The organism is Sphingopyxis sp. BE235 (genome assembly GCF_031457175.1).
Lineage (GTDB): Bacteria > Pseudomonadota > Alphaproteobacteria > Sphingomonadales > Sphingomonadaceae > Sphingopyxis.
This window is the reverse complement of record NZ_JAVDWC010000005.1, coordinates 278,423-336,093: the sequence shown is the minus strand read 5'-3', so window position 1 is coordinate 336,093 and position 57,671 is coordinate 278,423. Positions and strand designations below refer to the sequence as shown.

General features: G+C 65.1%; 52 protein-coding genes and 1 tRNA gene (2 of these 53 running past the window's edge). 36 read left to right on the top strand and 17 right to left on the bottom strand.

The features are described 5' to 3' along the window. Together J2X38_RS20055 and J2X38_RS20050 are read right to left on the bottom strand one after the other, a co-directional pair. Positions 1-408 carry the 5' portion of an arginine N-succinyltransferase gene (locus tag J2X38_RS20055; protein WP_058535962.1) on the bottom strand. The gene continues 594 nt to the left of window position 1, outside the view, so the window shows 408 of its 1,002 coding nt (coding positions 1-408); its start codon is at positions 406-408; the stop codon falls past the left edge of the window. Continuing rightward, positions 405-1,613, bottom strand: coding sequence for a hydrolase (locus J2X38_RS20050; RefSeq protein ID WP_310256717.1), 1,209 nt, complete (start codon positions 1,611-1,613; stop codon positions 405-407). The genes J2X38_RS20055 and J2X38_RS20050 overlap by 4 nt, the downstream gene beginning before the upstream one ends. Positions 1,614-1,807: 194 nt before the next feature. Here J2X38_RS20050 and J2X38_RS20045 point away from each other — a divergent pair, with 194 nt between their 5' ends. Then, complete coding sequence (locus J2X38_RS20045) at positions 1,808-2,983, top strand: GGDEF domain-containing protein (protein WP_058535964.1); 1,176 nt, start codon at positions 1,808-1,810, stop codon at positions 2,981-2,983. Positions 2,984-2,985: 2 nt separating this feature from the next. On the opposite strand, the gene J2X38_RS20040 is transcribed toward J2X38_RS20045, so the two are convergent. Next, complete coding sequence (locus J2X38_RS20040) at positions 2,986-3,285, bottom strand: hypothetical protein (RefSeq protein WP_056371424.1); 300 nt, start codon at positions 3,283-3,285, stop codon at positions 2,986-2,988. A 214-nt stretch (positions 3,286-3,499) separates the two neighbouring features. Here J2X38_RS20040 and J2X38_RS20035 point away from each other — a divergent pair, with 214 nt between their 5' ends. The 8 genes from J2X38_RS20035 (at position 3,500) to J2X38_RS20000 (ending at position 13,558) form a co-directional block, all read left to right on the top strand. Further along, complete coding sequence (locus tag J2X38_RS20035; protein ID WP_310256712.1) at positions 3,500-5,593, top strand: malate synthase G; 2,094 nt, start codon at positions 3,500-3,502, stop codon at positions 5,591-5,593. Positions 5,594-5,984: 391 nt separating this feature from the next. Continuing rightward, entirely contained in the window at positions 5,985-6,956 is a 972-nt protein-coding gene (locus J2X38_RS20030; protein ID WP_310256709.1) for a magnesium transporter CorA family protein, read from the top strand. A gap of 211 nt (positions 6,957-7,167) precedes the next feature. After that, a complete protein-coding gene (locus tag J2X38_RS20025) occupies positions 7,168-7,662 on the top strand; it encodes a hypothetical protein (protein WP_310256707.1) in 495 nt (164 codons plus the stop codon). Between the two features lie 28 nt (positions 7,663-7,690). Then, positions 7,691-8,314 carry a DJ-1/PfpI family protein gene (locus J2X38_RS20020; RefSeq protein ID WP_310256704.1) on the top strand — a complete coding sequence of 208 codons (624 nt, stop codon included), beginning with the start codon at positions 7,691-7,693 and terminating at the stop codon, positions 8,312-8,314. A gap of 81 nt (positions 8,315-8,395) precedes the next feature. Further along, positions 8,396-10,411: a GMC family oxidoreductase N-terminal domain-containing protein gene (locus J2X38_RS20015; protein ID WP_310256701.1), complete on the top strand. Its 2,016-nt coding sequence runs from the start codon at positions 8,396-8,398 to the stop codon at positions 10,409-10,411. A gap of 206 nt (positions 10,412-10,617) precedes the next feature. Further along, positions 10,618-11,346 (top strand): rhodanese-related sulfurtransferase, encoded by a 729-nt coding sequence (locus J2X38_RS20010; protein ID WP_310256699.1) that lies wholly within the window; start codon positions 10,618-10,620, stop codon positions 11,344-11,346. Between the two features lie 318 nt (positions 11,347-11,664). Further along, entirely contained in the window at positions 11,665-12,300 is a 636-nt protein-coding gene (locus J2X38_RS20005) for a hypothetical protein (RefSeq protein ID WP_310256695.1), read from the top strand. A 298-nt stretch (positions 12,301-12,598) separates the two neighbouring features. Beyond that, positions 12,599-13,558 carry a hypothetical protein gene (locus tag J2X38_RS20000; protein WP_310256692.1) on the top strand — a complete coding sequence of 320 codons (960 nt, stop codon included), beginning with the start codon at positions 12,599-12,601 and terminating at the stop codon, positions 13,556-13,558. Positions 13,559-13,577: 19 nt separating this feature from the next. On the opposite strand, the gene J2X38_RS19995 is transcribed toward J2X38_RS20000, so the two are convergent. Then, positions 13,578-14,204, bottom strand: coding sequence for a class I SAM-dependent methyltransferase (locus J2X38_RS19995; RefSeq protein ID WP_310256689.1), 627 nt, complete (start codon positions 14,202-14,204; stop codon positions 13,578-13,580). Positions 14,205-14,297: 93 nt separating this feature from the next. Here J2X38_RS19995 and trxB point away from each other — a divergent pair, with 93 nt between their 5' ends. After that, positions 14,298-15,263 carry a thioredoxin-disulfide reductase gene (trxB, locus tag J2X38_RS19990; RefSeq protein WP_310256686.1) on the top strand — a complete coding sequence of 322 codons (966 nt, stop codon included), beginning with the start codon at positions 14,298-14,300 and terminating at the stop codon, positions 15,261-15,263. Positions 15,264-15,343: 80 nt separating this feature from the next. On the opposite strand, the gene J2X38_RS19985 is transcribed toward trxB, so the two are convergent. Genes J2X38_RS19985 through J2X38_RS19970 form a run of 4 tightly spaced genes read right to left on the bottom strand, consistent with a single transcriptional unit; the run spans position 15,344 to position 18,079 of the window. Next, the gene (locus J2X38_RS19985; protein ID WP_310256684.1) at positions 15,344-16,141 is read right to left on the bottom strand and encodes a hydrolase 1, exosortase A system-associated; all 798 of its coding nucleotides are present in this window, start codon (positions 16,139-16,141) and stop codon (positions 15,344-15,346) included. Then, a complete protein-coding gene (locus J2X38_RS19980) occupies positions 16,126-16,794 on the bottom strand; it encodes a hypothetical protein (RefSeq protein ID WP_310256681.1) in 669 nt (222 codons plus the stop codon). Before J2X38_RS19980 ends, J2X38_RS19985 begins: the two co-directional genes overlap by 16 nt. A gap of 14 nt (positions 16,795-16,808) precedes the next feature. Beyond that, positions 16,809-17,087 carry a phosphopantetheine-binding protein gene (locus J2X38_RS19975; RefSeq protein WP_310256678.1) on the bottom strand — a complete coding sequence of 93 codons (279 nt, stop codon included), beginning with the start codon at positions 17,085-17,087 and terminating at the stop codon, positions 16,809-16,811. Then, positions 17,084-18,079: a GNAT family N-acetyltransferase gene (locus J2X38_RS19970; RefSeq protein ID WP_310256675.1), complete on the bottom strand. Its 996-nt coding sequence runs from the start codon at positions 18,077-18,079 to the stop codon at positions 17,084-17,086. Before J2X38_RS19970 ends, J2X38_RS19975 begins: the two co-directional genes overlap by 4 nt. A gap of 35 nt (positions 18,080-18,114) precedes the next feature. Between J2X38_RS19970 and J2X38_RS19965 the strand changes: the two genes are divergently transcribed. The 21 genes from J2X38_RS19965 to J2X38_RS19865 all read left to right on the top strand — a co-directional run bounded on the left by J2X38_RS19965 (position 18,115) and on the right by J2X38_RS19865 (position 40,373). After that, on the top strand, positions 18,115-19,647 hold the full coding sequence (locus J2X38_RS19965) for an acyl-CoA ligase (AMP-forming), exosortase A system-associated (protein WP_310256673.1): 1,533 nt from the start codon (positions 18,115-18,117) through the stop codon (positions 19,645-19,647). After that, complete coding sequence (locus J2X38_RS19960) at positions 19,644-20,873, top strand: pyridoxal-dependent decarboxylase, exosortase A system-associated (RefSeq protein ID WP_310256670.1); 1,230 nt, start codon at positions 19,644-19,646, stop codon at positions 20,871-20,873. Before J2X38_RS19965 ends, J2X38_RS19960 begins: the two co-directional genes overlap by 4 nt. 172 nt (positions 20,874-21,045) lie before the next feature. Beyond that, positions 21,046-21,702, top strand: a complete 657-nt coding sequence (locus J2X38_RS19955; RefSeq protein WP_248453998.1) for an XrtA/PEP-CTERM system exopolysaccharide export protein — start codon at positions 21,046-21,048, stop codon at positions 21,700-21,702. A 45-nt stretch (positions 21,703-21,747) separates the two neighbouring features. Next, positions 21,748-23,289: an XrtA system polysaccharide chain length determinant gene (locus J2X38_RS19950; protein ID WP_310256667.1), complete on the top strand. Its 1,542-nt coding sequence runs from the start codon at positions 21,748-21,750 to the stop codon at positions 23,287-23,289. Positions 23,290-23,303: 14 nt separating this feature from the next. Then, positions 23,304-24,329, top strand: a complete 1,026-nt coding sequence (locus J2X38_RS19945; RefSeq protein ID WP_310256662.1) for a P-loop NTPase — start codon at positions 23,304-23,306, stop codon at positions 24,327-24,329. Then, positions 24,329-26,041, top strand: a complete 1,713-nt coding sequence (locus J2X38_RS19940; protein ID WP_310256660.1) for a hypothetical protein — start codon at positions 24,329-24,331, stop codon at positions 26,039-26,041. The genes J2X38_RS19945 and J2X38_RS19940 overlap by 1 nt, the downstream gene beginning before the upstream one ends. Positions 26,042-26,063: 22 nt before the next feature. Then, positions 26,064-27,347, top strand: coding sequence for an XrtA/PEP-CTERM system-associated ATPase (locus J2X38_RS19935; RefSeq protein WP_310256658.1), 1,284 nt, complete (start codon positions 26,064-26,066; stop codon positions 27,345-27,347). Between the two features lie 45 nt (positions 27,348-27,392). After that, on the top strand, positions 27,393-28,253 hold the full coding sequence (locus J2X38_RS19930) for an XrtA system polysaccharide deacetylase (protein WP_310256655.1): 861 nt from the start codon (positions 27,393-27,395) through the stop codon (positions 28,251-28,253). Positions 28,254-28,261: 8 nt separating this feature from the next. Further along, positions 28,262-29,308: a FemAB family XrtA/PEP-CTERM system-associated protein gene (locus tag J2X38_RS19925; RefSeq protein ID WP_310256653.1), complete on the top strand. Its 1,047-nt coding sequence runs from the start codon at positions 28,262-28,264 to the stop codon at positions 29,306-29,308. Positions 29,309-29,319: 11 nt separating this feature from the next. Further along, on the top strand, positions 29,320-30,525 hold the full coding sequence (locus tag J2X38_RS19920) for a TIGR03087 family PEP-CTERM/XrtA system glycosyltransferase (RefSeq protein ID WP_310256651.1): 1,206 nt from the start codon (positions 29,320-29,322) through the stop codon (positions 30,523-30,525). Continuing rightward, on the top strand, positions 30,522-32,000 hold the full coding sequence (gene xrtA, locus J2X38_RS19915; protein WP_310256649.1) for an exosortase A: 1,479 nt from the start codon (positions 30,522-30,524) through the stop codon (positions 31,998-32,000). Before J2X38_RS19920 ends, xrtA begins: the two co-directional genes overlap by 4 nt. A 13-nt stretch (positions 32,001-32,013) precedes the next feature. Next, a complete protein-coding gene (locus J2X38_RS19910) occupies positions 32,014-33,909 on the top strand; it encodes an XrtA/PEP-CTERM system amidotransferase (RefSeq protein WP_310256646.1) in 1,896 nt (631 codons plus the stop codon). Between the two features lie 256 nt (positions 33,910-34,165). Next, positions 34,166-35,350, top strand: coding sequence for a GNAT family N-acetyltransferase (locus J2X38_RS19905; RefSeq protein ID WP_310256644.1), 1,185 nt, complete (start codon positions 34,166-34,168; stop codon positions 35,348-35,350). Beyond that, entirely contained in the window at positions 35,347-36,213 is an 867-nt protein-coding gene (locus J2X38_RS19900; RefSeq protein ID WP_310256642.1) for a cupin-like domain-containing protein, read from the top strand. Before J2X38_RS19905 ends, J2X38_RS19900 begins: the two co-directional genes overlap by 4 nt. Positions 36,214-36,387: 174 nt before the next feature. Next, on the top strand, positions 36,388-36,606 hold the full coding sequence (gene infA / locus J2X38_RS19895) for a translation initiation factor IF-1 (RefSeq protein WP_010162480.1): 219 nt from the start codon (positions 36,388-36,390) through the stop codon (positions 36,604-36,606). After that, complete coding sequence (locus J2X38_RS19890; RefSeq protein WP_310256639.1) at positions 36,603-37,193, top strand: Maf family protein; 591 nt, start codon at positions 36,603-36,605, stop codon at positions 37,191-37,193. The genes infA and J2X38_RS19890 overlap by 4 nt, the downstream gene beginning before the upstream one ends. Then, positions 37,186-38,169: a ribonuclease gene (locus tag J2X38_RS19885; RefSeq protein ID WP_310256635.1), complete on the top strand. Its 984-nt coding sequence runs from the start codon at positions 37,186-37,188 to the stop codon at positions 38,167-38,169. The genes J2X38_RS19890 and J2X38_RS19885 overlap by 8 nt, the downstream gene beginning before the upstream one ends. Further along, on the top strand, positions 38,159-38,353 hold the full coding sequence (locus tag J2X38_RS19880) for a DNA gyrase inhibitor YacG (protein ID WP_058535991.1): 195 nt from the start codon (positions 38,159-38,161) through the stop codon (positions 38,351-38,353). The genes J2X38_RS19885 and J2X38_RS19880 overlap by 11 nt, the downstream gene beginning before the upstream one ends. Positions 38,354-38,448: 95 nt before the next feature. After that, a tRNA-Phe gene (locus J2X38_RS19875) sits at positions 38,449-38,524 on the top strand. Positions 38,525-38,868: 344 nt separating this feature from the next. Next, entirely contained in the window at positions 38,869-39,279 is a 411-nt protein-coding gene (locus J2X38_RS19870) for a helix-turn-helix transcriptional regulator (protein ID WP_310256632.1), read from the top strand. A 38-nt stretch (positions 39,280-39,317) separates the two neighbouring features. Beyond that, entirely contained in the window at positions 39,318-40,373 is a 1,056-nt protein-coding gene (locus J2X38_RS19865) for a hypothetical protein (RefSeq protein ID WP_310256628.1), read from the top strand. Here J2X38_RS19865 and J2X38_RS19860 read toward each other — a convergent pair. Together J2X38_RS19860 and J2X38_RS19855 are read right to left on the bottom strand one after the other, a co-directional pair. Next, positions 40,370-41,890, bottom strand: a complete 1,521-nt coding sequence (locus J2X38_RS19860) for a lipopolysaccharide biosynthesis protein (RefSeq protein ID WP_310256625.1) — start codon at positions 41,888-41,890, stop codon at positions 40,370-40,372. The genes J2X38_RS19865 and J2X38_RS19860 overlap by 4 nt on opposite strands. 49 nt (positions 41,891-41,939) lie before the next feature. After that, positions 41,940-43,661, bottom strand: a complete 1,722-nt coding sequence (locus J2X38_RS19855; protein ID WP_310256623.1) for a sulfatase-like hydrolase/transferase — start codon at positions 43,659-43,661, stop codon at positions 41,940-41,942. Positions 43,662-43,923: 262 nt separating this feature from the next. Between J2X38_RS19855 and J2X38_RS19850 the strand changes: the two genes are divergently transcribed. Further along, complete coding sequence (locus J2X38_RS19850; protein ID WP_310256620.1) at positions 43,924-46,479, top strand: TonB-dependent receptor; 2,556 nt, start codon at positions 43,924-43,926, stop codon at positions 46,477-46,479. Positions 46,480-46,591: 112 nt separating this feature from the next. Here the strand turns inward: J2X38_RS19850 and J2X38_RS19845 are convergent, their stop codons facing one another. Next, positions 46,592-49,594 carry a TonB-dependent receptor domain-containing protein gene (locus J2X38_RS19845; protein WP_310256616.1) on the bottom strand — a complete coding sequence of 1,001 codons (3,003 nt, stop codon included), beginning with the start codon at positions 49,592-49,594 and terminating at the stop codon, positions 46,592-46,594. 434 nt (positions 49,595-50,028) lie between these two features. Between J2X38_RS19845 and folE the strand changes: the two genes are divergently transcribed. After that, complete coding sequence (gene folE, locus J2X38_RS19840; RefSeq protein WP_137889564.1) at positions 50,029-50,631, top strand: GTP cyclohydrolase I FolE; 603 nt, start codon at positions 50,029-50,031, stop codon at positions 50,629-50,631. A gap of 13 nt (positions 50,632-50,644) precedes the next feature. On the opposite strand, the gene J2X38_RS19835 is transcribed toward folE, so the two are convergent. The 6 genes from J2X38_RS19835 to J2X38_RS19810 all read right to left on the bottom strand — a co-directional run bounded on the left by J2X38_RS19835 (position 50,645) and on the right by J2X38_RS19810 (position 55,234). Then, complete coding sequence (locus tag J2X38_RS19835; protein ID WP_310256612.1) at positions 50,645-51,301, bottom strand: Fe2+-dependent dioxygenase; 657 nt, start codon at positions 51,299-51,301, stop codon at positions 50,645-50,647. Then, a complete protein-coding gene (locus J2X38_RS19830) occupies positions 51,301-52,350 on the bottom strand; it encodes a hypothetical protein (RefSeq protein ID WP_310256610.1) in 1,050 nt (349 codons plus the stop codon). Before J2X38_RS19830 ends, J2X38_RS19835 begins: the two co-directional genes overlap by 1 nt. A gap of 92 nt (positions 52,351-52,442) precedes the next feature. Then, entirely contained in the window at positions 52,443-53,066 is a 624-nt protein-coding gene (gene rplI / locus J2X38_RS19825; protein WP_037517578.1) for a 50S ribosomal protein L9, read from the bottom strand. 13 nt (positions 53,067-53,079) lie between these two features. Next, on the bottom strand, positions 53,080-53,304 hold the full coding sequence (gene rpsR / locus J2X38_RS19820; RefSeq protein WP_037517582.1) for a 30S ribosomal protein S18: 225 nt from the start codon (positions 53,302-53,304) through the stop codon (positions 53,080-53,082). Positions 53,305-53,315: 11 nt separating this feature from the next. Then, positions 53,316-53,681 (bottom strand): 30S ribosomal protein S6, encoded by a 366-nt coding sequence (rpsF, locus tag J2X38_RS19815; protein ID WP_056371356.1) that lies wholly within the window; start codon positions 53,679-53,681, stop codon positions 53,316-53,318. Positions 53,682-53,839: 158 nt separating this feature from the next. Then, a complete protein-coding gene (locus J2X38_RS19810) occupies positions 53,840-55,234 on the bottom strand; it encodes a Mur ligase family protein (protein WP_310256603.1) in 1,395 nt (464 codons plus the stop codon). 90 nt (positions 55,235-55,324) lie between these two features. On the opposite strand from J2X38_RS19810, the gene J2X38_RS19805 reads away from it, so the two are divergent. The 3 genes in view from J2X38_RS19805 to J2X38_RS19795 are tightly spaced (at most 44 nt apart) and all read left to right on the top strand, a layout consistent with a single transcriptional unit that may run on beyond the window. Continuing rightward, a complete protein-coding gene (locus J2X38_RS19805; RefSeq protein WP_310256600.1) occupies positions 55,325-56,152 on the top strand; it encodes an LD-carboxypeptidase in 828 nt (275 codons plus the stop codon). A gap of 44 nt (positions 56,153-56,196) precedes the next feature. Beyond that, a complete protein-coding gene (gene fabD / locus J2X38_RS19800; protein ID WP_310256597.1) occupies positions 56,197-57,135 on the top strand; it encodes an ACP S-malonyltransferase in 939 nt (312 codons plus the stop codon). Between the two features lies 1 nt (position 57,136). Beyond that, positions 57,137-57,671: the 5' portion of a hypothetical protein gene (locus tag J2X38_RS19795; RefSeq protein WP_310256594.1), read on the top strand. The gene runs 71 nt beyond the window's last position; the window shows 535 of its 606 coding nt (coding positions 1-535); its start codon is at positions 57,137-57,139; its stop codon lies off the right edge, out of view.

Sequence of the window (57,671 nt, the reverse complement as noted above, 5' to 3'; positions counted from 1 at the left end):
GCCGGCGCGCGCCGCGGGGTGCAGGAACAGCCCGCCGACCTCGCTCGCGCCGTTCAGGTCGTTGCTCAGCATCAGCACCTGCGCGTGGAAGGTGCGGTCGAGCTGCTCGCTATGCTTGCTGTCGGTGCCGATGCGGTACGAATAGAAGGGCCAGCGCTGGCCGACCTGCCCGAAAATCTGGCAGGTGCCGCGCACTTCGCCGCTGTCCATGTCTTCGAGCACGAGCAGGTACAGCTCGTCCGACGGATATTCCTTGTCGCTCGCGAACGAGGCTTCGGTGCGCTCCAGCTTGGCACGCAACGCATTCTTGTCGGGGGGCAGGTTGGTGAAGCCGCCACCGGTCAGCTTCGCCATCTCGTAAATGCTCTGCAAGTCGCCCGGCTTGGCCGCCCGGATCACATAATTCACACCGTCCCCCGTTCCGCTATTCTTATCATGGTGAGTGCCGACAGCTGCGCGCGCTCGGCGAGGCTGTCGACGATCAGAAATTCGTCCGACGAATGGATCGCGCCGCCGCGCGGGCCCATCGTGTCGACCACCGGCACGCCGCACGCCGCGATATTATTGCCGTCGCACACCCCGCCGGTCGCGTTCCAGCCGATCGGCAGGCCAAGCGCGGCGCCGCAGTCGCGCACCAGCTCGAACAGGCGCGTCGCCGCGGCGTCGAGCGGCTTCGGCGGGCGATTGAAGCCGCCGTGGACGTGGCAATGCACGTCATGCTCGCGCGAGATTGCCGCGATCGCATCGCGCATCGCCGCTTCGGCCGCCGCCATCGCATCGGGGGTCGACGGGCGCATGTTGACGCGCAGGATCGCGCTGTCGGGCACGATATTGTTCGGGCCGCCGCCGTCGATCTTCGCCGGATTGACCTTGAGCGTATCGGACTTCAGCGCGCCGAGCCGCAGCGCGAGATCGGCGGCGGCGAGCAAGGCATTGCGCCCGTCCTGCGGATTGCGCCCGGCGTGCGCGGCGCGGCCGTGGACGATCACCGAGAAATTGCCGCTGCCCGGCCGCGCGCCCGCCAGCGTGCCGTCGGGCAGCGCGGGTTCATAGGTCAGCGCCGCGGTCTTGCCCTTTGCAAGTTCGGCGATCAGCCGCGCCGACGCCTGGCTTCCCGTTTCCTCATCGCTGTTGATCATCACGTCATAGCCGACGCGGCTCGCGAGCGGCGATGCCTCCAGCGCGGTGAGCGCCGCGAGGATCACCGAAATGCCGGCCTTCATGTCGGCGGTGCCGGGGCCGTTGAGCACGCCGTCTTCCAGCCACTTCAACGTCTGGAATGGGTGATCTACGGCAAACACCGTGTCCATATGCCCGGTCAGCAGCAGCTGCACGGGCGCCTCGGGGCGCACGCGCAGGTGCAAATGGTCGCCGCGCTGGATGGTTTTGACGGTGCCGGCGCTGTCGACGCTTTCGACCGGATCGGCGGCAACCAGCCGGACTTCGCCGGGCAACGCCGCAAAGGCATCGGCCAGTTCGCCCGCGACGGTCTTCAATCCCGCGAGATTGCCGGTGCCGCTGTTGATCGCGGCCCATTTCTCCACCTGCACCAGCATCGGCGCATCGGCGGCGCGTTCGAGCGTCGCATTTTCTGTCGCGGTGAGACTGACCATGGGGTGGCTATAGCGAGCGGCGAGGGGCTTTTGCACCCCCGGGGCGGCACTTTTGTCTTCACTGTGCGGCAAGTCACTGTTCCGGGCCGCTCCCTTCGGTAATGGGGCAGTCGAATTGCACCGAATCGCAACACATTAACCGAAAGTTCGGAACAGCCTCGTTACGCTGACCGAACCGATAAGTGAGTGAGCCGATGACCGCCGCCTTTGTGCTTGGCATCAACATGTCCGTCGCCGGCATTTTCGCCGTTGCGTTCGCCGTGGTCGCGGCGACGAACCGCGACGCGCGCGGCGCGCGGTGGCTTGCGCTTGGCTACGGCATGGGGATCGTCAATGTCGCGCTCGAGTTTCTTCTGACCCGGCAGGTCGATCCCAACCCCGTCGGCATCGGCATTTTCCTCGTCTTCCTGCTCGCGCTCAGCTTCGCGCTGATCGGCGTCGCGCATCATTATCGCGCGCGGCCGCCGTGGGGCGCGATGGCCGCGATCTGGGTCGTCACCATCCTCGCCGTGCCAGTGATCTTCAGCATGACCTACGGCTCGATCGTGCGTCTGATGCTCTACCAGCTTCCCTATTTTGCGATGCAGACGCTGCTCGGGCTCGTGATCTGGCGCTCGGGCCGGCGTCAGGCGCTCGACCTGCTGCTCGTCGCGCTCCAGGTGATCGCGGCCGCCATCTATGTCGCCAAGCCCTTTATCGCGGCGATCGTGGGCACGGCGAGCGCACCGCAAGGCTATATGGCGACGACCTACGCCGCGATCTCGCAAAGCGGGAGCGTCGTCACGCTGATGGCGATCGCGCTCGTCATGCTGCTTGTGATCATGCGCGACACCACCGCGGAGATGGTCGCGCGCTCGGAAACCGATCCGCTTTCGAGCGTGCTCAACCGGCGCGGTTTCGAACATCATGCCGAACTGGCGTTGCTGCGCGGCGGGGACGTGACGGTGCTCGTCACGGCTGACCTCGACGACTTCAAGAAGATCAACGACAGTTTCGGCCACGCCGCGGGCGACGGGGTGATCGCGCATTTCGCGGCGATGCTGGTCGATGCCGCGCCCGCGGGTGCGATCGTCGGCCGGATCGGGGGCGAGGAATTCGCCGTCCTGCTTCCCGACGCGCTGCTGTCCGACGGCCGCCTCTACGCCGAAACCGTGCGCACGACCTTTGCGGCGGCGCAATTGCCGGTGCTGGGGGTCGATCGCGGCTTTACGGCGTCTTTCGGCGTCGCGCAGCGTACCACGGGCGATTCGCTGTTCGACCTGTCGCGCCGCGCCGACGCCGCGCTGTACCGCGCCAAGGCGGGCGGGCGGAATCAGGTGCGGGTCGCGATTGGCGAACTGGCGCCGGCACCCGCCGTGGGTGTTGCCTGATTTCAGACCGCGAGTAGCGGCGTGTCTTCGGGTTGCGGCGGCGCCGCTTCGAAGTTTGGCAGCGGATCGAAAGTCTCTTCGATCAGCTCGATCGACGCGAGGCCGCCGAGCTTGAAATGGCCGAGCCGCGGCTCCTCGTCGGATCGCCAGTTCTTGTTGAGGTTCAGCGCGCTGATAAACAGGTCGCCGCGCCGTTCGAACAGAAGATGCGGCGCCAGCGTCAGGACTTGCCCATTGTAATGCGCGGTCACCTTTCGCTTGCGGGCGATGGCTTCCATCAATTTCAGTCGTGTGTCGTCCATGGTTTCAGAGCCGTTCGGGGGAGAAAGGTTTTATTGTGCAATGCAGCATAATCACATGCGGGCGCGGTGGGCAAGTGCCGAAAGTCCGCGCAGCGGCTGAAAACCTATGCGGGAAACACCGCCCATTGCCAATCGAAATCAATCGCGGCATAGGGCGACGGCCCTTTCCTCCCCGGGTCCACTGGCGCAGCCGCGCCGACCAGAGGGTGCTTGCATGACTGAATTTCTCGATCGCTCCGGCCTGTCCGTCGATTCGCGACTGTCCGACTTTATCGAGCAGCGCGCGCTGCCGGGGACGGGGCTCGACGCCGCCAAATTCTGGAGCGATTTCGCCGGGCTGCTCGGCAAATTCACGCCTGAGAATGCGGCGTTGCTCATCAAGCGCGAGGATTTGCAGGTCCAGATCGACGCTTGGCACCACGGGCGTGCGGGGCAGACGCATGACGCTGCCGCCTATCAGGCGTTCTTGCGCAAAATCGGCTATCTCGTCCCCGAACCCGCGCCCTTTCAGGTCGGCACGCAGAATGTCGATCCCGAAATCGCGACGATGGCGGGACCGCAGCTCGTCGTGCCCGCGCTCAACGCGCGCTTCGCATTGAACGCCGCCAACGCGCGCTGGGGCAGCCTCTACGACGCCTTCTACGGCACCGACGCGCTCGATGCGCCGCCCGCCAAGCCGGGCGGCTACGACGCCGACCGCGGCGCCGCGGTGATCGCGCGCGCCAAGGCGTTCCTCGACGAAGCGGTGCCGCTTGCGTCGGGCAGCTGGGCCGACTGGCAGGGCGGAGAGCCCGCGCTCGCCGATCCGGCGCAACGGGCCGGCAGCAGGACCGGCGGCATCCTGCTCCGCCACAACGGCCTGCACATCGAACTGGTGATCGATCCCGCGAGCGCGATCGGCAAGACCGACCCCGCGGGGATCGCCGACGTCGTGCTCGAAGCCGCGCTGACGACGATCATCGACCTCGAGGACAGCGTCGCCGCGGTCGACGGCGAGGACAAGACGCTCGGCTACACCAACTGGCTCGGCCTGATGCGCGGCGACCTCGTCGAGAGCTTCGCCAAGGGCGGCGAGACTGTGACGCGCGCGATGGAGCCCGATCGCGAATGGACCTCGCCGTCGGGCGAAGCCTTCACGCTCCACGGCCGCAGCGTGATGTTCGTGCGCAACGTCGGTCATCTGATGACGACGCCGATGATCCGGCTGCCGGATGGCAGCGAAGCGCCCGAGGGGCTTTGCGACGCGGTCATCACCAGCCTTTGCTCGCTCCACGACCTCAAAGGGCTCGGCACGCTCCGCAACAGCCGCGCGGGCAGCATCTATATCGTCAAGCCCAAGCAGCACGGGCCCGAGGAATGCGGCTTCACCGACCGATTGTTCGATGCCGTGGAAGATATGCTCGGCCTCGCGCGCCACAGTATGAAGGTCGGCGTGATGGACGAGGAACGCCGCACCAGCGCGAACCTCGCCGCATGCATCGAGGCGGTGAAGGACCGCATCGTCTTCATCAACACCGGCTTCCTCGACCGCACCGGCGACGAAATTCACACCTCGATGCGCGCGGGTCCGATGATCCCCAAGGGCGAGATGAAGGCGAGCGACTGGATCGCCTCCTACGAGGACCGCAACGTCCGCATCGGCCTTGCCTGCGGTCTCAGCGGCAAGGCGCAGATCGGCAAGGGCATGTGGGCGATGCCCGACCTGATGAAAGCGATGCTCGAAGCCAAGATCGGCCATCCGAAATCGGGTGCGAACACCGCGTGGGTGCCGTCGCCGACCGCCGCGACGCTCCACGCGCTGCACTATCATCAGGTCGACGTGTTTGCGCGGCAGAGGGAAATCGCAGGCGAGGCCGTGCCCGCGCTCGACCGCCTGCTCAACATTCCGGTCGCCACGGGACGCAACTGGAGCGAGGCCGAAATCACCCGCGAGCTCGATAACAATTGCCAGGGCATCCTCGGCTATGTCGTGCGCTGGATCGATCAGGGCGTCGGCTGCTCGAAGGTTCCCGACATCGACGACGTCGGCCTTATGGAGGACCGCGCGACGCTGCGTATCGCCAGTCAGGCGCTCGCCAACTGGCTGCTCCACGGCGTCTGCACCCCCGAACAGGTCGACGCCGCGCTGGCACGCATGGCGGCCAAGGTCGACGCGCAGAATGCGGGCGATGCGCTGTACGAGAAACTGACCCCCGACGGCATCGCGTACCAGGCCGCGCGCGCGCTGATCTTCGAGGGCGTGACGCAACCGTCGGGCTATACCGAACCGCTGCTGCACAAATATAGGCAAGCGAAAAAGGCGGCGTAGCGCCAAAGGCGGCTTTCGACCTTCTTTTTCATCGTCACCCCGGACTTGATCCGGGGTCCCGCTGTTGGGTCAGGCCGTGCCGACGCGTCAGAAAAGCGGGATCCCGGGTCAAGCCCGGGATGACGAAGGGGGGGCAACGCCGCCCCGCCTTGATCTGTCACCGCCCAAAAACAGGGCAGCCCGGCGTCATTGCTTCACAAATTGACACCCCCGGCCGCCCGGCGCATATCGCCGCCCGCCGGGGCGCGACTCCGGCATCAACCCAAGGACCGAAAAATGGACCCCGACAGTAGACGTCGCACCATATGTCCGGCAGCCACGGCGGTCCGTCAGGGGTAATCTCCTGCGCATCTCCGGACGCTGGCGGACGCCAGCATTCAGGAGACACTCCATGTTCAACGCTTTCGTTCGCGAGGCCGATCGCCTCGTCCGCGCCGATATCGGCGCGGCAAACCCGCCCGCGATCCTGTGGGCGGATATCGTCCATCCGACCGCCGACGACGCCGCAAATGCCGCCGCCTTGCTCGGGATTTCGATCCCGACGCTGCCCGAAATGCAGGAAATCGAACCCTCGGCGCGGCTTTACGAAGAGGTCGGTGCGCAGTTCATGACGGTGCCGATCGTCGTCGGGCTCGACGGCGATGCACCGCGCCTCGCGCCGGTCACCTTCATCCTCGGCGCGGCGAGCCTCGCGACGGTGCGCCATGCCGAGGCGGCGCCGTTCGAACAGGTCGTCGCGCGCCGGCTGCGCACCAACGGTGCGACCACCGCCGAAACGCTGATGCTCGACCTGATCGAGGCGATCGTCGACCGCGTCGCCGACGTGCTCGAACGCAGCGCGCTTCATTGCGACACCGTGTCGCGCGACGTTTTTGCGCGGAAAGCGGCGGGCGGCGGGGCGGAAGGTCCGGCGCGCGATCTCGAAGCGATGCTCGGCCGCATCGGGCGCGAGGGCGACCTGCTCACCAAGCTGCGCGAATGCCTCGTCGGGCTCGCGCGGATGCTGTCCTATCATGGCACGCGGAGCGAAGGCAGCGCCCGCGAGGCGCGCGCACGGCTCAAGACGATCCAGCGCGACGTGCAGGCGCTGACCGATCACGCCAGCTTCCTGTCGGGCAAGATCAACTTCCTGCTCGACGCGACGCTCGGGCTGATCAACCTCGAGCAGAACCAGATCATCAAGATTTTCACCGTCGCCGCGGTGGCTTTCCTGCCGCCGACGCTGATCGCGTCGATCTACGGCATGAATTTCGACCTCATGCCCGAACTGCGCTGGCAGTACGGCTATCCCTTCGCGATTGGGCTGATGCTCGTCTCGTCGATCCTGCCCTTCGCCTATTTTCGCAAGCGCGGGTGGCTGTGATGCCGGTGGGAGACAGACGATGGGACCATCGAACCGCGACCGTATCGATCTGGACCTGCTCGCCGGCCGGCAGGGCGCGGCGGCGGGCAACGGCAGCGTCACGCTGGGGTCCACGATCCGGCGATAACGGAACGGCGAGCGGCCTTTAGCGACTTGCTGCTTGCGGCGCACACGTGTTAGAACATATATAGAACATCGTTGGAGATGCCCATTGTCCGCCGCCGTCGATCCTGCCTATCGCCATTATCCCAAGCACGCCGAGTTTCGCGAACCTATCGAAGCGGGTGGCGCGGCGCTCAAGCTCTATCACCTGACCGCCACCGACGCGCCGGTGCCGGACGATGTGGCCAGGCTCTGCGCCGACTGGTTCGCCGGACACGCGCCGGCGGCCGTGGCGCCGGGCGATTGCGGCTTCGTCATCCTCCACCGCTGCGGCGCCGATTTCTATTTCCTGCTCGTGTCGGTGTGGCGGGGGTCGAACGAACTCTGGGAAGCCGTCTGGTATCGCCACGGCGACATGCCCGCCTTCGCGCCGTTCGATTCGGCCTATCCGCCGGACGCCGGCGTGGTGCGCCCGACCTTCTGCGTCTGGGAGCTTGGAATCGTCGCGCACGAGAGCGCGGCGTGGGGCCGTTACCTCGCGTCGCCGCGCGACGACACCGCGCGGTCGCGCTGGGTTGATGATATCTTCGAAGGCGCTGTATAGGCGCCGCTCGTTTCACAGGAGTTTTGACGTGCAGATTGCGGTGCTGACCTTCGATGGCTTCAACGAACTCGATTCGTTCGTTGCGGCCGGAATCCTGAACCGTTTGCGGGGGCAGGGCTGGGAAGCGCACATCACGTCGCCGACGCCGCGCGTCACGTCGATGAACGGCGTGACGATCGAACGCCAGCAACCGCTCGACTTCGCGGCCAAGGCCGACGCGGTGATCATCGGCAGCGGCGTCAAAACGCGCGAGATCGCGGCGGACCCGCTGATGCTCGGGCGCATCCGGCTCGACCCGGCGCGCCAGTTGATCGGCGCGCAATGTTCGGGGACGCTGCTGCTCGCCAAGCTCGGGCTGATCGGCGCGCTCCCCGCGTGCACCGACCTCACGACCAAGCCGTGGGTGATCGAGGCGGGAGTCGAGGTGCTCGACGCGCCCTTCGTCGCGCACGGCAATGTCGCGACCGCGGGCGGCTGCCTCGCGTCGCAATATCTCGCCGCGTGGATCATCGCGCGGCTCGCCGGGACCACGGCGGCCGAAGAGGCGCTGCACTATGTCGCACCGGTCGGCGAGAAAGCGGACTATGTGGCGCGCGCGATGGCGGCGGTGCGGCCGTTCCTTGCGGAAGAAAATCTCGCGCGCACCGCGTAACTGGCGATCCCGTACAATAGATCTTGCCCCGGCCTGCTATAATCCGGCATTTTGCGGCGTGCGCAAACCGGGGGCAGGGCAATGACGGCACCGTTTAATTTCGGGCAGCTCAAATTTCTGAAGGCGCTGACCGAAGCGCTGTTTCACGACGCCGAGATGGTGATTTCGGCCGATCAGGTCGTCGCCAACGTCTGCGACCTGTTCGAAAAGGTCGGCGGCACCAAGCTCGACGAGATCCGCCTGTCGCTGACCGCGACCGAACTGGTGCTCGGCGGTCCCTTCTTTACCGAGAATGATGTCGCGGACCGCGTCGAAAGGCTGACCGATCGCCTCAAGAACAGCCAGATCGACCTGTTCCAGGACATGGCGCGGCTGCGCGGCGTCATCTACGCCTGCTATTACGGCCATTGGCAGCCCGGGCTCGAACCCGGCGACCAGAGCGCCAACGCCACCAATCCGGTGCACCGCCAGATCGGCTTCACCCTCCCCAAATTCCGCCAGCGCGGCAGCTATGACGTGCCGCTCGACCCCGTGCACGGGCGCGAGATCGACCCCGCGCATATCCTCGATGCGTCGACGCTCGAGGACGAATATGACGTGATCGTCATCGGCTCGGGCGCCGGGGGCGGGGTCGCCGCCTATAATATCGCGGCGCAGGGCTATAAGGTGCTGATCGTCGAGGCGGGCCCCTTTTATCCCAGCCACGCGATCACGCATCACGAACTCGACATGATCGCGAAGCTCTACAAGCATGGCGCGCTGCAAACCTCGACCAACCGCGATTTCGTGGTGTTCCAGGGGCGCTGCGTCGGCGGATCGTCGACGATCAACAACGGGATATGCCTGCGCGTCAACGAGCCGGGGCGCACGCATCCCGACGCCAGGGATGTGCTCGCCAAATGGGCGAGCATCGGCGCGCCCGTCGACGCCGCGGCGTTCCATGCCAGTTACGATTCGGTGCGCGACAAGCTCGGCATCGCACCGATCGAACCGCGCAGCGGGCGCCACAACGGCCCGCATCTGATCGAGGGATGGCGCACCTATGCGGCGGGGTCGACCAATCCGCGCGACCAGCGCGCGATCGCCGACTGGTTCGCGAAGAATTTCGGCCCGCCGAACACCGCCAGCGCCTGCGCCTATTGCGGCTATTGCAATTCGGGCTGCGCCTATGGCCGCCGCATGGGCATCGCGCAAACCTATCTGCCCGAGGCGTGCCGCGATTTCGGCGCGCGCATCCTGCCGGGGACCAAGGCCGAGCGCATCGTCTGGCAAACCGCCTACGACGGCCGGCGTGAGGCCGAAGCGGTCAAGCTGGTCCTCCCCGACGGGTCGAAGACGCTGGTCCGTGCGCGCGCCGGCGTCGTCGTCGCCGCGGGCACGATCGCGTCGTCAAAGCTGCTCGACCGCAGCGATATCGACCGCACCGGCTATCAGGTGTCGCTCAACGTCGCCTCGCCCGTCGTTGCCTTGATGCCCGACCGCGTCGGCGGCGATGCGTGGGACGAGGACCAGATGTCGAGCTATGTCGACTGCGGCGACTTCCTGCTCGAAAGCCATTTTCAGCCGCCGATGTCGATGGCGTCGCTGATGCCCGGCTGGTTCGGCGACCATGCGAGCCGGATGAAGAATTTCGGCCGCGTCCATTCGGCGGGCATCCTTTTTCCTGCCGACCGCCGCGGGCAGGTGAAGGACGGCAAGCTGGAGTTCCGGCTGGACGTGGACGACGATCTGCCGGTGCTGCGCGACGCGATGGCGACGCTGACCAAGGTCCATTTCGCCGCGGGGGCGCTCGAATGCTATCCCGCGCTGGCCAAAGGGCAAAAGATCACGCCCGGCATGGATGTCGATGCGTTTTTCCGCGATGCGATCCGCGAACAGGACGATGTCACGCTGTCGAGCAGCCACCCGCACGGCGGCAATGCGATCAACGAGGATCCGGCGTACGGCGTCGTCGACCTCGACTGCCGCGTCCACGAAACGACCAATGTGTTCGTCACCGACGCGAGCACTTTCCCCAGCTGCATCCGCGTCAACGCGCAATGGACGACGATGGCGATGGCGCAATATGCGACGGGACGGAGTGATCCGTTCGGGTGAGGGTGTGTTGATCCTCCCTGTCGCGCAGCGATGGGGAGGTGGCAGCGCGCAGCGCTGACGGAGGGGCGAATGGCGCGACGTTGCAGCCCCTCCACCACCGCCTGCGGCGGCGGTCCCCCTCTCCATCGCTGCGCGACAGGGAGGATTGGCTCCTCGCAATAACCTTGCTTTTGTTGGATGGGGCAAACGGGTAAGGGGGCGCCGCCATGACCTTCACCGTTGCCGCCCTCTACCGCTTCGCGTCGTTCGACGATCCCGCCGCGCTGCGCCAGCCGCTGATCGACCTCTGCGCGGCAGAGGGCGTCATGGGCACGCTGCTCCTCGCGCGCGAAGGCGTGAACGGGACAATCGCCGGGACCGAGGCGGGAATCGCCGCGGTGCTCGGCCATATTCGCGGCCTGCCCGACTGCGCCGAACTCGACGTCAAATATTCGGCCGCGACCGAGATGCCGTTCCAGCGGATGAAGGTGCGGCTGAAAAAGGAAATCGTGACGATGAAGGTGCCGGGGCTCGACCCCGCGCGCGACGCCGCTCCTTACGTGGATCCCGCCGACTGGAACGCGCTCGTCGACGACCCGGACACGGTGTTGATCGATACGCGCAACGGCTTCGAGGTCGGCTACGGCAGCTTCGCGGGCGCCGTCGATCCCGAGACCAAAAGCTTCGGCGAATTCCCCGACTGGTGGCGCGCCAACGCCGACCGTTTCGCGGGCAAGCGCGTCGCGATGTTCTGCACCGGCGGCATCCGCTGCGAAAAATCGACCGCCTTCCTCCGCCACGAGGGCGTTGAGGATGTCGTCCACTTGAAGGGCGGTATCCTCGCCTATCTGGAACAGGTGCCCGAGGGCGAAAGCCGCTGGCACGGCAGCTGCTTCGTCTTCGACGAGCGGGTGAGCGTCGGGCACGGCCTCGTCGAGGTCGGCGAGAAGGAATAGGGCAGGAACGACGGTTCGTCCGACGGGGTGATCGACCGCTTTGGGGGTGCTGAGCGGACGTTCATGTTACCCATTTTTCCTTGTTACCCATTTTTCGTCATCCCGGACCTGATCCGGGATCCCGCTTTTTTTAGGCATCGACTGGCTTCGATCTCGCGCGACGCCGGATCAGGTCGGTGATTATCCCCTTCGGACAAGTAGTGTGACTCGCCCTACCACTGATGGTATCGAGAACTGATGGGGCGGGAACTTAGAACGCGGGTGATCCGAACGATTTACACGCTTAGCGCAGAGGTGATTGCTTCTGGGGTTTGGGCTATGATCGATCCCCAATTTCTTTCCGACAACAAGTTCGCGTTCATCGCCTTTGGTGTTTTAGGCATCGCTCTCGCGTGGTTTTATGAGAACGTCAGAGAATTCATCGACTGGAAAATGAACCACCCCGCACCCTCTCTGACTTCGCCTGATCAGGAAGTGAAAGAAGCGCCCGCCGCAGCGGTACAGCCGGAGTTAACGCCGCTGACCCCGGCGCCTTTGGACACTGATTTGCTTAGGGCAGAAATCACATTGAGGGCGGAGCGTGACCGGAAAATTGCCGAGGCCGCCGCAGTCCGCAAGCAACGGCGGAAGGAAAAGGCTGCTGAGATGATATCTAGCGCCGAGCAGTTAAGACCGAAAGACCCGACTCCGCCCGGTCACTACCCCATGGCCGGATCATCGGTTGGCAGGATAACCATCACCAACTCCATAAAGGGGGAAGGCGTTTCGTGGGATGTGTATGAGGCGGAGGAAATAGCCAAGGTCAGGGCGAACGCGCTATATTGTAGCTTAAATACGCCCGAGGAAATTGAGCGTTTCAAAACGCCGGAAGCCAAGCAAGAATTCTACTGCAACCATGCGCGCATTGATGCGATGGTACGCGCGATAAAAGAATGGGAAAAACGTGACGACTGACAGGCCACAACGCTTCGACCCCCTGTCATGTGGGTAGCTCTCGCCGAAGAGAGATATCAATCGAGTAACTTGCCCCGGACACAAAGCCGCGACTGATTGCTGGCGATGTCCGGCATGGGGTTCGGACGGCGTCGGCCTGAATGTCCGCAACCGGACGATTCATGCCGTTCCCGCACCCCGGGCGAAGCCCGCGACCGGCGATATGACGAAATAGGGTCGCTTGTGCGGTAAAACTCTTTCCTACATTTAACCCATATGGTTCTCTTGCGCGGTTTTAACTTACCGAAAGGACGAATCGATGGAAGACGCCATTCCCGACCCCGCCGCCATCGCCGCGCCCGCCAGCTACCACTGGACCCCGGCGCTTCAGCGCGATTTCCTCGGCCGCCTCGCGACGAGCGGCTCGGTGCGCATCGCCGCCGCGCATGTCTCGATGTCGCCGAGCGCCGCCTATCAAATGCGCCGTCGGCCCGAGGGCGCGGCCTTTTCGCTCGGCTGGGCCGCGGCGTTGCTCATCGCGCGCGACCGGCTCGCCGACGAACTGCTCGACCGCGCGATCTATGGGGTCGAGGAAAGTGTCGAACGCCAGGCCGAAGCCGAAACGCAGCGCGCCTTTACCAAGCGCCGCCGCCAGATCCCAAGCCTCGGCCTCGCGATGCTCGCGCGGCTCGACCGCGCCGTCGACGTGCGCGCCCGCGCGGGCGAGGCGATGCTCGCGCAGATCATCGCGGGCGACTGGGCCGGGTTCCTGTCGCTCTTCGATATCGGCGCCGGCCATCCCGATGCGCAGGGCCATGGCGCCGCGCTCGCGTGCTGGCTCGCCGGCCGCGACAATCGCGCCAACCCGCTCGCCAGCCTATGGAAAGACACCCCGATCGCGAATGAAGTTGCGCAGTTTTCCGCGCTTTCCGAAAGCGACCCCGAACCCGAACCGACCCCCGAAGAGGAAGCCGCCGAAATGACGATCTGGGCCGACGAGGAAAGCGGCGAATGGCGCACCAACTTCCCGCCGCCCGACGATTATGTCGGGATCGAGGAAGGCGCGTTCGGCGACAAGGATTATGAACGCACCCTCGACGACGAAGAGGCGGAAGCGTGGGAAGCCGCGCACGCCGAGATCATCGCCCCGCTGCGCAAAGCGGGAGAGGCCGCGCGCCGCGCCTTCTTTGGATTGCCGGTGACGGCGAATGGCCCGGCGCCTGCGGCGAAGGAAGACGCAAAGGCGCTCACAATGGGGACGGTTGAACCCTCTTCGTGAGATGGTGCCTCGCTACCAATCAGCCCGTCGCGCGCGCCGCGCCATATTCGTACCAGCCGAACGGCCGCGGCGTTTTCGGGATGTAAGCGGCCGCCTGCCGGTCGACTGCGAAACCCGCCTTTTCATAGGCGTCGCTGATCGGCCGGGTCAGGTGGCAGTTGCCGCCGATGCGTTTCCACACCGGCTCGATCCGCCGCTGCCACTTCGCGACCCCGGCATCGGGCGCGGCGCCATGTTCGAGGAACAGCGCGGTCCCGCCGGGCTTCAGCACGCGGCGGATTTCGGCGAGCACCGCGGCCTGATCGTGAACCGAGCATAAGGTGAAGGTGGTAACGACGGTGTCGAAAGAACCGCTCTCAAACGGCATCGCCTCGCCGATCCCTTCACGGATATCGGCGTCGATCCCGCGCGCCGCCGCCGCCGCGACGCTCATCGCGAGCAGTTCGGGCGAGGGATCGAGCCCGCTGAAGCTCTCGATCTGCCCCGGCCGGTAAAATTCCATGTTGATCCCGCCGCCGCAACCGAGTTCGAGCACATGCCCGCGCGCGTTCGGCACGACCTTGCTGCGCACCTTCATGATCTGCCCCTGCGAACAGGCGCATTTGATCAGGCGCGGTACTCCGTGACGTTCCCACCAGCTTGCCATTCGCCAGTCTCCCCTTGGCGCGGAAGGTGACCCTTGCTAGCGCGGTTGGCAACACCCATCTGTGCCTGTCCGCACCGCCAACGAAAGATCGTTATGCCCGCCGTTCATCACACCAAGATGCTCATCCTCGGTTCCGGCCCCGCCGGCCTGTCGGCCGCCATCTACGCCGCGCGCGCGGGCATGATGCCGATCGTGGTGCAGGGGCTGCAACCCGGCGGCCAGCTGACGATCACCACCGACGTCGAAAACTACCCGGGCTTTGCCGAGGTGATCCAGGGTCCGTGGCTGATGGAACAGATGACCGCGCAGGCGACGCATGTCGGCACCAGCATGATCTGGGACACGATCGTCGACGTCGACCTGTCGCGCCGTCCGTTCAAGCTGACCGGCGACGGCGGCGACGTCTATATGGCCGAAACCCTCGTCATCGCGACGGGTGCGCAGGCGAAATGGCTCGGCGTGCCGGGCGAACAGGAACTCGGCGGCAAGGGCGTTTCGGCGTGTGCGACGTGCGACGGTTTCTTCTATCGCGGCAAGAAGGTCGTGGTGATCGGCGGCGGCAACACCGCGGTCGAGGAAGCGCTCTATCTCACCAACCACAGCGAAGACGTCACGCTGATCCACCGCCGCGACCATTTGCGCGCTGAAAAGATCTTGCAGGACCGCCTGTTCGCCAATCCGAAGATCAAGGTGCTCTGGAACAAGCGCGTCGACCGTTTCGTCGCGGGTGAAGGCGTGTCGGGGCTGGTCGGCGTCGACCTGATCGACACCGAAACCGGCGCGGCGAGCTTTGAGCCGACCGACGGCGGCTTCGTCGCGATCGGCCACAGCCCGTCGACCGAGCTGTTCAAGGGCAAGCTGCCGCTCGACGACGACGGCTATCTGGAAGTGACGCCGGGTACGTCGCTGACCGCGGTCCCCGGCGTTTTCGCCGCGGGCGACGTCACCGACAAAATCTATCGTCAGGCGGTGACCGCCGCGGGCATGGGCTGCATGGCCGCGCTCGACGCGGAGCGGTTCTTGGCCGAGGCCGAATATCACGCGATGGTGGACGCCTGACAAAACGTCATCCCAGCGAAAGCTGGGACCGCTATCGTCGCCAATGAACGCCAGCGATCCCAGCTTTCGCTGGGATGACTTCATGTTTCGAGAGCCGCCAATATCCGCTGACACAGCCAGTCGGCATCCTCCCCGGCAAAGCTGTGCGACGCGCTGGCGAGGCGTTCGACGGGAAGGCGGCTTAGCGCCGACGGGCAACTTTCCATAAAAGCCTGCGCGGTCCGGTCGCCAGTGGCGAGCATGATCGTCGCGGGCGGACCGAGCACGGCGATCGCACCATCGATCCGCGCCGCGAGACTATCGGGCGCAGCAGGCACGGCAGTCGCCTTGAGCGCCGAAAGCCCGCGGAACAATTTGCGGAAATCGACCTCGCCCTTGATCAGCCGCAGCAGGCTTTTCGGATCCCTCAGCCGCGCCAGATAGCGCGCGCGGATCGCCGAAGCCGGAGGCAGCGCAGGCTCCGCGGCTTCTGCGGCGTCACTGTCGTAAGTCCACGGATTGGCGATGATCAGCCCATCGAGCGCCAACGGCTGGTGAAGCAACAACGCGCTCGCCGCATCGCAATTGCCGAAGCCGATGATGCGCGTCACGTGCGGCGCCGCTTCGCGAAACGCCGCAATCGCCGCATTAATATCGGGTCCGCTGCTTTCGAACCCGCCATTCATGCCCTCGCTGTCGCCGATCCCGCGCCGGTCGAAACGGAATACCGGATGCCCCGCCTCGGCGACCCGCGCCGCCAGCATCGCCATGCCGCGGTGTGCGCCGCTGCGGATTTCATTGCCACCCGACACGATCAGCAGGCCGGTCCTGCCCGCCGCCTCGTCGAGGCTCGCGGCGAGCGTCGCGCCTTCGCAGGCGAAGCTCAGCTGATGCCGCATGTCGTGCTCCATGCGGAAATGTCGGCGGCAATCGCAGCCGCCATCGCGGCATCCTCGCCCGGCTCGGCGCGCAGCCACAGCGGCGTTCCTGCGATGCCGTCGGCACCGAGGCCGATGTTGCGCAACGGCTCCACCGCTTGCGCCTCGCTCGTGCCGAGCTGCGCGACCATTTCCGGGGACAATCGGTTGCCCGCGACGAGGAGCGGCCTGGTCTTCGCCTCTTCCTGCAAGCTTTCGAGCGAAGAGGTCAGTCCGGCCTCGCGGTCGGCGCTCACCCTTGCACGCATCAGGGTGCGGAGCAGCGACGCTCCACCGGCAGGCGCCAGCCGCCACCAGGCCGCGGCTTTCACCTGGTGGTCGATCAACACCCCGCCGCGAACCGACGCCACAAGGGTCGGGCCGTCGATACCCGCCGCAACCTCGGCAAGCGCATCTTGCCAGCGCGCCAGATCGACCTGCTCCAACGGCACAAGGCTCTCATTCTGCCCCGGCAGGTCGGGCAGCATTGCCGCAAATCCGTCGGCCGCCAGCGCGCGCATTGCGAGCACCAGCGTGCGGCGCGTACGGTTCGCTTCCTCGAACAGCGGCGGGACGATCAGGATGGTGGCGCGGGGCGTGCCCGCGGGGTCGATGCGCAATCGATGTTCGCTCATGCGCGCATCCGGGGTCAGTCGGTCACTTTGCGCAGCGAAAAGGCGAGCAAATTGCCGTAGGTTTCAAAGATTTCGCCGTCGATCTCATCATCGTCGATCAGGATGCCCAGCCGGTCTTCCATCTCGGTCAGCACCGTCGCGACGGCCATCGAATCGAACTCGGGCAGTTCGCCGAACAGTCCGCTATCCTCGGTCAGCGCCGCGGCGCGCGCTTCGCCGAGGCCGAGCACATCGGCGAGCAGAGCGCGAAGGGTGGCGTCGACGCCGGGTGCTTTGGTAGCGGGTTCGGTCATGAGTCTTTCCTGAGCAGCGAACGGGCATATGCCTTCAATGCCGGACCCCATGCCGCGACGCGCGACGGATTGAAAGCCTCGATGCGCCACAGCGGGTCGTGCCGATTCATCCAGTCGCGCTTGTACCCGTCGTTACCGGTGCCGAAATCGACGCGCTTCACGCCATCGACCTCGATCACATGGCGAAACAGCGCCGCCGACAGCAACGTACCCGGCGAGGCTTTCAGGCTGTCCTCGACATGCGCGAGCTTGTGGATGAAGGCGGTGCCGTCCTCGACGGTCCAGAACTGCGCGGCGACGGGGATTCCGTCGATACGCGCGATTCCCATGCGCAGGCGTCCGCCATCGCCTTCGACCTCGGCAAAGGCGCGCAGTAGTGCGGGGTGGCCTTCTTCGGGCTTCCAGCTCGCGGCATAGATTTGTTCGTAAGCCGCCCAGCTCCCCGGATCGAAATCGGTGAGCAGCTGGATATCGACGACACCCTTCTTCGCCTTGCGCTGAACGGTATTGCGCAGCGCGCCGGGCCGGCTCGCCCACCAGGCGTCATGGTCCATCTCGCCCAGGTCGAGCCAATGGCGATCCCCCGCAGGCGCCGTCTTCACCCACCAGCCCGCAGCGCGTAGCGCGGCGGTCAGCGCATCGGGGTCGGCAACAGGGTAAAGCGTCAGACGCGCGGCTTTTTGGCGAAGATCGGCGAAAAGCGCGCCAAGGGCGCCGCTGCGATCGCCGTCGCCATCGAAAAGTGGCCGGATCGAAAAGCTGTACCAGTTGGTGAGGCCGGCCAGATCGCCCGGCGCCTCGACCCGCAGCGGCAACCACGCACGCGTCGCGCCCGCGCTGCCACGTGCGTCGATTCGGTCATGGCCGGCAAAGCCATGCGCGGTGAGCAGGTCGAACCATTCGGCCCGGTCGAACGGCGACGCAAAGCCGGCCGCGCGCGCTGTGGCGGGCAGCCGCTCATCATTAGCGTGATGTTCACCGTTCCCTTGCATGGTGCCGCCCTCTATCACTCCTGTCCTAACAGCCGATGACCAAAGCCGAAAACACATCTTCCAGGCCGATCGACCATCTCACCCGCTGCGGTGCATCGGACGCGGCTGCGCTGCTGATCGGCGATCGGGTAACCACCTTCGCCGAACTCGACGCCGGAGTTGGACGGCTCGCGTCATGGCTGCTTGAACAGGCCGGCGGTCCCGGTGAACGCGTCGCAAGCTGGAGCGCCAAGACGCGGCTCGCCTGCCTGATGCCGCTCGCGGCGGCGCGCGCGGGGCTGATCCACGTGCCGGTCAATCCGTTGCTCAAGGGACCGCAGGTCGCGCACATCCTGTCGGACAGCGGCGCGAAGCTGCTCGTCACCAATGGTGCGCGCGCCGAGATGCTCGGCGAAGGTCTTCCCGACGAATGCGTCGTGCAGGACCTGAAGATCGGCGAGGAAGTGATTGATTCGGGCGGGCAGGGGCTGCCGCTCTCGATCGCCGAGCCCGACGATCTCGCCGCGATCCTCTACACCAGCGGTTCGACCGGGCGGCCCAAGGGCGTGATGCTCAGCCACGCGAACCTGTGGCTCGGTGCCGAAAGCGTCGCTTCCTATCTGAAGATCGTGCCCGAAGACCGTGTGCTCGCCGTCCTGCCGCTCAGCTTCGATTATGGCCAGAACCAGCTGCTTTCGAGCTGGTATGCCGGCGCGGCGGTCGCGCCGCTCGATTATCTGACCGCGCGTGACGTCGTGAAGGCGGTGGCGCGGCACAGGGCGACGACGCTCGCGGGCGTGCCGCCGCTCTGGGTGCAGCTCGTCGAGGCCGAATGGCCCGCCGAAACCGCGGCCCATCTTAAACGCCTGACCAACAGCGGCGGCGCGCTCACGCCGTCGCTCATCGACGCGCTGCGGGCTACCTTCCCGGGCGCCGACATCTACCCGATGTACGGGCTGACCGAGGCATTCCGCTCGACCTGGCTCGATCCGAAATTCGTCGCCGATCATCCGACCTCGATGGGCCGCGCGATCCCGCATGCCGAGATTTTGGTATGCCGCCCCGATGGGACGATCACCGCCGACGAAGAACCGGGCGAACTCGTCCATTGCGGGCCGCTCGTCGCCAAAGGCTATTGGCGCGACGAGGAACGCACCGCGCAGCGCTTCAAACCGGCGCCGCGTGCGTCCGAATATGGCGGCATGGCGGTGTGGTCGGGCGACACGGTGCGCCGTGACGCCAATCATCTTCTCTATTTCGTCGGCCGCGACGACGCGATGATCAAGACCGCAGGCAACCGCGTCAGCCCGACCGAGGTCGAGGATGTCGCGGTCGCTTCGGGGTTGATCTACGAAGCCGTGGCATTTGGCGTGCCCGATCCGCGGCTCGGCGCGGCGATTGTCCTCATCGTGCGCGGCAAGGACGGCGTCGCCGACGAGGAGGGGCTCGCGGCCTATCTCCGCCAGAACCTCCCCAATTTCATGCAGCCGCAGGCGATCGAATGGCGCGAGGCTCTGCCGCGCAATCCCAATGGCAAGCTCGACCGCGTGGCGATTGCCGCCGATTGGGCCAAGGAGTTGACGGCATGAAACCGCATGGCCCGATCCCGCCCGGTTTCCGCGCCGATGTCAGCGGCATGCTGCTGATCGGGGGCGACCGCGCCGAAGCGCTCGCCGACGTCGCGGGCGACACGCCGCTGTTCGCCTATGACAGCGCGATGCTCACCGCGCGCGTCGCCGAATGGCGCGCCGCGATGCCTGCCGGGGTGCAGCTTCATTATGCGATGAAGGCGAACCCTTACGCGCCTTTGCTCGCCTTCATGGCGCGGCTGGTCGACGGGTTCGATGTCGCGTCGGGCGGCGAACTCAAAGCCGCGCTCGGCAGCGGGATGCCCGCGGGCGATATCAGTTTCGCCGGGCCCGGCAAGCGCGACCGCGAACTCGAAGCGACGATCACCGCCGGCGCGACGCTCAATCTCGAATCGGCGGGCGAGGCCGAACGGGCGTTGTCGATCGCCGAGCATCTGGGATTGACGCCCAGCCTCGCGGTGCGCGTCAATCCCGACTTCGACCTCAAGGGGTCGGGCATGAAGATGGGCGGCGGCGCCAAGCCCTTCGGGGTCGATGCCGCCGAGGTTCCGGTGCTCGTCCGGCGCCTGATCGATGCGGGCGCCGACTGGCAGGGTTTCCATATTTTCGCGGGATCGCAGGCGCTGGACGCCGCCGCCATCGCCGAGACGCAGGCGCAGACCGTCGCGCTCGCGGCACGGCTCGCGAACGAGATCGGGGAGACGCCGCCGCTCGTCAATCTCGGCGGCGGCATGGGGGTCCCCTATTTCCCCGGCGACAAGCCGGTCGATGTCGCCTCCGTCGGGGCGGCGCTCGGCGAGACGCTGGCGGTGCGCGATCCGGTTCTCGCAAAGAGCCATTTCGCAATGGAACTCGGCCGCTGGCTTGTCGCCGAGGCGGGGGTCTATCTGACCCGCGTCGTCGACCGGAAGACCAGCCATGGCGAAACCTTCCTCGTCACCGACGGCGGCCTCCACCACCAGCTCGCCGCGAGCGGCAATTTCGGCACCGTGATCCGTCGCAACTACCCGATCGCGGTCGCGGGCGCCTTCGGGCGCGAACCGGTCGAGACCGTCTCGGTGGTCGGCTGCCTCTGCACCCCGCTCGACCGTCTCGGCGACCAGGTCGCGCTCCCGCGCGCCGAGGTCGGCGATCTCATCGCGATTTTCCTCGCCGGCGCCTATGGCGCGAGCGCCAGCCCTGCGACCTTCCTGGGGCAGGGACCGGCGCGCGAAATGCTCGTCTGACACGTCTGAATCTGTTCCTTATCGGGACATTTTCCGACAAGCGTGGTCCAAACTTAGTTCAATACTAACATTATGTTCACCCTTTTCGAGCAATGGCGGAAGCTGACGCAATGGCTGTCGCCGCGGAGTTCCGGACCGCGGTTCCCCTGACGGCTCGAAAGGTTGATGGATTATGGCTTCGTTCCCCTCGCTCCGCATCGCGCGCGCCGCGCTCGTATCGGGCATCGCCGCGACCGCGCTGACGGGTTGCATGGGCGCCGGCGGCAACGCGCCGCAGCTGCCGAGCGCGAACTTTGTCCAGAACCAGGAAGGGCCGGGCGAGGAATATATCATCGGCCCGCTCGACGAGCTCCAGATCTTCGTGTGGCGCAACCCCGAACTCGGCGGCAAGGTCCAGGTGCGCCCCGACGGCCGCATCACCACGCCGCTGATCACCGACATGCCCGCCGTGGGAAAAACCCCCACGATGCTGCAGCAGGACATCAAGCTCCAGCTCAGCCAATATATTACCGATCCGATCGTCAGCGTGATCGTCACCAGCTTCAACAGCACCTTCTCGCAGCAGGTGCGTATCGTCGGCGCCACCGAAAAACCCGCGTCGATCCCGTTCCGCGCCAATATGACCGTGCTCGACGCAATGATTGCAGTCGGCGGCCTCGGCGAATATGCCGCTGGAAACAAAGCGCGACTCGTCCGCTTCGACAAGGGCAGTGGGAAGCAGCAGGAGTTCGGCCTGCGGCTTAATGACCTGATCAAGCGCGGCGACATCAAGGCGAATGTGCGGCTGCAGCCCGGCGATGTGATCATCATCCCCGAAAGCATGTTCTGACCGTAGCCGCCAACCCACCCATCTCCCAAGGATCGATTTCGAGCGATGAACAGCCTTTACGACGAATTCCGGGTAGCGCTGCACAGCGTCTGGACGCGCCGGTGGCTCGTGCTGGCGGTGGCGTGGGGCATCTGCATCCTCGGCTGGCTCGCGATCGCGTCGATTCCCAACCGCTATGACAGCCGCGCGCGCCTGCTCGTCGACGTCAACGAAATCCTGCCCGACGACGCGCAGGGCGGCGGCGGGCGTCCGCAGCTCGACCAGATTCGCGAAACGCTGACCAGCGCGCGCAACATGGAAAAGGTCGCCGCGACGACCGGCCTGCTTCCCGCCGGCGCGAACGAGCGCGAAAAGGCCGGCGCGGTCGGCATGCTGCAAAAGAATATCAAGGTCATCCCGCAGCAGGACAATATCTTCGAAATCACCTCGAGCGTCGCGGTCGGCAGCCTGTCCGACGCCGACAATGCGAAGCTCGCCTCGGGCGTGCTCGACAGCCTGATCACCGTGTTCCGCGACGACCAGCTGCGCGGTGGCCGGATGAACGCGCGCGAGGGGCTGAAATTCCTCGACGCCCAGATCGCCGACCGCGAAAAGGCGCTGCGCGAGGTCGAAGCGCGCCGCGGCGCGTTCGAGGCGCAGAATATCGGCCTGATCCCGGGTGGCAGCGGTTCGCCCGCGCAGCGTGTCGAAGCCGCGCGCGCCGAACTCGGCCAGATCGATTCGCAGCTCGTGTCGGCGCAGGCGCAACTCGCCGCCGCGAACGGCCAGCTCTCCTCGACCCCCGCGACGATCAACATCCCCGGCATGGGCAGCGTCGGCGGCGGCGTCGCGCGCCAGCAGCTTGCCGGGGCGCAGAATGAACTGTCGTCGATGCGCGCGCGCGGGCTGACCGACGCGCACCCCGACGTCATCGCGCTGAAAAGCCAGATATCCTCGCTGAAAGCGATGGCCGACCGCGAGGGTGCGGGCGGCGGTGGCGGCGGCAATTCGCAGAACCCGGCCTATGCCTCGCTGTCGGCGATGCGCGCCGAACGGCAGGCGACGGTGAGCGCGCTGTCGTCGCGCAAGGCGCAGCTCACCGGCGACATCGCCAAAATCACCTCGCAGCAGATCCAGAATCCCGGCATCGCTGCCGAATACGACCGCATCAACGGCGAATATACCGCGTTCAAGGCGCAGTATGACAAATTGCTCGCGCAGCGCGAACAGGTGCGCATGCGCGGCGAGGTGCAGACCGAAACCGACGCGATCAAGATCGAACTGCTCGACCCGCCGTCGAAACCGACCAGCCCCGCGGCACCCAACCGGCCCTTGTTCCTGACGCTCGTCCTGCTCGCCGGCATCGGCGGCGGCATCGGCGCCGCCTTCGGTCTCGCTCAGGTGCGCACCAGCTACGCGACCGCCGCGAAGCTCGAACGCGCGAGCGGCCTGCCGGTGATCGGGTCGATCACCGAAGTCGTGACGCCCGACCGCCATCTCGACCGGCGCAAGAAACTCGTCTGGCTGGCGAGTGGCGGAGGCGCGCTGGTCGGCCTCTATGCCTTGCTGCTGGTCGTCGAATTCATCCAACGCGGCATGGTTGCGTGACGGGGGACGATGACATGAACGACCAACGCAAAGTCAAGCGCCCGCCCTCGCTCCTCGAACGCGCAGCCGACATGTTCGGCCTCGATCCCGCAGCCAATGCGCCGACGATCGACGTGTCGAAACTGCCGCCCGAAGCGCCCAAAAAGGCGAAGAAGGCTCCGGCCGATCCGGTTGCGGAAACCCCGCAGCCCGAAATCCTCGATCCGGTCGTCGAGGCGGCGCCCGCCGTCGAGGCCGCGCCCGCCGCGCCCAAGCCGTCGCCGCGCAAGGATGTCGCCAAGGCGGCGCCCGCCATCGTGCCGACGCGGCAGGGAACGATCGACCGCGAGCGCCTCGCGTCGCGCGGGATGATCGTGCCCGGCACGCCCGTCACCGGCATTTCCGAAGAATATCGCATCGTGAAGCGCGAGCTGATCCGCAATTTCGGCGGCGTCGGCAATCGCCCGATCCTGCCGCGCGGCCACCGCGTGCTGATCGCGTCGGCGAACCCGGGCGAGGGCAAGACCTTCTCCGCGGTCAACCTTGCATTGAGCCTCGCGGTCGAGGCCGATCACGACGTGCTGCTGATCGACGCCGACATTGCCAAGCCGAGCGTGCTCGAAGCCTTGGGGCTCGACGACGGTCCCGGCCTGATGGACGCGCTCGCCGATCCGCACCTGCCGCTCGGCGACTGCCTGATCCAGACCGACATTCCGGGGCTGAAGGTGATGCCCGCGGGCACCGGGCATATGCACGACACCGAACTTCTCGCCTCGGCGCGGACCGAGGCTTTGCTTGCGCAGCTCGAAGCGGGCGCGCCGGGGCGCATCCTCATCATCGATTCGCCGCCGGTGCTCGCGGCGTCGCCCGCGGCGGTGCTTGCCGGGCATGTCGGGCAGACGATCATGGTCGTGCGCGCCGACGAAACGCTCGAATCGGCGCTCCGCGACGCGATCGGCCTGATGGGCGCGTGTCCGCACATCCAGCTGCTCCTCAACGGGGTCAAATTCTCGCCGGGCGGCCGCCGCTTCGGCACCTATTACGGACAGGGAGGCGCGTGATGCGCACCACCACCACCATGCGTCATATGTCGACGCTGGCGGCCGTGCTGCTCGCCGGGACGGCGACGGGCGCGCACGCGCAATTTTCAGGCGATCCGGGAACGGGCAGCGGCAACGCGCCTGCGGCCGGCGCGCCGGCCTCCGAAGGCCGCGCCGCGAAGCGCGCCGAAGGCCGCCGTGCGCAGCGCCAGGTCGACGTCAGCCCCTATCTCGAAATCGGCCAGGTCCTGACCGCCGACCTCAAGAACGGCGGCGACGTCCTCACCTATACGAACCTGGCGGTCGGCGTCGACGCGTCGATCGTGACGCATCGCGCCGAACTCGCGGGCACGCTGCGCTACGAACATCGCATCGGATGGAATGGCGGCCTCGGCGATTCGGACACGATCAGCGGCCTCGCCCGCGGACGGATCGAGGCGGCGCGCGGCCTGAATCTCGAAGGCGGCGCGCTCGCTACCCGCTCGCGCGCCGACGGGCAGGGCGCCGCGAGCGGCCTGTTGATCGGCGACGCCAGCAATGTCGCGAACCTCTATTCGCTCTACGCCGGTCCGACCTTCGCGCGCCGCATCGGCGGGCTCGACGTCGGCGCTGGCTATCGTTTCGGTTATACCAAGGTCGATGTGGACCAGCCGGCGATCCTGTCGCCGGGAACGCAGCCGCAGGATATTTTCGACAGCTCGACGAACCATGTCGCGTGGGCCAGCGTCGGCGCGCGGCCGGGCGACCTGCCGTTCGGGTGGCAAGTGTCGGGCGGGTACGAGCGCGAGGACGCGAGCCAGCTCGACCAGCGCTACGAGGGCAAATATGCCCGCGCCGACGTCACGGTGCCGATCGGCCCGACGGTCGCGCTGCTCGGCGGCGTCGGCTACGAAGATATTGAGATCGGCCAGCGCAATCCGGTGGTCGATGCCAATGGCGTGCCGGTGCGCGATGCCAGCGGCCGCTTCATCACCGATAAATCGACCCCGCGCCAGCTCTCGTTCGATACCGACGGGCTGATCTGGGATGCCGGCGTGATGTGGCAGCCGAGCCGCCGTACATCGCTTACGGCCAGAGTCGGCCGCCGTTACGGCGACACCATCTACACCGGCAGCTTCACCTATCGCGCCGACCATGCGACCGCGATCCAGGTCGGCGTCTATGACGGATTGTCCAGCCTTGGCCGCGGCCTGTCGGGCGGGCTTGCCGCGCTGCCGACGCAATTCGACCCGACCCGCAATCCGATCAGCGGCGACATCAATCCGTGCGTTTTCGGACAGCAGGGCGGCGGCTGCCTCAGCAACCAGCTCGGCAATGCGACCTCGGCGCAGTATCGCAGCCGCGGTGTGCAGGCGACTTTGTCGTCGCGCTTCAGTGGATGGAGCTACGGCGTCGGCCTCGGTTACGACCAGCGTAAGCTGCTCGCGCCCTTGCTGTCGCCGATCGGCAGCCTCAACGGGATCAAGGACGAGAATTATTATCTCTTCGTGTCGGCGGCGCGTCAGCTCGACGTCGATTCGGACCTCTCGCTGTCGGGTTATGTCAATTATTTCGACAATGGCGCGCCGGGCGCCAGCGACGTCCAGTCGGCGGGCCTGACCACATCCTATTCGCGGCGCTTCTGGCGCGGCCTCACGGGGACCGCGGCGGCCAGCCTCAACGCCTTCGACCAAGAAGGCTTCAACAGTCAGCTTATCGGTTCAGCTTTGGTGGGACTTCGTTACAACTTCTGACCAGGCAACGGGAATTTTTGCGATGTACGATCAGTTCTATGGTTTCACCGGGCGTCCGTTCCAGCTGACGCCAGACCCGCATTTCTATTTCGAAAGCGGCACCCACCGCAAGGCGATGTCCTACCTCGGTTACGGCCTCGCGCAGGGCGAAGGCTTCATCGTCATCACCGGCGACGTCGGCGCGGGCAAGACGACGCTCGTCGGCCATCTGATGAACACGATCGACGCCAACCGCCTCACCGCGGTCAAGCTGGTGTCGACGCAGGTCGAGGGCGACGATCTTCTCCGCCTCGTCGCCGAACAATTCGGCATCGAATGGGAAGGGCAGAGCAAGGCCGAACTGCTGCGCTCGATGGAGCAATATCTGCGCGAACAGGCGCGCGCCGGCCGCCGCACCTTGCTGATCGTCGACGAGGGGCAGAATCTCGCGATCTCGGCGCTCGAAGAGCTGCGCATGCTGTCGAACTTCCAGCTCGGCGGCCATTCGCTGCTGCAGATATTCCTGCTCGGCCAGCCCGAATTCCGCCAGACCTTGTTCCATTCGCCGGCGCTCGAACAGCTGCGCCAGCGCGTGATCGCGACGCACCACCTCGACCCGATGGAGCCCGAGGAGGTCGAACCCTATATCCTCCATCGTCTCGGCAAGGTCGGCTGGACGGGCAACCCCAGCTTCAGCCCCGACGCGTTCGAGGAAATCTTCGATTATAGCGAGGGCGTGCCGCGCAAGCTCAACGTGCTCGTCAGCCGCCTGCTGCTTTACGGCGCGGTCGAACAGATGAACCGCATCACCGCGCAGAATGTGCGTTCGGTGGTTGCCGAGATCGAGGCCGATCGCGGCATCGATGCGACGACGCTCGCGCCGCTGCCCGTCGACCAGGTCGTTGCGGCGGCCGCCGCTGCGGTGGCACCGACCCCCGCGCCCTTCGCCGTTCCGACGCCCGCCAACGAAGCGCCGCTCGAATGGCCGCAGCGCGCCGCCGAGCCCGCCGCCGATGGACCTCCGCCCTTCGCAGCGCCCGCCGAACCGGCGCGCGTCGTCACGCTGACCCCGCCCAAGCCCGCAGAGCCCGAGGCCGAGGTTCTGGAACTCGCGCCCGACGCCGCGGCCGACGCACCCGCTCCGGCGGCACCGGCGATCGACCCCGAACATCTCGCGGCACTGGAAAAGCAGATCGCATCGCTCGAGGAACGGCTCGTCGAACAGGATGCCGCGCTCCGCCGCGTGCTCGACCTCTTGATCGAATGGGTCGAGCGCGATCCGGACAATGCCCCCAACCCGCAGAATTCGCGGACCTGGGCTGCCTGACAACCCGGCCAAAATCGGCTATCCCGCTGATGAAGGTGAGGAAAAATGCAGAACGGCCTGTCGGTCGATGTCGAGGACTGGTTCCAGGTCGGCGCCTTTGAGCGCACGATCGACCGTGCCGACTGGCCGACGCTCGAATGCCGTGTCGAGGCGAATTGCGACGCGGTGCTGCAGATTTTCGCTGACGCGGGCGCCAAGGGCACTTTCTTCACCTTGGGCTGGGTCGCCGAACGCTATCCCGCGCTGATCAAGCGCATCGTCGCGGCGGGGCACGAACTCGCCAGCCACGGCTACGATCACAAGCGCGTGTTCAATATGACCGCCGACGAATTCGCGGCCGACCTCAAGCAGACGCAGGCGATCCTCGAAGACCTCGGCGGCGTGTCAATCCACGGCTATCGCGCGCCGAGCTTTTCGGTCGATACGCGCACGCCGTGGGCGCATGCGGTGCTCGCCGAACAGGGCTATGCCTATTCGTCGAGCGTCGCGCCGGTCGTCCACGACCATTATGGCTGGCCGCAAAGCCCGCGCCATGCGTGGCGCCCGCTTCCCGACAGCGACCTCGTCGAATGGCCCGTCACGACCGCGCGTTTTGCCGGGCGGACATTGGCAGCGGGCGGCGGCGGCTTTATGCGGATGCTGCCCTATGGCTTCACGCGCTGGGCGATCGCGCGAATGAACGCAGAGGGGCACCCGGCGATCCTCTATTTCCACCCATGGGAAATCGACCCCGGTCAGCCGCGCGTCGCCGATGCGCCGATCCGGTCGAAGCTCCGCCATTACAGCGGCTTGTCGGCGATGGCTGGCAAGCTAAAGAAATTGCTCGTTGATTTCGAATGGACCCGCGCCGACGCCTTGCTCCCCGGGCAGCAGCAGCGCGCTTTGCCGTGGCGCGCTGCGGCGTGAACGCCCCCGTGTCGATCGACCAAAATTTCACCGCCGCTCCGCTATCCGACACGGCGGCGTGGGACGCCTATGTCGCCGCGCACGCGCAAGCGACACCCTTTCACACCCGCGCCTGGTGCGAGGCGATCACCAAGGCGACCGGTCACCGCTGCCACCTCGTCACCGCGCGCGACGCAACCGGCGCGCTCACCGGCATCCTCCCGCTCCACCATATCCGCTCGCCCTTGTTCGGTCAGGCATTGGTCGCCAGCGGCTTCGCGGTGGGTGGCGGCATCCTCGCCGACAATCCGGCGGTCGCGGCCACGCTCGCGCAGGGCGCGGCCGACATGGCCCGATCGCTCGACGTCCCGTCGGTCGAACTGCGCGGCGGACCGCAGCCCGCCGGCTGGCAGGTCGATGAAGGCACCTACGCCGGCTTCGCCCGCGACCTCGCCGCCGACGACGACGCCGAACTTCTCGCCATCCCGCGCAAACAGCGCGCCGAGGTCCGCAAGGCGCTCGAAAGCGGCCTCACCGTCACCACCGGCCGCTCCGAACAGGACCGCCGCGACCATTATCGCATCTACGCAACCAGCGTCCGCAACCTCGGCACCCCCGTTTTTCCCAAGCCTTTGTTTTCATGTGTCATTGATGCCTTCGGCGACGACGCCGACATCCTCAATGTGCGCAATGATCGTGAAGTTGTCGCCAGCGTCCTCAGCCTCTATTGGCGCGGCACCGTCATGCCCTATTGGGGCGGCGGCACCGCCGACGCCCGTAAGCTGCGCGCCAACGAACTCATGTACTTCGCCCTGATGCGCCACGCCCGCGCACGCGGCTGTACCCGCTTCGACTTCGGCCGCTCGAAACTTGGCACCGGCCCCTTCGCGTACAAGAAGAACTGGGGCTTCGAGCCCCAACCGCTTACCTACGCCCGCTGGCTCGCGCCCGGCGAAACCGCGCGCGACACCAACCCGAACAGCGCCAAATACAGACTGCAAGTCGACCTGTGGAAAAAGCTGCCGCTGTGGGCGGCGAACCGGATCGGTCCGCTGATCGCGCGTGGTCTGGGCTAGGGGCTCGGCTAGTGCCCGAAATCCTGTTCCTCGTTCACCGCGCGCCCTGGCCCCCCGACCGCGGCGACCGGATCCGCAGCTGGCATATGTTCGAAGCACTGGCAAAGCTCGCGCCGGTGCACGTCGCCGCGCTCGCCGACACGGAAGCCGATGCCGCCATCACTCGCGAAAAGATGGCGCCGCTTTGCAAAAGCTTGACGATCGAAGTGCGCAACGTGTCGCGCCCGGTTGCGCTCGCGCAGGCGGTGCTGCGCGGTGAACCCGTATCGAACCGCCTGTTTCGCAGCGCCGCGCTGGCGCGCCATGTCGACGCGCTAATCGGGCGGGGTGATGTCAGTCATATCGTCGCCTTCTCCGGCCAGATGGCGCAATATCTGCCCGCCCGGTTCGATGGCCCTGTGCTGATGGATTTCGTCGACGTCGATTCGGCAAAATTCGCCACTTACGCCGAGCAGGATAAGCGCCAGCCGCTGAGCTGGGTCCATGCGCGCGAGGCCCGTGTTTTGGGCGCTTATGAGGCGGCGGTGGCGCGCCGCGTCGGCGCCAGCCTGTTCGTGAGCGAGGCCGAGGCGGCGTTGTTTCGCAAGCAAAGCGAACTCGGCACCGACAAGGTTCGCGCGGTCGAGAATGGCATCGACACCGACCGGTTCGACCCGGCGATCCCACTCGATGCGGTCGGCGCGGGCGAGGGGCCGCTGGCGGTCTTCACCGGCCAGATGGATTACCGCCCCAATGTCGACGCGGTTCGCTGGTTCGCAAATGACATCCTGCCGCTGATCCGTCAGCGCCACCCGCAAGCCAGCTTCGCAATCGTCGGCCGTGCGCCGGCCGACGACGTGCTTGCGCTCGCGACGCTGCCTGGTGTGACGGTGAGTGGCGAGGTGCCCGACGTGCGGCCGTGGCTCGCCGCCGCCGATGTCGTGGTGGCACCGCTGTTGCTCGCGCGCGGGGTGCAGAACAAGCTGCTGGAGGCGATGGCGATGGCGCGGCCCGTGGTCGCGAGTGCCGCCGCCGCCACGGGAATCGACGCGGTTCCGGGCGAGCATCTGCTCGTTGCGGATAATGCCACGGGTATCGCCGAAGCCGTGTGCGCCCTCTTCGACGACCGCGTGGTGGCCGTGAAGATGGGGCAGGCGGCGCGCGCGCGGATGATCGCACGCTATGGCTGGGACGCGCGTCTCGCGCCGCTCGGCGAACTGCTGGGGCTGTCCGCATGACGCTGTGGCGACGTCATCTTGCTGCGCTTGCCTTCTTGTCGGCGGCGATCTTCGCGATCTTCTGGCGCGAAGCCGCCGATGTGGCGGGTATCTGGTGGAACAGCTCGACCTTTACCCATTGCCTGCTGATCGTGCCGATGATCGGATGGCTGGTGTCGCAGCGCGTGGCGCTGCTGCGGCCGCTGGCGCCGGTCTATTGGTGGCCCGCGCTGCTGTGGATGGCGGGCGCGGGGCTGGTGTGGCTGGTCGGAGAAGCGGCTGGGGTCGGCTTGTTCCGTCAGCTGGGTCTCGTTTTGATGCTGCAGGGCGCCGTCGCGGTAACGCTCGGCGGAAAGCTCGTGCGCGCGCTGCTTTTCCCGCTCGGCTATGCCCTGCTGCTGGTGCCGTTCGGTGAAGAACTGGTGCCGCTGCTTCAGACGCTCACCGCGCATATCAGCATGGTCCTGCTCCACCTGTCGGGCATTCGGGCCGAGATGGAGGGCGTGTTCATTACCACGCCCGCGGGCTTTTTCGAGGTTGCCGAAGCCTGCTCAGGCGTCAATTTCCTGATTGCGATGCTCGCTTATGCGGTGTTCGCGGCGCATCTCTGCTTCCGCAGCTGGACGCGGCGGATCGTCTTCGTCGTGGCTGCGCTCGCGACGACGATCCTTGCCAATGCGCTGCGCGCCTACGGCACGATGGTCGCGGCGGAAATCTGGGGGATCGAGGCGGCGGGCGGGATCGACCATGTCTTCTATGGCTGGTTTTTCTTCGGCGCCGTGATCCTGCTCGTCATGCTCGTCGCGCGCCGCTGGTTCGACCGGCCGGCGAACGACGCGGCGGTCGATGTGCGCGGGCTGGGCGGCGTGCCGCGCTTTGCCGGGCGAGCGAAAGCCGTGCTGCCCGCCGCGCTCGCGGTTCCGTTGCTCTTTGCCGGTTGGGGGACGCTGGTCGGCGGACGCAGTGCAGCCTTGCTTGATACGATGACGGTCGAAGCGCCGCAGGGCTGGGACGAGGCGCGCGGCGAAACCATGGACTGGCAGCCGCGCTTCGATGGCGCTGATCAAAGGCTGCTGCGCCAGTTCGCCAACGACAAGGGGCAGGCGGTGACCGTCGCGATCGGGGGGTACGAGCACCAGGCGGAGGGGCGCGAAGTCGTCGCCTTCGGGCAAGGCGCGATCGACCCCGACAGCAAATGGGCGTGGAGCGCTTCGCTGCCTGCGGTCGAGGGCGCGAAGACTGAGCGGCTGCTGCACCCTGGTCCCGTGCTGCGCGATGCGGCGACCTGGTATGTCGTCGATGGCAAGGTGACCGGCAGCGCGCGCGCGGCGAAGCTTGCGGGCCTCAAGGCGCGACTGCTCGGTGGCGATCCGCGCGCATTGTCGCTGATTATATCGAGCGAGGAGCGGCGCGGCGGCCGCAATGCGATAGAGAATTTCCTTTCCGCGTCGGGCGGAGTCAACGCAATGGCTGACCGCGCGCTGAAAACGCGTTAAGGGCGGTTCCTATATGTGTGGGATTGCCGGCATCTATCATCTGGAAACGGCCAAGCCGGTCGACCCCTCACGCCTCCGCGCGATGCTCCAGCCGATGCAGCATCGCGGCCCCGACGGATCGGGCGAGTGGACCGCGCCCGGCGTCGGCCTCGGCCACCTTCGCCTCTCGATCATCGATATCGCGGGCAGCCCGCAACCGATGGCGAGCGACGACGAGCTCGTCACGCTAACCTATAACGGCGAAATCTATAATTTCCGCGAGCTGCGCGCCGAACTCGAGGATCGCGGGCACCGCTTCCGCACCAGCGGCGATACCGAGGTCATCATCGCGGCGTGGCGCCAATGGGGCCCCGATTGCCTGTCGCGGCTCAATGGCATGTTCGCCTTTGCGATCCATGATCATCAGCGCGGATGCCTGTTCCTTGCGCGCGACCGGCTGGGGGTGAAGCCGCTCCATTATGTGCGCTTGTCCGATGGATCGGTCGCATTCGCGTCGGAACTGAAAGGGCTGCTGCGCAATCCACTGCTGCGACAGGAAGCCAATCTGACCGCGATCGAGGATTTCCTCGCTTTCGGTTATGTCCCCGACGATAATTGCATCGTAGCGGGCGTCGAGAAGCTGCCCGCCGGCCATTATCTGATGCTCGAACGCGGCAAGCCGGTGCCCGCGCCGACGCGTTGGTGGGCGCCCGATTTTTCGAAGCGCGTCCGCGCGAGCGAAGGCGAGGCCGCCGAGCATCTCGTCCACCTGATGCGCGCCGCGGTGACCGATCGGATGGTCGCCGACGTGCCGCTCGGCGCTTTCCTGTCGGGCGGGGTCGACAGCAGCGCGGTCGTCGCGCTGATGGCCGAGGCGAGCGCAAAGGCGGTCAAGACCTGCACGATCGGCTTCGATCAGGCGGCCCTCGACGAAACCGCCTACGCACAGCAGATTGCCGAACGCTTCGCGACCGACCATCGGACGCGCACCGTGTCGTCGGGGGATTTTACGCTCGTCGACAAGATTGCCGATCATTTCGACGAACCCTTTGCCGATGCGAGCGCCCTGCCGACCTATCGTGTGTGCGAACTCGCCCGCGAAGAGGTGACCGTGGCGCTCTCGGGCGATGGTGCCGACGAGGCATTCGCGGGATACCGCCGTCTTGTGTTCCAGCATCAGGAGGAGAAGCTGCGCGGGCTGATCCCGGGCTTTATGCGCCGCGGGGTGCTCGGCCCATTGTCGCATGTCTGGCCGCAAATGGATTGGGCACCGCGCCCGCTGCGCGCCCGTGCGACGCTCGCCAGCCTGTCGAAGAGCGGGGCGGAGGGCTACGCCGAAGCCGTTGGCGTGACGGGGCAGGCGCAGCGTTCGCGCCTGTTCAACGACGCCGCGCATCATGCGCTCGGCGATCATGTCGCCGAGACGCGATACTGGAAGGCGATGGCCGAGGCGCCGGCACGCGAGCCCCTCGATCGCGCGCAATATGCCGATCTGCAAATCTGGCTCCCCGGCGACATTCTGACCAAGACCGACCGGATGAGCATGGCGGTCAGTCTCGAAGCGCGCGAGCCTTTGCTCGACTATCGCCTGATCGAATTCGCGGCGAGCTTGCCCGCGTCGATGCGCGTCAAGCGCGGCACGGGCAAGGCGATCATGAAGCAGGCGATGGAACGCTATTTGCCGCACGATATCCTGTACCGCCCGAAGATGGGGTTCGTGACGCCGGTATCGCACTGGTTCCGCGGCCCGCTCGTCGAGCAAGCGAAGGCGCTGGCGACCTCGTCGACGCTCGCGCGCTCGGGTTGGTTCGATATGGCCGAAATCGAACGCATCGTCGCCGCGCATCAGTCGGGGCGGCGTGACCATGGGCGCCTGATCTGGCAATTTTTCATGCTGGAGAAGTCGCTGGCGAAGCTTTTCGGGATATGATGCGTTGTGACCCTTTAGGATGGAAAGCCGACGTTAGACCTCGTCATGCTGAACTTGTTTCAGCATCCATGGCCTGAGCTCGAACTCGACGCTGCGCCGAAGGAAACGGGGGGCCATGGACCTTGAAACCAGTTTAGGGTGACGAGGAATGAGATATCTGCTCCGGCCGTGAGCGGCCGTTTCAAAGTCGGTCCTGCGAGCAGTACGACGTCGAATCGCCACCCCATTTTAACGCTTCCCTGCTAACCTTCACCCGATGACGGTCCATCCCGCCTTTCCCGACAATGCCGCTCCGGCCGCCCCGCTGACGGTCCGGGTGGTCGATCCGCTGGCGCTGTCACCCGACCTCGCCGCGCAGTGGGACCGGCTGGCCGGCGAGGCGAGCGAGCCCAATCCCTTTGCCGAGCGCTGGTGCCTGCAATCGGCGCTGCACCTGCTCGATCCCGACCGCCACGCGCGGCTGGTGCTCGTTCGCGACGGAAGCGACGGGCCGGTGATCGGCATCATGCCGCTCGCGCCTGCCGCGAATTATGGCCGCATACCGCTGCGCCACGTCACCGGCTGGACGCACCACAATCATTTCCACGGTGCCCCGCTCGTGCGCGCGGGTTTCGAAAAGCTGTTCTGGTCGATCCTGCTCGGCTGGTGCGACGCGGCGCCGTGGGCGCGCACGCTGGTGCATGTGCCGCGGCTGACCGAAGGCGGCCCGCTCCATCGCGCTCTTGTAGATGTGGCGCGTATGCGCGGCGGCAGGGCAGAGGTGGTGCACCGCGAGGAGCGCGCGCTGCTCGAAAGCAATTTGTCGCCCGAGGAATATTGGGACGCTGCGGTGCGCGCCAAGAAGCGCAAGGAATTGCGGCGGCAGGCGAACCGGCTCGCCGAACAGGGCGCCGTGCAATTTCGCCGCTGGCAATCGGGCGAGGCAATCGATCCGTGGGTCGATGCCTTTCTCGACCTCGAGGCACGCGGATGGAAAGGGCGCTCCAAATCTGCGCTCGCGAGCCAGAGCGACACCGAGGCATGGTTCCGCGCGATCCTCGTCGCGGCGGGCGATGCGGGCCGGCTCGGCATGCGCGCGCTCGACCTCGACGATCGCCCGCTCGCGATGCTCGTCAATTTCCTTTGCCCGCCCGGCGGCTTTTCATTCAAGACTGCGTTCGACGAGGATTATAGCCGTTTCTCGCCTGGCGTGCTGCTGCAACAGGCTAATCTCGATCTGCTCGACCACCCGCAAATCGATTGGGTCGACAGCTGCGCGGCGCCGGGTCATCCGATGATCGACAGCGTCTGGCGCGAACGCCGCGCGCTTGTGTGGGTCAATATTCCCTTGTCGGCCACCCCGGACCGGATTCGTTTCGCCATGCTGACGAAGACCGAGCGGCTGTGGCGGCGCTGGAAGGGTGCCGCGGCGCCCGAAAATGAAGTAGAAAGCCTGTCATGACCGCGCACCAGCCGATCACTCGCCCTGTATTCCCCGCCGAAACGCTCGAACGGATGGCGACGCTCTATCCGCTGCAGGCGGGGCTGCTCCACCATCATCTGCCCGACCATCCGCTGCTGTCGCTCGAAGCGCTCGCGCAGCTCGGCGAAAGCCTGCCCGCGAGCGAGGTCGAGTATAATCCGGGCAATGTCCCGATCGGCATCCTGCCCGAAGATGTCCCGTCGAACGGCCTCTCGATTGGCGAGACGATCCGCACGATCGACAGCAACGGCAGCTGGGCGGTGCTCAAGAATATCGAGAATGTGGGCGCCTATCGCACCCTGTTGATGGACCTGCTCGGCGAACTCGAACCTGTTGTCGAACCGCGGACGGGTGCGATGCTGACGCCACAGGGCTTCATCTTCATCTCGTCGCCGGGATCGATCACGCCCTTCCACTTCGATCCCGAGCATAACATCCTGCTCCAGCTCCGGGGTACAAAGGTTATGAATGTCTGGCCGTCGGGCGACGAACGCTTTGCCCACCGCCGCGAGCATGAACGCTATCACACCGGCGGCCACCGCAATCTGCCGTGGCAGGACGACTATCGTGGCGATGCGCAGCAGGTGCCGCTCGGGCCGGGCGATGCGGTGCTGATGCCGGTGATGGCGCCGCATTTCGTCGCCAATGGCGATGCGCCGTCGATCTCGCTGTCGATCACCTGGCGCAGTGAGTGGAGCTATCGCGAGTCCGAGGCGCACGCCGCCAATGCGACCTTGCGCCGCTTGGGTCTAGACCCTGCGATGCCGCCGCGCTGGCCGAGCTATGCCTGGATGAAAACAATTGGCTGGCGCATCGCGCGCAGGCTCAAGCTCGTGTCATAACCCGTCTATGTCTTCGCCCCGGACTTGATCCGGGGTTCGCCCGTCCTTGATGGAAAAGATGGATGCCGGATCAAGTCCGGGGCGACGAAATTGGAGGGTGTGACAGATTGCTTTCAATTGGCATAAATTGGCGTTATGGGCCCGCATCCTTGATTTCGAGCCCATAGAGGACTGATGGCGAAAGAAGAACTTCTGGAAATGCGCGGCCAAGTGGTCGAACTGCTGCCCAACGCGATGTTTCGCGTCAAACTGGAAAATGACCACGAGATTCTGGGTCACACCGCCGGCAAGATGCGCAAGAACCGAATCCGCGTTCTGGTGGGCGACGAAGTGCTCGTCGAACTCACCCCCTATGACCTGACCAAGGGTCGGATCACCTATCGCTTCAAGTGAGCAGCGCGGCGAACTTTCCCGTGCTGGTGCTTGCTTCGACATCGCCGCGCCGGCGCGAACTGCTGGCGCGGATCGGCCTTGTGCCGTCGCGCATCGCAGCCCCCGAAATCGACGAGACTCCGCTGAAGGCCGAACTGCCGCGTGACTATGTCGCGCGGCTCGCCAAGAGCAAGGCGCTCGCGGTCGAGCGCGCGCCAGACGAGGTCGTGCTCGCGGGCGATACCACCGTCACGGTGGGCCGCCGCATTCTCGAAAAGCCCGCCGACGAGGCCGACCTGCGCCGGATGCTCGGGCTGCTCTCGGGGCGGCGGCACCATGTCTATTCGGGGATTTGCGTCGTCGGAACCGACGGAAAGGCGCGCGTGCGCGTCGTCGATACGGTCGTCGCATTCAAGGCGCTGAGCGCCGCCGAAATCGACCGCTATGTCGAATCGGGCGAGGGCATGGGCAAGGCAGGCGGCTATGCGATCCAGGGCCGCGCCGAAACCTTTGTCCGGTTCCTGTCGGGCAGCCATTCGAACGTCGTCGGCCTGCCATTGTTCGAAACGCGCGCACTGCTGACCAGCGCCGGAATCGCGCTTGGCTGAGTGGCTTTACGAGGCCGGAATCGGTGAAGCGCGCGCCGCGCTGGTCGAGGATGGCGCGATCGTCGAGGCCCGGATCGAACGCGACCATGAAGGACCGCCCGTCGGAACCGTACAACATGCCCGGCTGATCGAGGCAGGAAAAAAGCCGCTGGTCATGCTCGACGGACCCGGCGAACAGCTTGTCTCGCTTGCCAGATTGCCGCCCGGCATCCCGATCGGTTCGCAATTGAAGCTGGAAATCACCCGCGCGGCGCTGATGGAGCGCGGCCGCGACAAGCTCGGACGAGCGAAGATCGCCGATCCCGACGCGGCGGTGGGCCCCGGGCTCGACCTGCGCGCGCGGATCGCGGCGACCGGGGTGAAGGTTGTCGAGCTCGGGGCGCCCGGACCCGACCGGCTGGAAGAAGCCGGCTGGTCGGAGATCGTCGGCCATGTGCGAAGCGGCCATTGGCCGTTCGGCGACGGCGCACTGTGGGTCGACGCGACGCCGGCGATGGTGCTGATCGACATCGACGGCGATGGTGACCCGCTGGCGCTGGCCAGGGCGGGCGCGGCGGCCGCGGTCAGGGTGATTCGCTGCTGCGACATCACGGGATCGATCGGAATCGATTTTCCGTCGCTGGCAAGCCGGGCCGACCGGCTTGCGATCGATGCGCTGATCGATGCGCTTTTGCCGCAGCCCTTCGAGCGCACCGCGGTCAACGGGTTCGGCCTTATGCAGATCATCCGCCGCCGCGTGCGGCCCTCGCTGATCGAACAGATACGGCTCGATCCTGTCGCCACCGACGGCGCCCTGCTGCTGCGGCAGGCGGAACGCGCGGTGGGGGCAGGGGTTTTGAAACTGACCGCGCCCCCCGTGGTCATCGATCATATCGGCCGCCACCCGCTCTGGATCGAAATGCTGCAAAGACGTACAGGCCGGCCGGTCGAGCTGATCGCCGACGCCCAGATCAAAGGAATGGGCCATGCCCAATAAGATATCCGCCAAATCGCAATCCTGCCCGCTGTGCGGCAAGCCGCGCGAGCCCGAATATAAGCCCTTTTGCAGCCGCGGCTGCCGCGATCGCGACCTGTTGACCTGGTTCGGCGAAGGCTATCGCGTACCCGTCGATCAGGCGCCTGATGGCACGGCCGAGGACGATCGTTTCGACGAAGGCTGACCCCGAAATAGAGCGTCACAAAGCCTCTGGACAGGATGCAAAGCCCTGCCTATAGCCGCCGCTCGCCAGCGCGACCGACCGGTCGCAGCGGCCGTGCCCGGGTAGCTCAGTTGGTAGAGCATGCGATTGAAAATCGCAGTGTCGGCGGTTCGACCCCGTCCCCGGGCACCATTCGCTTTTCAGAACATCCCGGAAAATCCGGATGTAGAACTGGGGCCGTTATAGGCGCTCCAGCTATCGCGTGGCAAACAAGCGCGGACCCTCGCGCTCGAGGCATACCCGAACGTCGGTTTGACGGCCGCGTTGATCCCGATGAGTGCGCTTCTTTCGAGCAGGGAATCGACCGCGACTATCAAATACTTATCGGCACCCGCTCAAAATGTTGCACGTTGGTGTGAAAGGCCTGTCGGGTTATGTATCTGTAAAAATATGTAAAATTTCGACAATTGAGGGTGCATTCCAGGAAGATAAGGATAGCTGTATCTCATATGGTCTGACGAAAACGCAAAAGGACCATGCTGGAAAAGGCCGGGGCTATATCAAGAGCTGCGGTGTCGCCGAGGTATATATTGTTGCAAAACCTGACAGGACCACGGAGGGCTGGAAATGGTGGTAGCTCGCTACCTTCCGGCAGCTTTGGGGCACGTCTACGGTATCTGAGAACCGTGAAGGGCCTCAGCCAAGCAGATGTCGCGTCGTGTCTCGGCGTGAGCAAACCGGCGATTTCGGGCTGGGAAAAGGGGCGCACGCGGCCAAAAAATGCGCGCTTGGGGGCTCTCGCGGACTTGCTCGGTGTGTCGCAATTTGACCTGATGGAAGAGCCGCAGCCGGTTGCGTACGGTGACGTGATCGCCCGCAGCCGGATACAGATCGCTCAAAAACTGGGTGTCGAACTCAACAAGGTAAGGATAATCATCGAGTTCTAGATTATCGGCAAATCAAAACCGAAGGCAATCTCGCAGGCATGGAAGCCGCAAAGCTGTTGCCTGCGAGCCCGATATCCGGCAGCGCGAAGCGTCCTGAAAGGACGCAAATGCGTGGATTTTCGCCTCTACCAATGGGTTGTCGTGCGTGTTACTGCCCAGCGATGAACAGGATTGTGAACAAGCTCAACCGGTTGTGGAAGGAGCGCGCGCACCGCGCCGCGGCACGGGCGGTACTGGATACGCCCCCGATCGTACCGGCCGATGACGGACTGGTCCTGTTTTCCATGATCGGCACGCGCGTGCTGCTACCGTATCTCGTCGCGGTCAAATCGCTCCACGCGCAGCTTGGCAAAGGGCGCATCGTCATCCTCGACGACGGTACGCTCACCGACACCGACCGGCAGATATTGGCGGCGCACCTTGGAAATCCGCACATTGTGGCGATCGCGGATATCGATACCGCGCCTTGTCCGCGCGGGCAGGTATGGGAACGCCTCCTCGCGCTTCTGGACATGCGGGCAGGCGATTATGTGATCCAGCTCGATTCGGACACGGTCACGCTGGGCGACGTGCCCGAGATCGCCGCCGCGATCGTGCAAAATCGCAGCTTCACATTGCGCGGCGATCCCGATTCCGAGCTGTTGTCCTTCGCCGAGATGGCGGAAAAGTCCGATGACGACGCGTTTCTCTACAATCCTGCGGCCCACGTGCAGGGTGCGATCGAATGTGGTCTCGACCGCGTTTCGCTGCCCATGGTCACGAACCCGCACTATGTGCGGGGATGTGCGGGCTTTGCCGGTTTCGCGCGTGGCGGCGATGGCCGCGCGCTTGCCGAGGCGTTTTCACGCGAGGCCGAACGATTGCTCGGAGCCGAGCGCTGGGCGCGATGGGGCAGCGAACAGGTGACGTCGAACATCGTTATCGCCAACGAACCCGATCCGTTGCTGCTGCCTTACGATCATTACCTTAACTTCTGGGACGAAGGCGTGCCTCCCGACGCCCGGTTCGTCCATTTCATCGGCAGCTATCGCTTTAGCGGCAATGCCTATATCGACGCGACGCGCACAGCGATCGCGGCGCTCGGTCGCGCTTAGGTAGCGACGGCCGGAGCGGCCGGCATACGTCGTCCGCGCACCAGTTCGATCAGGTCCCGCACCGTCTCGCGAGCGAACAACGCCAGCCACAGGCAATAGATCGGCCCCCCGGTTGCGACGAGCACCGCCAGTCGCATGGGCTGCGGCAGAGCGGGCAGCATGCGATCGACCAGCATCACCACCGCGGCCATGGCCGTGGCAGCGAGAACCGGCGGGGCGATCGCGCGCAACAGCTCGCCCGCCCGGACGCCGACAACGGGCAAGCTCCGGACGGCGGCAAAGACGAGCAGCAACGGATAGGCGATCAACCAGGCCCACGCGATGCCGATGATTCCCCACTGCGCGCCGACCAGAAATACGACCGGCATCAGCAGCGCGCCTGCTGCGGCATTTCCCGACGCGATACCCGGGCGGCCGAGCGCATCGGTTGCGGGGCGAAGCAGGGTGAACAAGGTCCAGAAGGGCATGGCGAGCGCCAGCGGCAGGAGCAGCGGCACGATCTCGCGCCATTTTTCACCGAGCAGCGTGAGCACGAGCGGTTCGGCCACGGCGGCGAGACCGAAGAAGAACGGCATGGCTGCGACCATGATCGCGCGCGTCGAGCGCGTGAAGCCGGCGGCCAGCGCGGGCCGGTCGTTCTGCATTCGCGAATAGGCCGCAAAGGCGACTTCGTTGAGCGGCGGCACGACCTTGTTGTTGAAGATCTGCGTCAGCAGCAGCGCGGTCGTATAGATGCCGACCAGATGCGCGTCGAACCAGCGGCCGGCGACCAATATGTCCGCCTGGCTCTGTACGAAGCCGAAAAACTGCGCGACCGCGATCAGCCCGCCATAGCGCGCGATCGAACCCGCGCCGCGGAAGTCGAAGCTGGGCCACATCCAGCTGCGCGCCGCGATCGTCAGGCCCAGGGCCCGCGTCGCGAACATGGCGATCGGCGCCCAGACCAGCGCCCACACGCCCCAGCCCGCGAGCGCGCCACCGAGCGCCACGCCCGCGCCGATCAGCGCGGAGACGAGGTTGACCTGCGCCTGACGCTGAAACTCGAGCGAGCGTGCGAGCTGCGCGTAGGCGAGCGCGGAGAAGGGAATGGTGAGATAGATCAGCGCCTGCACCCGCAGCAGATCGGCGACCAGCGGCTGGCGATAATAGGCGGCCGCCAGGGGCGCGCAGGCAATCTGGGCCACCGCGAGCGCGCCGTTGAGCAGCAGCAGCAGGCCGAAAATCTGCCGCAGCTCCTGTTTGGCTACCTCGTCGCGCTGGATTACGGCGCTGGCGAGGCCATAGCCGTTGAGCAGGTTGAACAGCATCAACATCACTTGGGTGAGCGCAAACAGGCCATAATCTTCGGGCGTCAGGATACGGATGACGAGGAAGGTGGAGGCCCAGGCGACGATTTGCCCCGCAATCTGCGACCCCGAGCGCCAGATCACGGCGCGGCGGATCCGCTGACCGAAATCGGGTTCGGTCGCGATATCCGGGCCAAGTGCCGTTTCGGGGGGGATGGAGGAGCCTGACATGACGGCGAGCCTTAGCAACTATTCGTTGGCAAAGCATTGCACGCGCGTGTCATCGCGGCGCGGCGCCGATTTTGCGCGTGGTATAGTCGCCAACTGGCGGCCGGGCCACCGATGCGCGCTCGACCTTGACCCATATCGGCTCGCGCCCCAGCCGCGCGTTGAAGAGGCTGTTGAACGTGGCCGGATCGGGGGGCGAGGAGTCGAGCGCTTCGCCATATTGGCGGCGCACCGCCGCCCGATCATAGCCCATCGCATTCAGCAGCGTCGGAAAGATGCGATAGTGGCTCGATGCGTCGAAATGGCGTTTCGCGGCGGCTTCCCAGCGGCCGGGCGCGCCGATGATTGCGAGGGGCACTGCGCCCTCCTCGCTGGCGGGCGACGGGCTGCAATGCGTCGTCGTTCCCGAATCGCCGCGCTCGTGCAGATTCTGCCCGTGATCGGACGTATAGATGATCAGCGCCCCGTCGAGCCGGGCGCGCGCGAACAACCGGTCGAAGAAGCCGCCCACCGTCCACGTCACCGTGTTGCGATAGGCGTTGCGATAGCGGCGCCAGCTTTCGGCGCCGTTATAAAGATTTTCGGGAAGCCGGGTTTCGGTCACGACCTCCGATTCGTCGCGCGGCAGAGCGGGGCTGAAGAGATGGGCGCTGTCCGGATATTTGTCGGCGACGGGGAAATGCGCACCCATCTTGTTGACGAGGATGAATTCGCGCCGCTCGTTGCTGAGCGCCGCGATCAGCGCATCGGCCGCGGCCATGTCGCGGTCGACGACGGGTATATCGTCAAACTGGACGATATGATCGATCTGACGCCGCTCGGCATCGTCCATGCCGTTCTGATAGGCGCCGCCGGTCCGCTGCGCGTCGATGTAGATCGTCGCGAAGCCGGCTTGTTTCGCATAGGCGAAGATTGACGGCATCGTGGCATTGATGCGGTGATAGGCGCCGCGTGTCCCGCCGTAGCGAAGCGTCAGATTGCTTCCGAAACTGCAATTGGCGATCGAGGCGGCGAGCCCGAAATTGCTGACGACGATGCCGGGGGGCGGCGATGCCAGCCCGGATCGAACGCCCGCGGCATCGTTGATGTCGAGGTATCGGCCGGCAATGCTTTCGTCGATGATCAGGATGATGTCGCCCTGGTCGGGTTTTGGACCATGCGCGATGGTCACCGGTTGGCGCGCCATCGACGGCTGCGTCGCGGCTTCGAATGCCGCGAGCGCCGAATAGGCGGTTCCGACCCAGGCGTTCGGCAGCCCGCGGCCGCCTTCGCCCCCGCGCACGAACAGCAGGATAGTTAGCATCGCGAGCCCCGCCAGCGGTGCGAGCGCAGCAGCGATGCTGGGCAGGGGGCGCCGGGCACCCGGTTTCAGCCCGACGCCGACAAAGAGGAAGAATGCGCCGGCCGCCGCCCATGCGATCGATGCGCCATATTGCGCGACGGCGTCGTCGGCGAAGCCGGCCGAATGGACCATGGTGACGAAGGCGTCGTAGCTCATCGCATCGGCGGTGGCATCCTGAAAGCTGCCGACGAAGATGGCGGCGAGAGCAAACACTGCAGCCCAGCCCCACCGCAGCAGCGGGCCGCGGATGAAGGCCGCGCCCCACAGGCAAGCGATCAGGCCGCCATAGAGGCCGGCGTAGAGCAGGAGGGGCGGCGACAGTCCCAGCATAGCGATCCGCGCGGCGATGCCGGGAAGCTCAAAGGCCAGGCCGAATGCCAGCAGCAGCGTTTTGGTCAGCGTGTTCGGGCTCGGCCGGGTCTGTGCCCGCATCGCTTGTCCTTCGTCTTCCGGGGCGGAGCTATTTGGCAGATTGCCTAATACACGTTTCGCATTTGACACATAACTGTAACCAATTCGAACGTTGGCCGTAACGTAAACTGTTGCTTTTTAGTCACGAATTGGCGGAAAATCGGCCGTTTCGCGCGTGCGCGCGTTGACGCCGCCGGGGTGGGCGTTAGATCGGGAGCTTACCACCGGGCATCTCCCGATAAGCCTTTGGCTGCGCTTCGGTGGGTTTGGAGAGAGACTGAATATGACTTTGCGCAACATTCTGTTGGGCGCCACCGTGCTGTGTGCCGCCACCACCCCCGTCTATGCCTTCGCTCAGGATGCCGCGCCGGCCGACGCCGGAACGACGGTCGACGACACCGATTATGGCAACGACATCATCGTTACCGCCAGCAAACGTTCGCAGACGCTGCAGGACACGCCGGTCGCGGTCTCGGTGACCTCGGCAGCGCAGCTTGAAGAAGCGCAGATCCGCGACCTTATCGACCTGCAGTCGTCGGTCCCCAGCCTGCGCGTGTCGCAGCTCCAGTCGAGCGCGAACACCAACTTCATCATCCGCGGTTTCGGCAACGGCGCGAACAACGCCGGTATCGAACCGTCGGTCGGCGTGTTCATCGACGGCGTCTATCGCTCGCGTTCGGCCGCCCAGATCGGCGACCTTCCCAACGTCGAGCGCATCGAAGTGCTGCGCGGCCCGCAATCGACTTTGTTCGGCAAGAACGCATCGGCGGGCGTCATCAGCATCGTCACGCAAAAGCCGCAGTTCGAATTCGGCGGCTCGGCCGAAGTCACCTATGGCAACTACGACGCGATCACCGTCAAGGGCGACGTCACCGGCCCGATCAGCGACACCATCGCCTTCTCGATCGGCGGCAGCTACAACCGCCGCGATGGTTATGCGCAGGATTTGAAGCTCGACACCGACGTCAACGACCGCAATCGCTGGGGCGTTCGCGGCCAGCTCTTGTTCGAACCGACCGACGCGCTGTCGATCCGCCTGATCGGCGACTATGACAAGATCGACGAAAATTGCTGCATCGCGGGTAACGTCATCGCCGGCCCGACCGTCGCGATCACCAACGCGCTCGCGGGCGGCCCCAGCGTCGATGCGAACGACCCCTTCTCGTATGACGTCTACAACAACTTCCTGTCGTCGAATAAGATCAAGAATTACGGCGGTTCGGCGCAGATCGACTATGATCTCGGCAACCTCGCGCTGACGTCGATCACCGCGTACCGCAAGGTGCAGGCCGACACGAACCAGGATTCGGACTTCACCGCGGCCGACCTGATCGGCGAGAAGAGCGACAATGTCGGCATCGACACCTTTACGCAGGAAGTCCGCCTGACGTCGGACTTCGATGGACCGCTGAACTTCCTGATCGGCGGCTATTATTTCAACGAAAAGGTCGATCAGCAGAGCGCGATCAAGTTCGGAAACCATTTCCGTCCTTACGGTGATGCATTGATTCGCGCGGCGAGCGGCAACGCGCTCAACGTCGCGATGCTCGAGGCGACGTTCGGCGCGCTTGAAGGGAATCCGGCGAAGTACGCGGGCACTTTCTTCCGCGCGGGTAACGGGCTCGACGAAGATTATCAGATGAAGAACGAGGCCTTCTCGATCTTCGGCACTGTCGATTTCGAGGTCACCGATCGCCTGACGCTGACCCTCGGCGGCAACTATACGAAGGATCGCAAGCGTTTCTCGACCAATGTCGTCAGCAGCGATGTGTTCTCGGGCGTCAATCTTGACGCGGCTGCCTACACGCCGTTCCGTCAGGCGCTGCTGATTGGTCAGGGTGTTCCCGCACCGACTGCCGCCTTCCTGGCGGCCAATCCGACGCTGACGCTGCCCGATGGGCGCAGCGCGAATCCGCTGGCCGGCCTCAAGGCGTTCCAGTTCCTGCCGCCCTTCCTCAACATTCCGAACGCGGTCGAAAGCGGCAAGACCAACGACGGCGATTTCTCGTACAGCGTTCGCGCCGCCTATGAGCTCACCGACACGGTCAATATCTATGCGACCTATGCGACGGGCTTCAAGGCGAGCTCGGTCAACCTGTCGCGCGATAGCCGCCCGCTTGCATCGGACCTCGCGGCGATCACCGCCGCGGGTTTGCGTACCCCGAACCTGGTGGCAGGTTCGCGCTTTGCCGATCCCGAAGAATCGACCGTCTATGAGTTCGGCCTGAAGGGCCAGTGGGACGTCGCGGCGGTGAACGTCGCGGTGTTCAAGCAGTCGATCAAGGGCTTCCAGTCGAACGTCTTCACCGGCACCGGCTTTGCGCTCGCCAACGCCGGCAAGCAGTCGACCTTCGGTATCGAGTTCGACGGCTCGGTGCGTCCGGTCGCCGGGCTCAACCTGACGCTCGCGGCGACCTATCTCGACGCCAAATATGACAGCTTCATCAACTCGGCGTTCGGCGACATCTCGGGCAGCACGCCCGCGGGCATCCCGGAACTGTCGCTGTCGCTCGGCGGCACCTACACGCATGAATTCGCGGGCGGGACCAAGGCGATCGCGCACGTCGACTATGCGTATGAAAGCCCGGTCCAGATCGTCGAAGGCCTCGGCGGTTTCCCGGCGAGTGTCGCGCAGAACCTGAAGCGCGAAGTGAACTCGCTCAACGCGTCGTTCACGATCCGCCTGACCAACGGCATCGACGTCGGCGTGTGGGGCCGCAACCTCACCAACGCGCAGTATCTGACGACGATCTTCCCGGCGGTGGCGCAGGCGGGCAGCGTCTCGGGCTACCCGAGCCAGCCGCGTACCTATGGCGGGACCATTCGCTACAAATTCTGATCGGGAGCGCCGGGGTAGCGTTGCTCCCCCGGCTGCCGCACGAAAGGCAAAAAGAAACCCCGGCCTCTCGATTGAGAGGCCGGGGTTTTTTGGTGGCGTTGTCGCCTGCGCTTTAGAATTTCACACCGGCGGCGATGCCATAGCGGCGCGGTTCGAGCGTGAAGATATTGGTGTAGTTACCCGACGACTGGTCGGTGATGTACAGGCCGGTGACGCTGTTGGCGTCGAAGACGTTCTGGATGAACCCCCGCACATACCATTTGTCGTCGGCGCCGTTCAGCTGCACCTGGGCGTTGACCTGAGCATAGCCTTTGATCTTGTTCACATTGCCGTTGAAGATGCTGCCATAGCTTTCACCGGTATAGGCGAGGTCGACGCGCGGAACGAGCGACATGTCGCCCATACGCGCCGTGTATTGGATGCCCGCGCTGAACTTGTAATTCGGCGCCTGCGGCAACTGGTTGCCCTTGATGTTGACCGGAATACCCGCGGAGAAATAGTCGACCCCGCCCAACGTCGCGGGATTGACCGAGAGGCCGGCAACGGGAGCGGGCAGGTTGGCGAAGGCGCCCGCGGCTGCGGCCTCCATGACCGAACAGATGCTGAAGGCGCCCGTCGAGGCGATGCCGCCATCGGACGGGAAGGCCGTCGTCGGCCGCAGCCCCGCGCCGCCCTGAACACCGGGGACGATGCCCGCGTTGATCAGGGTCTGGACGCCATTCACGAAGGCGTTGACCCCGGCCACATTGCCAGTTCTCGATCCCACCGCGCAGTTCGCGGCGTTGGTGATGTCTTTGATGATCACCGCATCGCTGCGGCCGCCGCCAAAGTCACGGGGGTTGCTGGTGAGCTTGTCTTCCGACACCTTGCTGTGCAGGTAGCTGAAGCCGAGGTTGACCACGACGTCGGGGTCGGGCCGGACAATGGCTTCGGCTTCGAAACCATAGATATCGGCGCTGACATTGTCGTTGACCGCGGTACGGGCAACGATCTTGCTGAGCTGCAAATCCTTATACTTATAGTAGAAGGCCGTCAGGTTCAGCTGGAGCGCCCCGTTGTCGAAGCTATTCTTCGACCCGATTTCAAAGGCGTCTACCTGTTCGGGCTTGAACGATTCGGGCACCGCGAAAATCGGCTGGAGCGGCGGGTTGATGCCGCCCGATTTATAACCGCGCGAATAGGAAGCGTAGAGCAGATTGTCTTCGGTGACCTTGAAATCGAGCACCGCGCGGCCCGTCAGCTTGTTGAACTTGACGCTGCGTTCCTGGATGATCTGGTTGCCCGGCGTGCCCGGATCGGCATCGAACGATCCGACGAACGGCGAACCGAAGACGGTGTCGGTCGTTCCGGCGTGCGGTGCAAGGAAGCTTGCCAGCGTCGACCGCGCCGACACACTCTTCTTGTCGTTGTTGTAGCGCAGGCCCGCCGTGAGTTTCAGCCGATCGCTGAATTCGAAATAGGCTTCGCCAAACAGACCCCATGACTTGATGTTCAGATCGTCGGTGTTGTTGCGGAAGAAGGGTGTCGCGAGGAACGACGGCGGCAGGGGGCCACCGGCGGCCGGCGGGTTGGTCGCCGCGGTGAAGGCGCCCAGCACGCCCGTCAGATAATCGATCGGGAAGGCGTTCACATAATAGCTGTTCTCGGTCAGGTGGTAATCGGCATAAATGCCGCCGACCAGGAAGTTGAACGGCCCGTCGAGGTCGCTCGACAGGATGCTTTCGACCGACCAGCTGCTGTTATACTGGTTCGACCGGTCGAATTGCAGCGACTGGTCGCTACAGATCTTGTTGCCGCCAAAGCTGCCGTAGCCGCTTTCTTCCGCCAGCGACGTGCAAAGCTGGCCGGTGGGGCCGTTGGGGATGATCGCCGCGGCGACGGGACGGAAATAGGGCGCGAGGCCGGCCCCCAGCGCGCCATTCGCGGCCGCCTGCAAGGTGGCGAGGCCGGTCGCATAGAGCGCGCGGTTGCCGATATTGCTGTTATAATCCTGCGACGCGTCGAGCTTGACCTTCTGATACTGGCCCGAAACCTGCAGCGACACGGGGCCGAAATTATGCTCGATTTGGCCCTGCAGCGTCAGTTCGCTGGTGAAATAGCTCGGCGTATAGGCGGTATTCACCTCGCGCGGATCCGACGGGATCGTCGTGTTGGCATAGACGTCGGGCCCATAGAGACTGCCGAGGGCAAAAGCCTGCGGGATGCCGCGGATCGCGAGGAATTCGCGCGACGTCAGCGCGGCGGTGAAGGTCGCGTTGCCGTTGAAGGGCGAATTGTCGAGACGGCTGTTCAAACAGCCGAGGATGCCGGTCGGATCGCGCTGGCAAAGCTGCTTCTGGATGCGCGTGCGCTTGTCTTTTTCGCGGAAATAGGATGCGAGCAGGTCGATCGTCGTGTCGGGCGAGGGCTCCCAGCGGAACGAGCCGCGGACCGAATAAAGATCGCGGTCGTCGATGCGCGTGTCGAGGAAGCTGTTCTTCGTATAGCCGTCGCGGTTGAGGTAGATGCCCGCAACGCGAATGCCCATCGTGTCGCCGAGCGGGATGTTGACCATCGCCTTGCCCTTCATGGAATCATAATTTCCATATTCGGCTTCGGCGGCGGCTTCGAAGACGCCGAGTTTGGGCTTGGCGGTGATCACGTTGACCACGCCCGAGGTCGCGTTGCGGCCGAACAGCGTGCCCTGCGGGCCGCGCAGCACTTCGACGCGTTCGAGATCGAAGAATTCGGTTTCGAACAGGCGGGTCGAAAACAGCGGGTCGCCGTTCAGGTGGATCGCGGTCGCGCTGTCGCAGGTTGTGCCGACGCAAAGGTCGCCGATCCCGCGGATCGTGAAGCTGGCGCCCGTGAAGTTGGTCTTGGTGAAGGTGACGTTGGGCAAGGTCAGCTGAAGATCGGACGGCGTCTTGATCTGCTGTGCTTCGAGCGCCTCGGTCGAAAAGGCGCTGACCGCGATCGGCACGTCCTGCAGACGTTCCGACTGGCGCTGCGCCGTAACGACGATTTCGCCGCCGAAAGCATCGCGTTCCACTTCATCCGCCGCGTCCTGCGCATATGCCGGTGTCGCCACCGTCATCGCAAGGATCGAGGTTCCGATCAGTGCCTTGAACTTCATCTATAGCCTCCCTTTTTCGATCCCGCGCGATGCGGGGCCGCCCAACGTCAAATTGTGGTAAGGGGAGGGGAAACGACCAGACATGGCAAAGGGCACCCGGCCAAAACGGCCATGTGCCCTCGTGAATCCCACTTGCCAGCTGGGCTGGTCATCGTCCTCTCCCACCGGCGTCGGGGAAAACGCCGGCCTCTCCGGAATACGACCCGCTTGAGCGGGTTCTGTATGGAGCAAAGGTGCGCCGAGTTGACGAAAGCGTCAAGTGACTTGTTTGGCTCAAAAAAGGACGCGAAACCGCGCCTCTCCGAAAAGTGAAAAAGCCAAGATTCCGCAACGTAAAGTTGATGGGAGAGGACAATTTCTTCTTCTCTGGCCCTTGCTTATCGTCGCATTCGCCCCGAAATGTGCGACATGAAGGCAACAGTGAAAGCGGGGCGATGAGCGACAACGGACAAGAGTTGGGACCGGACGGCAAGGTGGTCGTTCCGGACCATGTTGCGGACGCCGTGCGGACGCTGATCGAGTGGGCGGGCGACGATCCGGCACGCGAGGGGCTGCTCGACACACCGCGCCGCGTCGCGCGCGCGTGGAAGGAATATTGTTCGGGCTATGCCGACGATCCGGCGCTTTACCTGTCGCGCACCTTCGAGGAAGTCGGCGGCTATGACGAGATCGTGCTGCTGCGCGACATTCCGTTCCAGTCGCATTGCGAGCATCATATGGCGCCGATCACCGGAAAGGCCTCGATCGCTTACCTGCCGCGCGACCGGGTCGTCGGCATTTCGAAGCTGGCCCGCGTGCTCAACGGCTTTTCGCGGCGGCTGCAGGTGCAGGAGCGGCTGACCGCCGAGGTCGCGAAGTGCATCTGGGACAATCTCCAGCCGCAAGGCGTCGCGGTGGTCATCGATGCACAGCATGGCTGCATGACCGGGCGCGGCGTGCGCACCCCGGGCGTCGGCATGGTGACGAGCCGCCTGCTCGGCTGTTTCCTCGAGGACCAAAGCAGCCGCAAGGAAGTGCTGAGCCTGATGGGCTATTGATGGGCGGACGGCCTTAGCGCCGCCACATCCGCAAGAGCTGATACTGGACCGCCTGCAGCCGCGTGAAGTTCGCGGGTTCCATCTTGCCGCCCTCGATCGCGGCAATTTCGTTCAGTTCGTACATCAAATTCCGGTGCGCGACGTCGGGGATCAGGCTCTGGATGAAGGTGATTGCGACGAGCCGCTCGCCGCGCGTCACCGGTTCGACCTCGTGCAGCGTGTGCGAGGGATAGATGATTGCGACCCCTGGAGCTTCCTTGAAGCGCAGGTCGGCACCCCCCAACTGCACGTGCAGCGCGCCGCCCTCATAATCGGCAGGATCGTTCAGGAAGATAGTGCAGCTGACGTCGGTGCGCAGCTGGCCGTCGGGCAGGGGAATATAGGCGGCATCGGGGTGCAGCCCGTAATGCATGCCCGGCGTGTACCGCGTCATCAACGGCGGCGCGATCCGTGCCGGAAAGGAGAATTCCATGAAATCGGGGTTCTGCACCATCGCATCGAGCAATATCTTCGACGAGCGTTCATAAGCACCGGAGTCGTGAAGTTGCAGGTTGTTCTTCACCTTCGAATGCGGGTTGCTGATCTTTCCGTCGACAAACTTGCCGCTGGCGGCAATCTCGCGCAGCGCGCGGACCGCGCCATCGTCGAGCAGCTGGACGAGCTTGAACATTATGCGCTTTCCTGGTTGCCGCGGATCGGCAGGTCGCCGAGGCTTGTATAGCGTGCGGCGAGCGCTTCAACCCACGCGATCGCTTCGGCGATGGCGGGCGCGTGTCCGACGGCCGCCTGCGCCTGCAACTCGCGGCGAAGATCGGGGCTATAGCCATGCTCGGGCGCCTTAGAATATTGGCGCATCACAGGTCCGGCGAGCGCGGCGTCGATCCGCGCCGCATCGACCGACAATCCGAAATGCCCGCACTGCGCGGCGAGCGCGGCGGCGGGATCGGCCAGCACGCCTTCGAAATCGGCCCACAGATGCCGCGGATCGGCGCGCGGCAACGTCTGCTGCGCCGTCGCCATCTCGCAAAGCCAGCTCATCGCGACGCGCGTCACCGGTGGCAGCTGCCACAATGCGAACGGGAAATCGGGCAGCAGCGCGGCAAGTCGCGCCATGCGTGCCGGGGCTTGCGCCAGCGTCTCGGCCATCGACGCCTCGCCGGCCAGGATCGTCTCGATGTAGCGCGCGAGCGGGACGTAGAGGAACAGCGCGCGGCCATCGGCACCCGTCAGCTCGTCGGCGATCGCCGTGATCACGCTCGACGCCTTCACCATCGCGCGCTGGCCGGGGGCGAAGTCGCGGCCCAGCCATCCGACAGCTTGTGCAAGGCGCTCGCGATAAAGCTCGGGCGACCAGACCGACTCGGGCCGGTCAATCCGCTCGGCGACCTGTGCCACCGTGCGGAGCAGCATCGGCTCGCGCAAAGGCAGTACCTCGCCGACCTCGGCATGCAGTCGCGACACGAGCGTCGATCCGACATGGCCGATATGGAAGATGAAGTGCGGCGCAGGGGCCGCGGCGCCCAGATCGGGCAGGGTGTCCCACGCCATCCACTCGCGCCCGATGCGATCGGTGAGCAGTCGCTGGTCGAGGAAGCTTGCGGCGCGATAATCGGCTTCGGTCAGCAGTGCGATCAGCACCCGGTCGTTTGCGAGGTCCGCCATATGCGGCAGCAGGCTCGCATCGGCGGCAAAGCGGCGCTGGAAAGGATCGTCGGCCATCGCCGAGCCATAGGAAAGGGCGGACCATAAGAAAAGGGCCGCGCCCCCTTTCGGAAACGCGGCCCTTTCAAAAGGCTTTGGCCAGAGGAAGCTTAAGCTTCTTCGGCTTCGTCCGCAGCAGCTTCGGGAGCGAGCTCCGAAGGCGGCGTGGCGTCTTCGAATTCGTCTTCGCTGTCGGGTTCCAGTGCCGTGGCGACTGCCTCGGCCTGTTCTTCCTCGAACATCGCCGCGATGACGTCGATGCCCTGCTTCTGCATTTCGGCTTCGTCGGGCGAGCGCGCGACGTTGACGCCGACGGTCACGACGACTTCGGGGTGCAGCTTGACCTTGACGTCGACCAGGCCGAGCGACTTGATCGGACGTTCGAGTTCGACCATCGACTTGCCGATGCCTTCGACGCCGTCTTCGGCGAGCGCGTCGACGATGTCACGGACCGAAACCGAGCCGTAAAGCTGGCCGGTGTTCGATGCCTGACGGATCAGGACGATCTGCTTGCCGTTGATGCCGCTGGCGCGGCCTTCGGCGTCGGTGCGACGTTCGGCGTTATCGGCTTCGATCTTGCCGCGGTTCGCTTCGAACAGCTTCTTGTTGGCGTCGTTCGCACGAAGCGCCTTGTTGTTCGGCAGCAGATAGTTACGGGCAAAGCCGTTCTTGACGGTGACGACGTCGCCGATACCGCCCAGTTTCTCGATGCGTTCGAGCAGGATGATTTCCATCGGTCAGCCCTCCTTACTTAACAATGTAGGGGAGCAGGCCGATGTGGCGCGAGCGCTTGATCGCTTTCGCCAGCTCACGCTGCTTCTTGGTGGACACCGCGGTGATACGCGACGGGACGATCTTGCCACGCTCCGACAGGTAACCCTGGAGCAGACGGACGTCCTTGTAATCGATGACCGGTGCATCCTTCTGGCTGAAGGGGCAGGTCTTGCGGCGGCGGAAAAAGGGTCGTGCCATGGTCGTTTTCCTTATTCTTCGCCGTCGCGGTCACGGCCGCGGCCGCCACGACGTTCCTGCTTGCGCATCATCACCGACGGACCCTTTTCGAGTTCGTCGACCTTGATGGTGAGCCAGCGGATGATATCTTCGTTGATCGCAGCCTGACGCTCGATCTCTGCGATGGCTTCGCCTGCGACTTCAGCCGACAACATCACATAATGACCCTTGCGGTTCTTCTGGATCTTGTAGGCGAGCTGCTTCAGGCCCCAGGTCTCGGTCTTGTGAACCGTGCCCTTAAATTCGCCGATGACGTTGGTGACGGTTTCCGCCAGCGCGTCGACCTGAGCCTGGCTCAGGTCCTGACGCGCGATAAAAACATGCTCGTAAAACGGCATGGTGCGCTTCCTTCGATTTGGCCGATCGCTGGTTCCGCGCCAATCGCGAAACCCCTCCGGCTGTCGTCAAGCTTTACGGATTGGTGCAAAGCAAACGGGGCGAATGGCACGTGGCCTCGCCCCGAATGAGCGCGCCTATACAGATTCGCGGGGAGAAATCAAGCGGAGAGCGCCAGCTTTCCCAACAGTTCCCGCCCGAATTCGGTGAGCGTGTCGTCGCGCGCGCCGAGGATGAGGATGCGGTCGCCCGCCTTGGCCGCGTCGAGCATTGCCGCGCCGCATGCCGCGCGGGTGGTCATATGCACGGCGTCACCCCCGCCCGCGACGATATCGGCGACGAGCGCCTCGCTGCCGATGCTGCGGTCGACGGTGCCGCCGAAATAGACGGGGTCGCACACGAACAGCTTGTCATCGGGGCGCATTCCGCTTGCGAAGCTCGCCGCGAGTTCCTTGCCCATCTGGCGCAGCGGGCCATAACCGTGCGGCTGGAAGAAGATCAAAGCGCGGCCCGGCAGTTCGGACACGGCGGCGAGCGTCGCGGCCACCTTGTCGGGGTTGTGCGCGAAATCGTCGATCACCGTGACCCCGCCTGCTTGTCCGAGCACCTCATATCGGCGCGCGAGGCCGGCGAAGTCGGCGAGTGCCTCGACCGCCTGTGCGATGGTCGTGCCCGCCGCGTGGGTGGCGGCGATCGCGGCGAGCGCGTTGGCTGCATTGTGACGGCCGGGCATGCGAAGCCTCACCCGATACGCGGTGCCATCGGCATGAACGGCGAAACGGCAGCCGTCGGGCAAGGCTTCGAAATCGCTTCCGCGAATGTGGGTGTCTTCGCCTTCGCTAAAACCGAATGAAATATGATTGTCCAATGAAAGGAAGGGTGTGCTTTCCTCATCGTCGATATTGACCACGGCAACGCGCGCCTTGAGGAGAAAATCGGCAAACAGGACATGGAGTTCTTCGAGGCTCTTGTGATCGAGGCTGATGTTGGTGACCACCGCTACATCGGGGCGATAGAGCGCGATCGATCCGTCGCTTTCGTCGACTTCGCTGACGTAGATCGCGGCGTCGCCAACCAGCGCGCTCGCGAATGGCCTGTCGTCGCCCGAAAAATTGCGCATGACCGCGCCGTTCATCACGGTCGGTTTCCGGCCCGCGCTTTCAAGGATCCAGCCGATCATCCCGGTGACGGTCGACTTGCCGCTCGTCCCGCCGACCCCGATCGCGCTGTCGGCCGCGTTGAATAGCTCGGCATTCAGGTCGGCGCGCGTCATCCGCGGCAGACCGAGTGCGTTGGCCGCGGCAATATCGGGAACGCTGTCCTCGATCGCCGCCGAGGCGACGAGGATCTGGCCCGCTTTCGGCCCGCTGCCGTCTTGCGGGTAAAAGGCGATGCCCTGGCTTTCGAGCCAGGCGAATTTACCGGGCGTCCGCCCTTGGTCACGGCTGCGATCGGACCCCGACACCGCGTCACCGCGCGCCGCGACGATCATCGCGAGCGGCAGCATCCCCGACCCGCCGATGCCGCAGAAGAAATAGGATTTGTTTTCGGCCATCGCGGCGCGATATGGCTTTGACGAAGGCTTTGCAACCGCACCCGCCGCAATAACCGCTCGTACCGGGCGGATCGAGGAATCAGCCAGTCCATGCGTATCGGCATTGTTGCCCCGTCGACCCCGATCCTGCCCGACGATGCGGAGGCCGTTCGCGCGCTCGCAAGCCTCGGTTACCCCGACGTCGAACTTGTCTTCGACGCGCAATGCTTCGCTGTTCACGGCCATTTCGCGGGCGAGGATGGGCACCGCTTCGCCGCGCTCGTCGAGATGGCGAACCGCCCCGACATCGACGCGATCTGGTTCGCGCGCGGCGGTTATGGTGCATGCCGGATCGCCGAGGATGCGGTCGCGGCGATGACCGACGCGGCGAGGGCCAAGGCGTTCCTCGGCTATTCGGATCAGGGAAATCTGCTCGGTGCGCTCTATCGCGAGGGGTTCGACCATGTCGCGCACGGCCCGATGGTCGCCGATATTCGCCGCGAGGGCGGTGACGCGGCAGTGCTGCGCGCGCTCGACTGGCTCGTTGCGCGCGATCCGGGTGCTTGCGAAGCCGGATTGCAGCATGGCGCCCGCCATGCGGCGTTCAACCTGATGACGCTGTCGATGCTGATCGGCACCCCGCTCGAACCCGATCTTTCGGGTCATGTCGTGTTGGTCGAGGAGGTGAGCGAATATCTTTACGCCTTCGACCGCGCCTTCTTTCACGTCGCGACCTGTCTGGGCCCGCGCGGGCTTGCCGGATTGCGGCTGGGACGGGTCGGCGACATTCCGGAAAACGATCGCCCCTTCGGCATGGAGGCCGATGAGATCGCTCGCGATTGGTGCGGGCGCACCGGCATCCCCTGGCTCGGCCGGGCGGACATCGGCCACGACGCTGCGAACAAGGTCGTGCCCTTCGGCTTGCATCGTGCGGGGTGAAGGAATAGGCGCGCGGTAACGAATATCACCGCAGGGGACGCAATATGCGCGCATTCATTTTTCCGGGTCAGGGCAGCCAGGCCGTCGGCATGGGCAAGGCGTTGTCGGACGCTTCGCCGGTCGCGCGCGAAGTGTTTCAGGAGGTCGACGACGCGCTTGGCCAGAAGCTGTTCAAGCTGATGAGCGAAGGCCCGGAGGACCAGCTCACCCTTACCGAAAACGCTCAGCCCGCGATCATGGCCAATGCCATCGCGACACTGCGCGTGCTCGAAAAAGAAGGCGGCGTGACGCTCGCCGCCAAGGCCGATTATGTCGCGGGCCACAGCCTCGGCGAATATAGCGCGCTCTGCGCAGCCGGCGCCTTCGACCTCGCAACCACCGCGCGCCTGCTCAAGACGCGCGGGCAGGCGATGCAGGCGGCGGTGCCCGTCGGCGTCGGCGCAATGGCGGCGCTGCTCGGCGCCGACATCGACACCGCGCAGAAACTCGCCGACGCCGCGGCCGAGGGCGAAGTCTGCACTGTCGCCAATGACAATGATCCATCGCAGGTCGTGATTTCGGGCCACAAGGGCGCGGTCGAGCGCGCCGTCGCCCTCGTGAAAGATTATGGCATCAAGCGCGGCGTGCTGCTCCCCGTCTCGGCGCCCTTCCACTGCCCGCTGATGCAGCCCGCGGCCGACGCAATGGCCGAGGCGCTCGGCGCCAACCCGCCCGCCGCGCCGCTGGTGCCCGTCGTCGCCAATGTCACCGCGAGCCCGGTGAGCGACGCCGACACGATCCGCGATCTGTTGGTCCAACAGGTCACCGGCCGCGTCCGCTGGCGCGAAAGCGTCGCGTCGATGGAAGATATCGGTGTCCAGCAGTTCGTCGAATTCGGCGGCAAGGTGCTCGGCCCGATGGTCAAGCGCAGCGCATCGGACGAAGTCGAGACGGTGAGCGTGATTTCGATGGATGACATCGAAGCGCTGCTGAAAGGTTTTTGAAATGCGACTTGCGACGTTGAACCACAGACTGTGGGCCGCGTCAGCGCTGCTGCTTTTCAGTTTGACTTCAACAAATGTTGAGGCGGCAGAAAATCTCGAATGTATGGATCTTGGATATTCTGGCACCGAGCTGGCGGCAATGGACCGCTTTGTTGAGAAATATGGCTTGGCGGACTGGCAAGCTGCCAAACGTCTGCCGAATGATATCGAGAACTCGATTGCTACGCGCCTGCGATATTGCGCGGACGCAAACGCATGGCCACAGAGGGCAATCGAGCAGGCCGTGTATTACAAGGTTAGCATTCTTACGGCGGCTGCCATCGATAAGAACACCCCTTTGAGTTCTCAACAAATGGCTCAGCTTCGCGGTGCCTATTCAAGCACAGATTCAAAGCGTTTGATGTCCATCATGCTTCCTGCTCTTGATGCCATTTTCGCCGTAAAAGCAGTGCCTGTACCGTCAGAAGACGACATAAGCTATTTGAACGAGCATATCACGCGGCGATCAGGGCTTCCCATTAATAACGAGGTCACAA

Coding starts and splice junctions, on each gene's coding strand:
- J2X38_RS20050 (WP_310256717.1), bottom strand. CDS start 1,613: ATGGTCAGTCTCACCGCGACAGAAAATGCGACGCTCGAACGCGCCGCC.
- J2X38_RS20045 (WP_058535964.1), top strand. CDS start 1,808: ATGACCGCCGCCTTTGTGCTTGGCATCAACATGTCCGTCGCCGGCATT.
- J2X38_RS20040 (WP_056371424.1), bottom strand. CDS start 3,285: ATGGACGACACACGACTGAAATTGATGGAAGCCATCGCCCGCAAGCGA.
- J2X38_RS20035 (WP_310256712.1), top strand. CDS start 3,500: ATGACTGAATTTCTCGATCGCTCCGGCCTGTCCGTCGATTCGCGACTG.
- J2X38_RS20030 (WP_310256709.1), top strand. CDS start 5,985: ATGTTCAACGCTTTCGTTCGCGAGGCCGATCGCCTCGTCCGCGCCGAT.
- J2X38_RS20015 (WP_310256701.1), top strand. CDS start 8,396: ATGACGGCACCGTTTAATTTCGGGCAGCTCAAATTTCTGAAGGCGCTG.
- J2X38_RS20010 (WP_310256699.1), top strand. CDS start 10,618: ATGACCTTCACCGTTGCCGCCCTCTACCGCTTCGCGTCGTTCGACGAT.
- J2X38_RS20005 (WP_310256695.1), top strand. CDS start 11,665: ATGATCGATCCCCAATTTCTTTCCGACAACAAGTTCGCGTTCATCGCC.
- J2X38_RS20000 (WP_310256692.1), top strand. CDS start 12,599: ATGGAAGACGCCATTCCCGACCCCGCCGCCATCGCCGCGCCCGCCAGC.
- J2X38_RS19995 (WP_310256689.1), bottom strand. CDS start 14,204: ATGGCAAGCTGGTGGGAACGTCACGGAGTACCGCGCCTGATCAAATGC.
- trxB (WP_310256686.1), top strand. CDS start 14,298: ATGCCCGCCGTTCATCACACCAAGATGCTCATCCTCGGTTCCGGCCCC.
- J2X38_RS19985 (WP_310256684.1), bottom strand. CDS start 16,141: ATGCGGCATCAGCTGAGCTTCGCCTGCGAAGGCGCGACGCTCGCCGCG.
- J2X38_RS19980 (WP_310256681.1), bottom strand. CDS start 16,794: ATGAGCGAACATCGATTGCGCATCGACCCCGCGGGCACGCCCCGCGCC.
- J2X38_RS19975 (WP_310256678.1), bottom strand. CDS start 17,087: ATGACCGAACCCGCTACCAAAGCACCCGGCGTCGACGCCACCCTTCGC.
- J2X38_RS19970 (WP_310256675.1), bottom strand. CDS start 18,079: ATGCAAGGGAACGGTGAACATCACGCTAATGATGAGCGGCTGCCCGCC.
- J2X38_RS19965 (WP_310256673.1), top strand. CDS start 18,115: ATGACCAAAGCCGAAAACACATCTTCCAGGCCGATCGACCATCTCACC.
- J2X38_RS19960 (WP_310256670.1), top strand. CDS start 19,644: ATGAAACCGCATGGCCCGATCCCGCCCGGTTTCCGCGCCGATGTCAGC.
- J2X38_RS19955 (WP_248453998.1), top strand. CDS start 21,046: ATGGCTTCGTTCCCCTCGCTCCGCATCGCGCGCGCCGCGCTCGTATCG.
- J2X38_RS19950 (WP_310256667.1), top strand. CDS start 21,748: ATGAACAGCCTTTACGACGAATTCCGGGTAGCGCTGCACAGCGTCTGG.
- J2X38_RS19945 (WP_310256662.1), top strand. CDS start 23,304: ATGAACGACCAACGCAAAGTCAAGCGCCCGCCCTCGCTCCTCGAACGC.
- J2X38_RS19940 (WP_310256660.1), top strand. CDS start 24,329: ATGCGCACCACCACCACCATGCGTCATATGTCGACGCTGGCGGCCGTG.
- J2X38_RS19935 (WP_310256658.1), top strand. CDS start 26,064: ATGTACGATCAGTTCTATGGTTTCACCGGGCGTCCGTTCCAGCTGACG.
- J2X38_RS19930 (WP_310256655.1), top strand. CDS start 27,393: ATGCAGAACGGCCTGTCGGTCGATGTCGAGGACTGGTTCCAGGTCGGC.
- xrtA (WP_310256649.1), top strand. CDS start 30,522: ATGACGCTGTGGCGACGTCATCTTGCTGCGCTTGCCTTCTTGTCGGCG.
- J2X38_RS19910 (WP_310256646.1), top strand. CDS start 32,014: ATGTGTGGGATTGCCGGCATCTATCATCTGGAAACGGCCAAGCCGGTC.
- J2X38_RS19905 (WP_310256644.1), top strand. CDS start 34,166: ATGACGGTCCATCCCGCCTTTCCCGACAATGCCGCTCCGGCCGCCCCG.
- J2X38_RS19900 (WP_310256642.1), top strand. CDS start 35,347: ATGACCGCGCACCAGCCGATCACTCGCCCTGTATTCCCCGCCGAAACG.
- infA (WP_010162480.1), top strand. CDS start 36,388: ATGGCGAAAGAAGAACTTCTGGAAATGCGCGGCCAAGTGGTCGAACTG.
- J2X38_RS19880 (WP_058535991.1), top strand. CDS start 38,159: ATGCCCAATAAGATATCCGCCAAATCGCAATCCTGCCCGCTGTGCGGC.
- J2X38_RS19870 (WP_310256632.1), top strand. CDS start 38,869: ATGCTGGAAAAGGCCGGGGCTATATCAAGAGCTGCGGTGTCGCCGAGG.
- J2X38_RS19865 (WP_310256628.1), top strand. CDS start 39,318: ATGGAAGCCGCAAAGCTGTTGCCTGCGAGCCCGATATCCGGCAGCGCG.
- J2X38_RS19860 (WP_310256625.1), bottom strand. CDS start 41,890: ATGTCAGGCTCCTCCATCCCCCCCGAAACGGCACTTGGCCCGGATATC.
- J2X38_RS19855 (WP_310256623.1), bottom strand. CDS start 43,661: ATGCGGGCACAGACCCGGCCGAGCCCGAACACGCTGACCAAAACGCTG.
- J2X38_RS19850 (WP_310256620.1), top strand. CDS start 43,924: ATGACTTTGCGCAACATTCTGTTGGGCGCCACCGTGCTGTGTGCCGCC.
- J2X38_RS19845 (WP_310256616.1), bottom strand. CDS start 49,594: ATGAAGTTCAAGGCACTGATCGGAACCTCGATCCTTGCGATGACGGTG.
- folE (WP_137889564.1), top strand. CDS start 50,029: ATGAGCGACAACGGACAAGAGTTGGGACCGGACGGCAAGGTGGTCGTT.
- J2X38_RS19835 (WP_310256612.1), bottom strand. CDS start 51,301: ATGTTCAAGCTCGTCCAGCTGCTCGACGATGGCGCGGTCCGCGCGCTG.
- J2X38_RS19830 (WP_310256610.1), bottom strand. CDS start 52,350: ATGGCCGACGATCCTTTCCAGCGCCGCTTTGCCGCCGATGCGAGCCTG.
- rplI (WP_037517578.1), bottom strand. CDS start 53,066: ATGGAAATCATCCTGCTCGAACGCATCGAGAAACTGGGCGGTATCGGC.
- rpsR (WP_037517582.1), bottom strand. CDS start 53,304: ATGGCACGACCCTTTTTCCGCCGCCGCAAGACCTGCCCCTTCAGCCAG.
- rpsF (WP_056371356.1), bottom strand. CDS start 53,681: ATGCCGTTTTACGAGCATGTTTTTATCGCGCGTCAGGACCTGAGCCAG.
- J2X38_RS19810 (WP_310256603.1), bottom strand. CDS start 55,234: ATGGCCGAAAACAAATCCTATTTCTTCTGCGGCATCGGCGGGTCGGGG.
- J2X38_RS19805 (WP_310256600.1), top strand. CDS start 55,325: ATGCGTATCGGCATTGTTGCCCCGTCGACCCCGATCCTGCCCGACGAT.
- fabD (WP_310256597.1), top strand. CDS start 56,197: ATGCGCGCATTCATTTTTCCGGGTCAGGGCAGCCAGGCCGTCGGCATG.